Origin of the sequence: Stenotrophomonas veracruzanensis (assembly GCF_032911525.1) — a bacterium.
GTDB lineage: Bacteria > Pseudomonadota > Gammaproteobacteria > Xanthomonadales > Xanthomonadaceae > Stenotrophomonas > Stenotrophomonas africana.
In genome coordinates this window covers 1-48,410 of sequence record NZ_JAWJTI010000031.1, presented here as the reverse complement: position 1 = coordinate 48,410, position 48,410 = coordinate 1, and the positions used below count along the sequence as shown (strand labels likewise).

The 48,410-nt window shown below is 68.2% G+C and carries 36 protein-coding genes and 1 pseudogene; 21 read left to right on the top strand and 16 right to left on the bottom strand.

The window, feature by feature from the left end; translation table 11 throughout:
• Positions 1 to 407: 407 nt before the first annotated feature.
• The 9 genes and pseudogenes from R1H25_RS16135 (at position 408) to R1H25_RS16095 (ending at position 12,788) form a co-directional block, all read left to right on the top strand.
• Positions 408 to 2,062: pseudogene (locus R1H25_RS16135) on the top strand (TldD/PmbA family protein).
• Between the two features lie 30 nt (positions 2,063 to 2,092).
• A complete protein-coding gene (locus R1H25_RS16130) occupies positions 2,093 to 3,727 on the top strand; it encodes a TldD/PmbA family protein (protein WP_032128710.1) in 1,635 nt (544 codons plus the stop codon).
• Positions 3,728 to 3,748: 21 nt separating this feature from the next.
• The gene (locus R1H25_RS16125; protein ID WP_049448321.1) at positions 3,749 to 5,083 is read left to right on the top strand and encodes a TldD/PmbA family protein; all 1,335 of its coding nucleotides are present in this window, start codon (positions 3,749 to 3,751) and stop codon (positions 5,081 to 5,083) included.
• Entirely contained in the window at positions 5,083 to 5,790 is a 708-nt protein-coding gene (locus tag R1H25_RS16120; protein ID WP_049448319.1) for a DUF4159 domain-containing protein, read from the top strand. Before R1H25_RS16125 ends, R1H25_RS16120 begins: the two co-directional genes overlap by 1 nt.
• 16 nt (positions 5,791 to 5,806) lie before the next feature.
• A complete protein-coding gene (locus tag R1H25_RS16115) occupies positions 5,807 to 6,790 on the top strand; it encodes a MoxR family ATPase (RefSeq protein WP_049448317.1) in 984 nt (327 codons plus the stop codon).
• Between the two features lie 7 nt (positions 6,791 to 6,797).
• Positions 6,798 to 7,694 carry a DUF58 domain-containing protein gene (locus R1H25_RS16110; RefSeq protein ID WP_317224098.1) on the top strand — a complete coding sequence of 299 codons (897 nt, stop codon included), beginning with the start codon at positions 6,798 to 6,800 and terminating at the stop codon, positions 7,692 to 7,694.
• Positions 7,691 to 8,812, top strand: a complete 1,122-nt coding sequence (locus tag R1H25_RS16105) for a BatA domain-containing protein (protein ID WP_317224097.1) — start codon at positions 7,691 to 7,693, stop codon at positions 8,810 to 8,812. Before R1H25_RS16110 ends, R1H25_RS16105 begins: the two co-directional genes overlap by 4 nt.
• Entirely contained in the window at positions 8,809 to 10,983 is a 2,175-nt protein-coding gene (locus tag R1H25_RS16100) for a hypothetical protein (protein ID WP_317224096.1), read from the top strand. The genes R1H25_RS16105 and R1H25_RS16100 overlap by 4 nt, the downstream gene beginning before the upstream one ends.
• Positions 10,980 to 12,788 carry a hypothetical protein gene (locus R1H25_RS16095; RefSeq protein WP_317224095.1) on the top strand — a complete coding sequence of 603 codons (1,809 nt, stop codon included), beginning with the start codon at positions 10,980 to 10,982 and terminating at the stop codon, positions 12,786 to 12,788. Before R1H25_RS16100 ends, R1H25_RS16095 begins: the two co-directional genes overlap by 4 nt.
• Positions 12,789 to 12,887: 99 nt before the next feature.
• Here the strand turns inward: R1H25_RS16095 and R1H25_RS16090 are convergent, their stop codons facing one another.
• Both R1H25_RS16090 and R1H25_RS16085 read right to left on the bottom strand, forming a co-directional pair.
• Positions 12,888 to 13,562: a hypothetical protein gene (locus R1H25_RS16090; protein WP_317224094.1), complete on the bottom strand. Its 675-nt coding sequence runs from the start codon at positions 13,560 to 13,562 to the stop codon at positions 12,888 to 12,890.
• 40 nt (positions 13,563 to 13,602) lie between these two features.
• The gene (locus tag R1H25_RS16085; RefSeq protein WP_317224093.1) at positions 13,603 to 14,121 is read right to left on the bottom strand and encodes a hypothetical protein; all 519 of its coding nucleotides are present in this window, start codon (positions 14,119 to 14,121) and stop codon (positions 13,603 to 13,605) included.
• A 212-nt stretch (positions 14,122 to 14,333) separates the two neighbouring features.
• Between R1H25_RS16085 and R1H25_RS16080 the strand changes: the two genes are divergently transcribed.
• From R1H25_RS16080 to R1H25_RS16070, 3 genes are all read left to right on the top strand, one after another.
• A complete protein-coding gene (locus R1H25_RS16080; protein WP_317224092.1) occupies positions 14,334 to 16,823 on the top strand; it encodes a DEAD/DEAH box helicase in 2,490 nt (829 codons plus the stop codon).
• Positions 16,820 to 17,842 carry a ribonuclease H-like domain-containing protein gene (locus tag R1H25_RS16075; protein ID WP_317224091.1) on the top strand — a complete coding sequence of 341 codons (1,023 nt, stop codon included), beginning with the start codon at positions 16,820 to 16,822 and terminating at the stop codon, positions 17,840 to 17,842. Before R1H25_RS16080 ends, R1H25_RS16075 begins: the two co-directional genes overlap by 4 nt.
• Positions 17,843 to 17,908: 66 nt before the next feature.
• Positions 17,909 to 18,223: an I78 family peptidase inhibitor gene (locus tag R1H25_RS16070; RefSeq protein WP_317224090.1), complete on the top strand. Its 315-nt coding sequence runs from the start codon at positions 17,909 to 17,911 to the stop codon at positions 18,221 to 18,223.
• A gap of 67 nt (positions 18,224 to 18,290) precedes the next feature.
• On the opposite strand, the gene R1H25_RS16065 is transcribed toward R1H25_RS16070, so the two are convergent.
• Positions 18,291 to 20,273, bottom strand: a complete 1,983-nt coding sequence (locus tag R1H25_RS16065) for a M56 family metallopeptidase (protein WP_317224089.1) — start codon at positions 20,271 to 20,273, stop codon at positions 18,291 to 18,293.
• Between the two features lie 3 nt (positions 20,274 to 20,276).
• Positions 20,277 to 20,663, bottom strand: coding sequence for a BlaI/MecI/CopY family transcriptional regulator (locus R1H25_RS16060; protein ID WP_049448297.1), 387 nt, complete (start codon positions 20,661 to 20,663; stop codon positions 20,277 to 20,279).
• Between the two features lie 189 nt (positions 20,664 to 20,852).
• Here R1H25_RS16060 and R1H25_RS16055 point away from each other — a divergent pair, with 189 nt between their 5' ends.
• Positions 20,853 to 21,920 (top strand): serine hydrolase domain-containing protein, encoded by a 1,068-nt coding sequence (locus tag R1H25_RS16055; RefSeq protein ID WP_317224088.1) that lies wholly within the window; start codon positions 20,853 to 20,855, stop codon positions 21,918 to 21,920.
• Positions 21,921 to 21,953: 33 nt separating this feature from the next.
• On the opposite strand, the gene R1H25_RS16050 is transcribed toward R1H25_RS16055, so the two are convergent.
• Positions 21,954 to 23,078, bottom strand: a complete 1,125-nt coding sequence (locus R1H25_RS16050) for an SDR family oxidoreductase (RefSeq protein ID WP_049448294.1) — start codon at positions 23,076 to 23,078, stop codon at positions 21,954 to 21,956.
• 194 nt (positions 23,079 to 23,272) lie between these two features.
• Here R1H25_RS16050 and R1H25_RS16045 point away from each other — a divergent pair, with 194 nt between their 5' ends.
• Complete coding sequence (locus tag R1H25_RS16045; RefSeq protein ID WP_057499991.1) at positions 23,273 to 23,581, top strand: hypothetical protein; 309 nt, start codon at positions 23,273 to 23,275, stop codon at positions 23,579 to 23,581.
• A gap of 65 nt (positions 23,582 to 23,646) precedes the next feature.
• Here R1H25_RS16045 and R1H25_RS16040 read toward each other — a convergent pair whose 3' ends face one another.
• Positions 23,647 to 24,699, bottom strand: coding sequence for a DNA topoisomerase IB (locus R1H25_RS16040; RefSeq protein ID WP_049448291.1), 1,053 nt, complete (start codon positions 24,697 to 24,699; stop codon positions 23,647 to 23,649).
• Between the two features lie 111 nt (positions 24,700 to 24,810).
• Between R1H25_RS16040 and R1H25_RS16035 the strand changes: the two genes are divergently transcribed.
• The 3 genes from R1H25_RS16035 (at position 24,811) to R1H25_RS16025 (ending at position 31,360) form a co-directional block, all read left to right on the top strand.
• Entirely contained in the window at positions 24,811 to 25,200 is a 390-nt protein-coding gene (locus tag R1H25_RS16035; RefSeq protein WP_317224087.1) for an I78 family peptidase inhibitor, read from the top strand.
• Between the two features lie 174 nt (positions 25,201 to 25,374).
• Positions 25,375 to 29,829, top strand: coding sequence for a glutamate synthase large subunit (gene gltB / locus R1H25_RS16030; RefSeq protein ID WP_317224086.1), 4,455 nt, complete (start codon positions 25,375 to 25,377; stop codon positions 29,827 to 29,829).
• An 85-nt stretch (positions 29,830 to 29,914) separates the two neighbouring features.
• On the top strand, positions 29,915 to 31,360 hold the full coding sequence (locus R1H25_RS16025; protein WP_049448285.1) for an FAD-dependent oxidoreductase: 1,446 nt from the start codon (positions 29,915 to 29,917) through the stop codon (positions 31,358 to 31,360).
• Here R1H25_RS16025 and R1H25_RS16020 read toward each other — a convergent pair.
• Positions 31,346 to 33,754 carry an ATP-binding protein gene (locus R1H25_RS16020; RefSeq protein ID WP_241882431.1) on the bottom strand — a complete coding sequence of 803 codons (2,409 nt, stop codon included), beginning with the start codon at positions 33,752 to 33,754 and terminating at the stop codon, positions 31,346 to 31,348. The genes R1H25_RS16025 and R1H25_RS16020 overlap by 15 nt on opposite strands.
• A 168-nt stretch (positions 33,755 to 33,922) precedes the next feature.
• On the opposite strand from R1H25_RS16020, the gene R1H25_RS16015 reads away from it, so the two are divergent.
• Entirely contained in the window at positions 33,923 to 34,789 is an 867-nt protein-coding gene (locus R1H25_RS16015) for a methylglyoxal synthase (RefSeq protein WP_049448284.1), read from the top strand.
• Positions 34,790 to 35,137: 348 nt separating this feature from the next.
• Here R1H25_RS16015 and R1H25_RS16010 read toward each other — a convergent pair whose 3' ends face one another.
• From R1H25_RS16010 to ttcA, 3 genes are read right to left on the bottom strand one after another with little or no spacing between them, the layout of a single operon-like run.
• Positions 35,138 to 35,917 (bottom strand): M48 family metallopeptidase, encoded by a 780-nt coding sequence (locus tag R1H25_RS16010; protein WP_032128692.1) that lies wholly within the window; start codon positions 35,915 to 35,917, stop codon positions 35,138 to 35,140.
• Positions 35,918 to 35,976: 59 nt separating this feature from the next.
• Complete coding sequence (locus R1H25_RS16005; protein WP_317224085.1) at positions 35,977 to 36,882, bottom strand: recombination-associated protein RdgC; 906 nt, start codon at positions 36,880 to 36,882, stop codon at positions 35,977 to 35,979.
• Positions 36,883 to 36,918: 36 nt separating this feature from the next.
• Positions 36,919 to 37,839 (bottom strand): tRNA 2-thiocytidine(32) synthetase TtcA, encoded by a 921-nt coding sequence (gene ttcA, locus R1H25_RS16000; protein ID WP_317224084.1) that lies wholly within the window; start codon positions 37,837 to 37,839, stop codon positions 36,919 to 36,921.
• A 91-nt stretch (positions 37,840 to 37,930) separates the two neighbouring features.
• Between ttcA and R1H25_RS15995 the strand changes: the two genes are divergently transcribed.
• Positions 37,931 to 38,134: a YdcH family protein gene (locus R1H25_RS15995; protein ID WP_049461553.1), complete on the top strand. Its 204-nt coding sequence runs from the start codon at positions 37,931 to 37,933 to the stop codon at positions 38,132 to 38,134.
• Positions 38,135 to 38,234: 100 nt separating this feature from the next.
• Here the strand turns inward: R1H25_RS15995 and plsB are convergent, their stop codons facing one another.
• The 4 genes from plsB to R1H25_RS15975 all read right to left on the bottom strand — a co-directional run bounded on the left by plsB (position 38,235) and on the right by R1H25_RS15975 (position 43,894).
• Positions 38,235 to 40,871 carry a glycerol-3-phosphate 1-O-acyltransferase PlsB gene (gene plsB / locus R1H25_RS15990; RefSeq protein ID WP_049448279.1) on the bottom strand — a complete coding sequence of 879 codons (2,637 nt, stop codon included), beginning with the start codon at positions 40,869 to 40,871 and terminating at the stop codon, positions 38,235 to 38,237.
• Positions 40,871 to 41,824, bottom strand: a complete 954-nt coding sequence (locus R1H25_RS15985) for a hypothetical protein (RefSeq protein WP_317224083.1) — start codon at positions 41,822 to 41,824, stop codon at positions 40,871 to 40,873. The genes plsB and R1H25_RS15985 overlap by 1 nt, the downstream gene beginning before the upstream one ends.
• Before the next feature lie 424 nt (positions 41,825 to 42,248).
• Positions 42,249 to 42,974, bottom strand: a complete 726-nt coding sequence (pyrF, locus tag R1H25_RS15980) for an orotidine-5'-phosphate decarboxylase (protein WP_049448277.1) — start codon at positions 42,972 to 42,974, stop codon at positions 42,249 to 42,251.
• Positions 42,971 to 43,894 (bottom strand): 5'-nucleotidase, lipoprotein e(P4) family, encoded by a 924-nt coding sequence (locus tag R1H25_RS15975; RefSeq protein WP_049448275.1) that lies wholly within the window; start codon positions 43,892 to 43,894, stop codon positions 42,971 to 42,973. The genes pyrF and R1H25_RS15975 overlap by 4 nt, the downstream gene beginning before the upstream one ends.
• 100 nt (positions 43,895 to 43,994) lie before the next feature.
• Between R1H25_RS15975 and R1H25_RS15970 the strand changes: the two genes are divergently transcribed.
• Positions 43,995 to 44,648 (top strand): DUF480 domain-containing protein, encoded by a 654-nt coding sequence (locus tag R1H25_RS15970; RefSeq protein ID WP_317224082.1) that lies wholly within the window; start codon positions 43,995 to 43,997, stop codon positions 44,646 to 44,648.
• A 117-nt stretch (positions 44,649 to 44,765) separates the two neighbouring features.
• Here R1H25_RS15970 and R1H25_RS15965 read toward each other — a convergent pair whose 3' ends face one another.
• Positions 44,766 to 45,290 (bottom strand): GNAT family N-acetyltransferase, encoded by a 525-nt coding sequence (locus tag R1H25_RS15965; RefSeq protein ID WP_317224081.1) that lies wholly within the window; start codon positions 45,288 to 45,290, stop codon positions 44,766 to 44,768.
• Between the two features lie 262 nt (positions 45,291 to 45,552).
• Positions 45,553 to 47,529, bottom strand: coding sequence for a UvrD-helicase domain-containing protein (locus R1H25_RS15960; protein ID WP_317224080.1), 1,977 nt, complete (start codon positions 47,527 to 47,529; stop codon positions 45,553 to 45,555).
• 101 nt (positions 47,530 to 47,630) lie between these two features.
• On the opposite strand from R1H25_RS15960, the gene R1H25_RS15955 reads away from it, so the two are divergent.
• Positions 47,631 to 48,251: a thymidine kinase gene (locus R1H25_RS15955; RefSeq protein ID WP_010487338.1), complete on the top strand. Its 621-nt coding sequence runs from the start codon at positions 47,631 to 47,633 to the stop codon at positions 48,249 to 48,251.
• Positions 48,252 to 48,410 lie beyond the last annotated feature (159 nt).

Genomic DNA, 48,410 nt, shown 5'->3' with positions numbered 1-48,410 from the left:
GATCCGTTTTCCGCAGGAAAACGGATCTGACCCCGGATACATTTCGATGTCTGACAGATGTGTCGACCAAGGTCGACACCTACCAACAGCCGCCGGAATCCGTCGAAGGTGGGGCGGTGTCGGATTGCGGGGTGTCAGCCGCATGAATGCGGCTGCCAAGCCTACACGGACGTACTTGCGGCGTCCCCGCAATCCGACACCGCCCCGCCAACCCACGGAATGCCCCTCTGGCTCTGGCTTTGGCCGTTGCCGTTGCATTGAGCAGGTGCAGGGCGCAGCCCTGCCGAAACACCCCCAACCATGACTGCAGTCACTTGCCCGGACGCGCCGCGCTGGCGAAAGTCGGGAAGTTGACGTGATCGGTCCGGCCCGTTGCCAACCGCACGCAAGCGAGAGAGAGAAACGCTGTGCAACGACGTGAGTTCCTGGCTTTTTCCGGTCTGGGCCTGGCGGGCCTGCTGCTGCCGCATTCCCGTGCCATCGCCGCCGAGCAGCTGCTCGCCCCGGTCGATACCGTCCAGCGCAGACGCCTGGCGGACGTAGCGCTCGCCGCCGCACGCACGGCCAAGGCCAGCTACTGCGATGTGCGCATTGGCCGCTACCTCAACCAGTCGGTCATCACCCGCGAACACCAGGTCGGCAATGTGACCAACCGCGAATCGTCCGGCGTGGGCGTGCGGGTGATCGTCAACGGCGCCTGGGGCTTCGCTGCAACCCATCAGCAGACCGAAGCCGCCGTGCGCGCTGCGGTCGAGCAGGCGGCGGCCATCGCCCGCGCCAACGCCGGCATCCAGACCCGGCCAGTGCAGCTGGCGCCGACGCCGTCGGTGGGTGAGGTGCGCTGGCAGACGCCGGTGCGCAGGAACGCGATGGCGGTGCCGATCCAGGACAAGGTCGAGCTGCTGCTGGCGCTCAATGCCGCCGCGCTGAATGCGGGCGCCGACTACATCAATTCCACCCTGTTCCTGGTCAACGAACAGAAGTACTTCGCCTCCAGCGACGGCTCGTTCATCGACCAGGACATCCATCGCATCTGGCTGCCATTCACCGCCACTGCCATCGACAAGGCCAGCGGCAAGTTCCGCACCCGCGCCGGCCTGTCCTCGCCGATGGGCATGGGCTATGAATTCCTTGATGGCGATGCGCGCGGCAAGGTGCATCTGCCCGGTGGCATCACCGCCTACCGCGACTCCTACGACCCGGTCGAGGACGCCATCGCCGCCGCCCGCCACGCGCGCGAGAAACTGAAGGCGCCGTCGGTGAAGCCCGGCAAGTACGACCTGGTGCTGGACCCGTCCAACCTGTTCCTGACCATCCACGAGAACGTTGGTCACCCGCCCACGAGAACGTTGGTCACCCGCTGGAGCTGGACCGCGTGCTCGGCTACGAAGCCAACTACGCCGGCACCAGCTTCGCCACCCTGGACAAGCGCGATGCCGGTTTCCGCTGGGGCAGCGACATCGTCACCTTCTTCGCCGACAAGACCCAGCCCGGCAGCCTCGGTGCGGTCGGCTACGACGACGAAGGGGTGAAGACCCAGCGCTGGGACCTGGTGCGCGACGGCATCCTGGTCGACTACCAGGCCACCCGCGATGAAGCCCATATCCTCGGCCGCGATGCATCGCATGGCTGCAGCTACGCCGATTCCTGGTCCAGCGTGCAGTTCCAGCGCATGGCCAATGTCTCGCTGGCGCCGGGCAAGCAGCCGCTCAGCGTCGAGGACATGATCAAGGACGTGGAGAACGGCATCTACATCCACGGCCGGGGGTCGTATTCGATCGACCAGCAGCGATACAACGCGCAGTTCGGCGGCCAGCTGTATTACCAGATCAAGGACGGAAAGATCGCCGGCATGGTCGAGGACGCGGCCTACCAGATCCGCACGCCGGAGTTCTGGAACGCGTGCACTGCCATCTGCGACGAACGTGACTTCCGCCTGGGTGGTTCGTTCTTCGACGGCAAGGGCCAGCCCGGCCAGGTCTCGGCGGTCTCGCACGGTTCGTCCACCACCCGCTTCAACGGCATCAACATCATCAACACCGCGCGCAGTCTCGGCGCTTGAGCCACCCATCCTTCGACATGGAGAGCAGCCTTGCAAAGACGTGACTTCCTGGCCCTGACCGGGCTTACCGCGGGCGGGCTGATCGTGCCCTCCTTCTTCGGCAAGGCGATCGCCGCCGAACAGCTGCAGAGCACGCTGGACCTGGGGCTGAAGAAGCGGCTGGCCGATGCGGCGCTGGCCGCCGCCCGCCAGGCCGGCGCCACCTACTGCGACGTGCGCATCGGCCGCTACCTGCGGCAGTTCGTGATCACCCGCGAGGACAAGGTGCAGAACGTGGTGAACACCGAGTCCACCGGTGTTGGCATCCGCGTGATCGTCAACGGTGCCTGGGGCTTTGCCGCCACCAATGCGCTGGGCACCGCCGACGTAGCCAAGGCCGCGCAGCAGGCTGCTGCGATTGCCAAGGCCAATGCCGGCGTGCAGACCGCACCGGTGCAGCTGGCCAAGGCGCCGGGCGTGGGCGAGGTGAGCTGGCGCACGCCGATCCGCAAGAATGCGATGGAGGTGCCGATCAAGGACAAGGTCGGCCTGCTGCTGGACGTCAACGCCGCGGCGATGGGCGCCGGCGCCAGCTTCGTCAACTCGATGCTGTTCCTGGTCAACGAGCAGAAGTACTTCGCCTCCACCGATGGCTCCTACATCGACCAGGACGTGCACCGCATCTGGGCACCGATGACGATCACCGCCATCGACAAGTCCAGCGGCAAGTTCCGTACCCGCGAAGGCCTGTCCTCGCCGATGGGCCTGGGCTACGAGTATCTGGACGGCGCAGCTGCCGGCAAGGTGGTCAGCCCGAATGGCGTGGTCAACTACAGCTCTTCCTACAACATGAAGGAAGACGCCATCGCCGCCGCCAAGCAGGCGCAGGAGAAGCTGAAGGCACCGTCGGTGAAGCCGGGCAAGTACGACCTGGTGCTCGACCCGTCGCACACCTGGCTGACCATCCACGAGTCGATCGGCCACCCGCTGGAACTGGACCGTGTGCTCGGCTACGAAGCCAACTACGCCGGCACCAGCTTCGCCACCCTGGACAAGCGCGAACAGCATTTCCAGTACGGCAGCGAGCTGGTCAACATCTTCGCCGACAAGACCCAGCCGGGCAGCCTCGGCGCGGTGGCGTACGACGATGAAGGCGTGAAGTGCAAGCGCTGGGACCTGATCAGCAACGGCAAGCTGGTGGACTACCAGACCATCCGCGACCAGGCCCACATCCTCGGCAAGACCGAATCCGACGGCTGCTGCTATGCCGACTCGTGGTCCAGCGTGCAGTTCCAGCGCATGGCCAACGTGTCGATGGCACCGGGTAAGAAGCCGCTGAGCGTGCCCGACCTGATCAAGGACGTGGAGAACGGCATCTACATCATCGGTGATGGTTCGTTCTCGATCGACCAGCAGCGCTACAACGCGCAGTTCGGCGGCCAGCTGTTCTACGAGATCAAGAACGGCCAGATCACCCGCATGCTGGAAGACGTGGCCTACCAGATCCGCACGCCGGAGTTCTGGAATGCCTGCACCGCCGTGGCCGACGAGCGTGACTACCGCCTGGGCGGTTCGTTCTTCGACGGCAAGGGCCAGCCGGGCCAGGTCTCGGCGGTCTCGCACGGTTCGTCCACCGCGCGCTTCAACGGCATCAACGTCATCAACACCGCACGCAGCCTCGGCTGATCGGTCAGGAGCCCTTACACCATGAGTATCTTCACCGAAGCCCAGGCCAAGGCCATCCTCGACAAGGTCATTGCCCTGTCCAAGGCCGACGAATGCACCGCCGTGCTGGCGGGTTCGATCAACGGCAACATCCGTTTCGCCCTGAACAACGTTTCCACCAGTGGCATCGTCGACAACACCGAGCTGGCGGTCACCGTCGCCTTCGGCAAGCGCGTCGGCACGGCCTCGATCAACGAGTTCGACGACGCCGCGCTGGAACGCGTGGTGCGCCGTGCCGAAGACCTGGCCCGGCTGGCCCCGGAGAACCCGGAGTTCATGCCGGCCATCGGCAAGCAGAGCTACCGCGCCAGCCCGACCTTCAGCGAATCCACCGCTGCCATCGATCCGGCCTTCCGTGCCAAGGTCGCCGCCGATTCGATCGCCCCGTGCCGTGGCCACGGCCTGATCGCCGCCGGTTTCCTTGAAGACGGCCAGGGCTTCCAGGCCACCGCCAACAGCAACGGCAACTTCGCCTACCAGCGCACCACCAACTTCGATTACACCTGCACCGTGCGTACCGAAGATGGCCGCGGTTCGGGCTGGGTCGGCCGCAACCTGAAGGATGCGGCGGACTTCAAGGCCGACCAGGACATCCGCATCGCCATGCGCAAGGCCACCGAATCGGCCGAAGCCAAGGCACTGGAGCCGGGCAAGTACACGGTCATCCTGGAGCCCGCCGCGGCCGCCGGTCTGATCAGCTTCATGATGAACTTCTTCAGCGCACGCTCGGCCGATGAAGGCCGCAGCTTCCTATCGAAGAAGGGCGGCGGCAACAAGCTGGGCGAGCAGGTCTACGACCCGCGCGTGACCATGATTGCCGACCCCTGGCATCCGGATGCACCGGTGCTGCCGTGGGACAACGAAGGCATGCCGCGCGAACGCATGGCGATCATCGAGAACGGCAGGATCGCCAACCTCGACTACTCGCGCTTCTGGGCGCAGAAGCAGGGCAAGACCGCCAAGGCCACGCCGGGCAACCTGCTGATGAGCGGTGGCGACAAGAGCACCGCCGAGCTGGTACGCGGCACCCAGAAGGGCATCCTGGTCACCCGTACCTGGTACATCCGCATGGTCGACCCGCAGACCGTGCTGCTGACCGGCCTCACCCGCGACGGCACCTTCTACATCGAGAACGGCCAGATCAAGCACCCGGTGAAGAACTTCCGCTTCAACGAGTCGCCGGTGATCATGCTCAACAACATCGAAGAGCTGGGCAAGCCGGTGCGCGTGGCCGGCGATGAATCCAGCTACGTGATGATGATCCCGCCGATGAAGCTGCGCGATTTCACCTTCACCTCGCTGTCCGACGCGGTCTGATGGATCGCCGGGCCTGCCTGCGCTGGTTGGCCGCTGCCGCTTCGGCGGCGGCGCTGCCGGCCTTCGCGCAGGCAGGCCCGCGCAGTTCGCGCTACGACTTCTGGTTCACTCGCCTGCAGTACGACTCCGGTGACTGGGACGTGGACGCGCGCATGCCGTCCAACCTGATCACCTCGCTGATCGACTACACCTCGCTGCGCGTGGACCCGCAGGAACACGTGGTGGCGCTGGCCGACCCGCGCATGCTGGAAGCGCCGTTCTGCTACCTGGCCGGGCACACGCTGGTGGAGTTCAACGCCGCCGAGCGGCAGAACTTCGTGCGCTATGTGCGCAATGGCGGCTTCGTCTTCGTCGACGACTGCAACCACGATATCGACGGCCTGTTCGCCACCTCGTTCGAGGCGCAGATGGGCCGCCTGTTCGGTCCCAGGGCACTACAGAAGCTGCCCAACAGCCACCCGCTGTACCGCAGCTTCTTCCGCTTCCCCGATGGCCCGCCCGCCACCAGCTTCGAACTCAACGGCTGGGGCGACGACCTGGTGCACGACTACCTGAAGGGTATCGAGGTCGATGGCCGCCTGGGGCTGCTCTACAGCAACAAGGACTACGGCTGCGAGTGGGACTACGACTGGCGCAACAAGCGCTTCCTGGCCGAAGACAACACGCGCTTCGGCGTCAACATCGTGATGTACGCGTTGAACAATTGATAGGACCTGCACGCCCATGACCTCCCCCGACCTCGATTCCCTGCTGCCGCGCCTGCACGATCTGCGCGCTGCGCTCGCACGCGCGGTGGTTGGCCAGAACACCGTGGTCGAGCAGCTGCTGATCGGCCTGCTGGCCGGCGGCCATTGCCTGCTGGAAGGTGCGCCCGGGCTCGGCAAGACCCTGCTGGTGCGCTCCCTGGGCCAGGCGCTGGAACTGCAGTTCCGGCGCGTGCAGTTCACCCCGGACCTGATGCCCAGCGACATCCTCGGCACCGAGCTGCTGGAAGAAGACCACGGCACCGGCCATCGCCATTTCCGTTTCCAGCAGGGCCCGATCTTCACCCACCTGCTGCTGGCCGACGAACTCAACCGCACCCCGCCCAAGACCCAGGCCGCACTGCTGGAAGCGATGCAGGAGCGCACGGTCAGTTACGCCGGCACCACCTATGCACTGCCGGCGCCGTTCTTCGTGCTGGCCACGCAGAACCCGATCGAGCAGGCGGGCACTTACCCGCTGCCGGAAGCGCAGCTGGACCGCTTCCTGCTGCACGTGCTGGTGGATTACCCCAGCGAGGACGAAGAGCGGCAGATCCTGGAGCAGACCACCGGCGGTGCGACCGACGCGGTGCCGAAGGTGATGGATGCCGAAGCGGTCATCGCACTGCAGGCCGCGGTGCGCCAGGTGCACGTCAGCCCCGATGTGCTGGCCTGGATCACCCGCCTGGTACGCGCCAGCCGTCCGGGCGACGGCGCGCCGGCCGCCATCAACCAATGGGTGAAATGGGGCGCCGGCCCGCGTGCCGGGCAGTCGCTGGTGCTGGCCGCGAAGGCCCGTGCGCTGCTGCAGGGCCGGTTCGCCGCCACCCGCGAGGATGTGCAGGCACTGGCCGCGCCGGTGATGCGCCATCGCCTGCTGCTGTCGTTCGCCGCCGAGGCCGAGCAGAAGCGTGCCGACGACGTGGTCGCCGCCCTGCTGCAGGCCGTGCCGTTCCCGGGTTGATTCACGCGTGAGCGCCGGTACCCCGCTGACCTTGCCACCGGAACTGCGTGCGCGCCTGCGCCTGCTGCGGTTGCGGCCGCGCCTGGCCAGCGGCGCCAGTGGCATCGGCCAGCACGCCAGCCGCAGCCGCGGTGCCGGCCTCGAATTCGCCCAGTACCGTGCCTACGAGCCCGGGGACGAACTGCGCCAGATCGACTGGAAGCTGTACGCCCGCTCGGATCGCTTCTTCGTGCGCGAGTCCGAGCGCGAAAGCCCGATCACGGTCTGGCTGCTGCTGGACGCCACCGCTTCGGCCAATCAGGCAGATCGCGCGGCACCACAGCACACGCGCCTGGACCATATGCGCGGCGTGGCCGCCTGCGTGGTTGAGCTGGCCCTGCAGCAAGGTGACCGTTTCGGCCTGCTGGCAATCAACGGCGATGGCCTGCAGCTGGTCCCCGCGGCGAACGGTGCGCGCCAGCGTGATCGCGTGCATCTGCAACTGCATGCCCTGCAGGCGCGCGGCGCCTGGCCTGCGGCCGATCGCCTTCGGCCGCTGTGGGAACGCGTGCGCCCGGGCGACCTGCTGCTGGCGATCGGCGACGGCTTCGACGACGCCGGCATCGTGCTGCTGGAACAGCTGGCCAGCACGCGCCGCGAAGTGGCACTGCTGCAGATCCTCACCGCCGACGAGCGCGACTTCCCGTTCGACGCCGGCCACCGCTTCCGCGATCCGGAGACCGGCGAGGAACTGTTGGGCGACGGCGCGGCGATCCGCGCCGACTACCTGCAGCGCTTCGCTCACGCACGCAGCGCGTTGCATGCGCGCCTGCGGTCCAGTGGCATCGCCAGTGCCACCGGCTGGCTCGACCGACCGTTGGACCAGGCACTGCAGGCGCTGTTCGGCCGGGGGGGCGGTGCATGACCCTGCTGTTCCCGCTCGCCCTCGCCGCGCTTGCCGCATGGCTGCTGCCGCTGCTGATCCATCTGGCCCGGCGCCATCCGTACACGCCGCTGGATTTCGCCGCGCTGCGCTGGCTGCGCGCACAGATCCGGCCGCGCCAGCGCATCCGCTTCGATGACTGGCCGTTGCTGCTGGTGCGTCTGCTGTTGCTGGCCGCACTGGCCCTGCTGCTGGCACGACCTGCGTTGACCGGCCCCTCTCCCGCCTCCGATGCGTGGACGGTGGTGGCCCCTGGCCTGGACGCTGCTGCACTGCGTGGTACCGCTGCGGACCGCAACTGGCACTGGCTGGCACCTGGCTTCCCCGCCATCGAACAGGCGCCACCTGCAGCCAGCGCCTCCCTGCCCAGCCTGTTGCGCGAACTGGACGCACAGCTGCCCGCGGGCACCGCGTTGGTCGTGCACGTTCCCGACCCCCTGCCCGGCCTGGATGGTGCCCGCCTGCAGCTTTCGCGCGACGTGCAGTGGCACACGCAGCCGATACCGGTCACCCCGCCGCAGACTGCAGCAACTCCGCCCCGGTTACGCGTGCACGGCGAAGCATCCGCGACTGCCCAGCGCTGGTTGAACGCGCTGCAGCGCGCGTGGGGCGTGCAGGCACCGCTCGCTCCGCTGCCGGCAGATGCCCTGCCCGAACGCGGCGAGATCGGCGTGTGGAACCGCAGCGATGCACTGCCGGCGACCTGGCAGGCGTGGCTGCGTGACGGCGGTCGTGTCATGACTGCCGGCAAGCCTGCTGCCAGTGCCAGCATCCTGCTGCGCGATGCCGAGGGCACACCGCTGCTGTGGCAGCAACGCATCGGCCACGGCTATCTGCTGTCGCTGCCGGGCGACTGGAATGCCGCCAGCAACCCCGCGCTGCGCGATCCGCGACTGCCGCGTGCCCTGCTGCTGGCGCTGCAGCCGCCCACGGCCCCGCGCCTGGGCGATGCACGTGACCAGGCACCGCAGCGGGCCACATTGCCTGCTGCAACACCACCGCTGCGTGAGCCGACGCCTTGGCTGTTGCTGGCCATCGTGCTGCTGTTCGCGCTGGAACGCTGGATGGCCAGCAGCGCCCGCCGCAGGGTGGGCGCATGAATACCTTGCAGCACGCCTGGCAACGTGCGCGCCGCCGCCGTGCGCTCATCACCCTGCTGCTGGGCCTGCCATGGGCGCTGGCTGCGGCGGTGCTGGCCCTGCGTCTGGCAGGTTTCGATATCGCCTGCGTCGTCGGTACGATCAGCCTGCTCGCGTGTGCGGGCTTCGCCACTGCGCGTGCCCGCCAACTGGACCGGCAGTGGCTGCAACGCCACCTTGATGGCAGCGGTGCCAGCGAGGACAGCGCCGATCTGCTGTTCGCCGATGCCGCCACGCTCAATCCGCTGCAGCAGCGCCAGCGTGCGCATGTGCTGGCCACGCTGGAACGCGCGATGCCGGAGCTGCGTCCGCGCTGGCCACATGGTGCATTGGCGCTGTGTTGGATCGCGGGGCTGGCCATTGTTGTGCTGGCACTGGGCTGGCCACGTTCGAACCCCGGTTCCGCGCCTACCCGCACGTCGGCGCCCGGCAGCACTGCTGCCGCAGGCCCGCTGCGCCTGCAGTCCACCCGCCTGCGCATCGACGCGCCGGCCTATACCGGCCAGGCCACGCTTACCCAGAATGCGCTGGACGCCAAGGTCGCCGCCGACAGCCGGCTGTCCTGGTCGCTGCGCTTCGACCGCGCACCGGACAAGGCATGGCTGCAGTTCCACGACGGTCGTCGGTTGCCACTGAGCGAGCACGAAGGACAGTGGCAGGCACAGGACATTGCACGCACGCCGGTGCTGTACCGCGTGGTGAGCGAACCGGCACTGGCAGAGACCCGCCTGCATCGGCTGGATGTGGTGGCCGACCGTGCACCCAGCGTGCGCGTACTGGAGCCCACGGCCAGCCTGGTGCTGGGCACGCCGGGGCAACGACAGTGGGCACTGCGCTTCGAGGCCAGCGACGATTACGGTGTCGCGGCGCAGGCAACGCTGTCGATCACCACCACCCAGGGCAGCGGCGAGAACATCACCTTCGTGAAGCGCAGCGTCATGCTTGCCGGCAGCGGCGAAGCCACCGCGCGGCGTTTCGCCCACACCCTTGATCTGGCTGCGCTGGGCGCGCAGCCCGGCAACGATGTGATCGCCCAGCTGGAGGTGCGCGACAATCATGCACCCACGCCGCAGACCGGGCGCAGCAGCAGCGTGATCCTGCGCCTGCCCAGCGCCGAAGTCGCGCTCGGTGCAGAGCTCGAGGGCCGCATCAAGAAGACCCTGCCTGCGTACTTCCGCAGCCAGCGGCAGATCATCATCGATGCCGAAGCGTTGATCCGGCAGCGACGCAGCCTGGCCGCCGAGGACTTCGTGAAGCGCAGCGATGCGATCGGTGTCGACCAGCGCATCCTGCGCCTGCGCTACGGCCAGTTCCTGGGCGAGGAAAGCGAAGGTGCGCCGAAGCCACCGCCGACCAGTGACCTGCCCACCAGCGATACGCCGGCCGCAGACGACCACGACCATGACGACGAGCACGATCACGACCATGGCGCCGATGCAGGCGCGCACGACGCGCATGGCCACGACCACGGCGGAAAGCCGGCCAATGCCGATACGCCACCGGTGTTCGGCAGCGCCACCGATGTGCTGTCGGAGTACGGCCACACCCATGACCACGCCGAGGCGGCCACCCTGCTCGATCCGCAGACCCGTGCCACGCTGAAGGCCGCGCTGGACCAGATGTGGTCGGCCGAAGGCGAGCTGCGCCAGGGCCGTCCGGAGCAGGCATTGCCTTTTGCCTACAAGGCGCTGGGCTTGATCAAGCAGGTGCAGCAGGCCGAGCGCATCTACCTGGCCCGGGTCGGGCCGGAGCTGCCACCGATCGATGAAGGCCGTCGCCTCGGCGGTGATCGCGCTGGACTGGCCAGTCGCGAACTGCCGCTGGCGGCGCGCACCCCGCCCGATCCGGCCATCGTTGAATCCTGGCAGCGCCTGAGTGATGACAACGGCGCACCGGATCTCAATGCGCTTGCGGCCTGGCAGCAACGCAATGCGGCCTACCTGCCCGATGCATTGGATCTGGCTGCGGCCATCGAGCAGCTGCGCATCGAGCCCGACTGCAGCGACTGTCGCCAGCGCCTGCGTGCGCAGCTGTGGCGGGCGCTGCAGCGTCCACTGCCACAGGCGATGCGCCGCAGTGCGGCCGATGCGATGGGCCAGCGCTACCTCGATGCGCTGGAGGGGCAGCCATGAACGCCTCCAGCCTGAACCTGTGGATTGCGCTGGCACTCGCTCTGGCGGTGGTCATCGCCAGCGTGCGCCAGCTGCGTGGACGCACCGCGCACCCTGGCCGCCGGTGGAGCGTGATCGCACTGCAGATCATCGTCGCCACGCTGCTGTACTTCTGCCTGATTCCGCCCACCCGCCAGCAACCCGCAGGCGGGCTGGTCGTGCTTGGCGTCGATGCGGGCAAGACCGGCGCGCTCCCGGCCAGCGAAGGCCCGCTGTTGCTGTTGCCGGAAGCTGCCGATGTGTCCGGCGCACAGCGCGTTCCCGACCTGGCCACCGCGCTGCGCCAGCATCCGGCCGCCACGCTGACGCTGGTCGGTGCGGGCCTGGCCGCACGTGACCGCGACGCGGTGCTGCCGCCGGATGTACGTTGGCAGGCCGCACCGGAGCCGCGCGGCTGGATCGCGCTGCAACCACCGGCCGATGTCGCACCCGGTGCCCGCTTCGATGTGCAGGCTCAGGCGCGTGGCGCGGCCAAGGCGAAGGCCGAACTGCTCGACCCGGCCGACAGCGTAGTCGATCGCACGGACGTTGCCGACGACGGCCGCGTGCAGCTGAGTGGCATCGCCCGCGCCGAAGGCCGCAGCGTGTTCCAGCTGCGCCTGCTCGATACCGACGGCCATGTGGTGGACAGCGTACCGGTGCCGCAGCAGACCCTGCCGGCCGCACCGCTGCGCCTGCTGGTGCGCGCCAGCGCGCCGGGTCCAGAGCTGAAGTACCTGCGCCGCTGGGCAGCCGATGCCGGCATCCGCGTGCAGGTGCAGGCGGATACCGGGGCCGGACTCAGCATCGGCGATGGCGCGGTGTCGATTGATGCAGCATCGCTCACGCGCAGTGATCTGCTGCTGCTGGACGAGCGCAGCCTCGCGGCATTGAGTGCGGGCCAGCTGGCCACCGTGCGCCAGGCACTGCGCGATGGACTGGGCGTGCTGGTACGCAGTGCGGGCGCGCCTTCGGCCGGTGCGCGCCAGCGCCTCCGCGATCTGGGCCTGCCCGTGCAGGGCGATGGCAGCAGCCACACCCTTGAACTTCCCAGCGATGGCGAAAGCGCGATCCTCGCCGCACGACGTGGCCCGCTTGCCGCCGGCACGTTGCCGACCGGCTACGGCGAAGAGGCCGACCGCAGCTCGCACAGTGCCGCGCTGCCTTCGCTGGAAGCACTGGCGTTGCAGGCGCCGGGCAGCAACGCGCTGCTGCACGATCGGGGCGGCAAGGCCGTCGGCGGCTGGCGCGCGGTCGGCAACGGACGCATCGGGCTGCTGCCGCTGACCGACAGCTGGCGCTGGGTGCTGGCCGGCCGCGATGACCGCCACGGCGAACTGTGGAGCGACGTGGTTGCCACGCTGGCACGCGCGCAGGGCAGCGGTGATGCGCTGTGGTCACCACAAGTGATTGCCTGGGCCGGAGAACGGCAGTCGCTGTGCGGCGCGCAGGCGCCCCTGCAGGTCTTCAGCAAGCGTGGCGACGCTGTACCCCTGATTGTCGATGGAGCGACGTCGGCGCTGCGCTGCGCCGGCTGGTGGCCGCGTGAAGCGGGCTGGCAGCGCCTGCAGCATGGCGACAGCGTTGTCTGGCGCTATGTGTTCGACCCGAAGGACGCACCCGCACTGCATCGACAGGCGATGATCGATGCGACCACGCGGGCGTTGGCCTCCAGTACATCGGCGAATGCGTCGGTGATGCAACCCGTGGCAGGCTCACGCTGGCCGTGGTGGCTGGCGTTCGTGTTGTGCGCATCGCTGCTGTGGTGGCTGGAACGGCGGCGCTGACCGCATCGATTGGATCGCGGGCAGCATCCACGCATGGCGTGGATCTACTGCCCGGTTGCCCTGGTAGATGCCAACCTTGGTTGGCGCCTTTCCGCGGGGTCAGCGCTTGCCCGCGCGTCGGTACACGCCGTTGAAGCGCACGTTCATGCCACCGCATTCGCTGTTGTCGGCCACGATCAGCACCGCACCCAGCGAATGCACGCGGACCTTGCAGGTGTCCTCGACGAACTCGACGTCGGCGCCACGCGGCGCCGCGCGCGCTTCCACCTGGCCCATGTTGGGTCCATAGGGACGCTGCTCCGGCGTGGGGTTGGCGGAGGGCCAATAAGCGTCCCCCTCCACATGCAGTTGCCCGCCCTGCACGCGGATCTTCAGGCCGTTGTCGCCATCCTTCCACTCCCCCGCCCAGTCCTGCAGCGTTGGCACGGCCACCGGCAATGGCTGCAGCTTGCTGCGGTCGACCCAACCGGCACTGCCACCCACCTTGTTCGGGAAGAACGCGCAGCGGTAGCGGCCGAGATCACGCCCGGTCACCACGGTATCGCCGTTGACCACATAGCTGCGCTGTCGGCAGGCCGGTTCGCCCTTGGTCGGGCAGCCGTCCATGTCGCCAAGCAGGTACAGACGGGGTGCATCGACCACCCGCGCCAGTGCGAACTGGCTTTGTTCGGAGGGGAACGCACCGTTGCGGCAGGCACCACCGCCGGCGATGCCGTCCGCGAAGGCGGAGACCGGCAGCAATGTGGCCATCAGGCAGATCGAACGCAGGAACATGGCAGCACTATTGGTGGGGGAGCCGGCAGGATATACCGGGCTACTTCACCGGCGGTGCATCGCCGGCATCCTGCTCCTGGGAGAACCGCAGCGCGCGCTGCCGCTGTTCGGCACTGAGCTCCGGCGGCGGCCGCGCCACGGCGGCCTGGATCTGCGCCGGTCCGCCGGTGAGCTTGTTGACGCCCTTGGCGGCCGCCATGACCCCCTTGACCACGCCCATCATGATGTAGCCGCCGCCCATGCTGACCTGCTCCGGCGATGGCGGTTCGCTCCAGTCGCGGCTGAAGCGGTTGTCACCGAACTTCACCGGATTCTTGAAGCGGTACAGGTCGAGCGGCTCGTCGTCGGGCTTGAGCGCACGCACTTCGCCGAGGGTGGTGACATTGTCCTGCGGCAGGGCGGTGGAAATCGGCGCGGTGGTTGCCGCCGGGGCATCAGCAGGGGGAACGGGTGCAGGATCGGGCACTGCCACCGGCGCGGCCTGCTGCGCCTGCGCGATGCCGGCCAGCAGCATGCCGGCCAGGAGTGCTCCCTGCGTTCCACGTCGTACCACAGCCATCCGCCCTGTTGGTTGTGTCCAGCGCCCAAGGATACGGATGCCGGCTTCAGATTTCGTTGCTGCACCGGCAGCTGTTCAGCCAAGGGAGATGCGGCGACGCCACGGGACGCTAGCACTGAACGATTCACGCCCGCCGTGTACGGTGTCTCACATCCTGAGACGTGAGTGTGGTGCCATGTGACCCCTCGCAATCCGTCCCGGCTCCATCTTCCATGGCTTACGAACTCGCCAAGCGCACCGCCGATGCCGAGCAGAAGCTCGCCACCCGCGATGGCCTGCCCGCCCGCGACGGCGCCCTGCTCAGCGCGCGCCTGCAGCGCCGCTACCAGGACCGCATCACCGGCAGCTTTGCCATTCCCGGCCGCGAAGGCCGCTATGCGCCCATTCCCGATTCAGTTCCGCCTGCCCTGGCCGCCGCGCTGAAGGCGCGTGGCATCGAGCAGCTCTACAGCCACCAGGCCGAGGCCTGGGAGGCGAGCCAGCGCGGCGAGCACGTGGCCATCGTCACCCCCACCGCCAGCGGCAAGTCGCTGTGCTACACCCTGCCGGTGGTCAGCGCGGCGATGCAGGACAAGGCCAAGGCGCTGTACCTGTTCCCGACCAAGGCGCTGGCCCAGGACCAGGTGGCCGAGCTGCTGGAACTCAACCGTGCCGGTGACCTGGGCGTAAAGGCCTTCACCTTCGACGGCGACACCCCCGGCGATGCGCGCCAGGCGATTCGCCTGCACGGCGATATCGTGGTGTCCAACCCGGACATGCTGCACCAGGCGATCCTGCCGCATCACACCAAATGGGCGCAGTTCTTCGAGAACCTGCGCTACATCGTCATCGACGAAGTGCATACCTACCGCGGCGTGTTCGGCAGCCACGTCACCAACGTGCTGCGCCGGCTCAAGCGCATCTGCGCGTTCTACGGCGTGCAACCGCAGTTCATCCTGTGCTCGGCCACCATCGGCAACCCGCAGGCGCATGCCGAGGCGCTGATCGAGGCGCCGCTTACCGCCATCACCGAATCCGGTGCGCCCAGCGGGCCGAAGCAGGTGCTGCTGTGGAACCCTCCGGTGATCAATCCGGACCTGGGCCTGCGTGCCTCGGCACGCTCGCAGAGCAACCGCATCGCCCGCATCGCGATCAAATCGGGGCTGAAGACCCTGGTGTTCGCACAAACGCGGTTGATGGTTGAAGTGCTGACCAAGTACCTGAAGGACATCTTCGACCACGACCCGCGCAAGCCGCCGCGCATCCGCGCCTACCGCGGCGGCTACCTGCCCACCGAACGCCGCGAGACCGAGCGTGCGATGCGCGCGGGCAACATCGATGGCATCGTCAGCACCTCGGCGCTGGAACTGGGCGTGGATATCGGCAGCCTGGACGTGGTGATCCTCAATGGCTACCCGGGCAGCGTGGCCGCCACCTGGCAGCGCTTCGGCCGCGCCGGCCGCCGCCAGCAGCCCGCACTCGGGGTGATGGTGGCCAGCTCGCAACCGCTGGACCAGTACGTGGTGCGCCATCCGGACTTCTTCGCCGAGGCGTCGCCGGAACACGCACGCATCGCGCCCGACCAACCGCTGATCCTGTTCGACCACATCCGTTGCGCGGCCTTCGAGCTGCCGTTCCGGGTCGGCGATGGCTTCGGCCCGATCGATCCGGAAGTGTTCCTGGAAGCGCTGGCCGAAACCGAAGTGATCCACCGCGAAGGCGAACGCTGGGAATGGATCGCCGACAGCTATCCGGCCAATGCGGTCAGCCTGCGTGCGGTGGCCGACGGCAACTTCGTGGTGGTCGACCGCAGCGATGGCCGCCAGCAGATCATCGCCGAGGTCGATTATTCGGCCGCCGCGCTCACCCTGTACGAAGGCGCCATCCACATGGTGCAGTCCACGCCGTACCAGGTGGAGACGCTGGACTGGGACGGCCGCAAGGCCTACGTCACCCGCACCCATGTGGATTACTACACCGACAGCATCGACTTCACCAAGCTCAAGGTGCTGGACCGTTTCGATGGCGGCGTGGCCGGCCGGGGTGATTCACACCATGGCGAAGTGCACGTGGTACGCCGCGTGGCCGGCTACAAGAAGATCCGCTACTACACCCACGAGAACATCGGCTACGGGCCGGTGAACCTGCCCGACCAGGAACTGCACACCACTGCGGTGTGGTGGCAGCTGCCGCAGGCGCTGCTGCTGCGCGCGTTCGCCAGCAAGCAGGATGCGCTGGACGGCTTCCTCGGTGCGGCGTATGCGCTGCACATCGTCGCCACCGTGGCGGTGATGGCCGATGCGCGCGACCTGCAGAAGTCGGTGGGTAACGGCGATGGTTCCTGGTTCGCGATCGCCGACCAGAGCGGCCGTGGCCAGCTGCGTGGCAGCGAGGGAGATCCCGGTGTGGTGGAGCTGCTGCAGGAATTCGTGCCCACCGTGTACCTGTACGACAACTTCCCCGGTGGCGTCGGCCTCAGCGAGCCGTTGTGGCAGCGCCAGGCCGAACTGGTGCAGCGCGCGCGCGAACTGGTGCAGCGCTGCGACTGCAAGGCCGGCTGCCCGGCCTGCGTGGGCCCGGTGCTGGCCGCACAGGAGGAAGATGAGACCTCGCCGCGCGCGCTGGCGCTGCGCGTGCTGGACCTGTTCGATGCAGAGGCCTGCCATCACGTGCGCGACGTGGTGGTGACCACGCGCGAGCCGATGGAGCTGATGGCACCGTGAGCCTGAGCCTGGACAAGCTGCGCCTGCTGCGCAGGCAGGCCGGCGACCCGAAGGCGAGCACACCGGCCGCGCCGGACGTGCCCCCTGCGCCACTGCCACCCGTGGCCGCCAACGATGCGCGGCAACCACCGGCCGAGCGTTCGGTGTTCGCCTGGGTCGAACAGGAAATCCGCCACAAGCCGACCGGCGCTGCAGCCCCCACACCGGCATCCGCACCGCTGCGGCGGCCGGAAGTGGGCAGCCTGCATCGCCTGCTCGGCCTGCGTTCGCGCGGTGGAGCCGCGCCGGCACGCGCCAGTGCACAGGATCGCCAGCTGCCCGGCGAGGAGATCGCGCCAGGCCTGTTCCTGATCGAGTCGCTGCAGCCGCAACCGATCCCGACCGCCCCGCTGTCATTGGCCTTCGCCAAGCGCGAAGGCCAGCACGTGGCCGCGCGCGACCTGCTGTTCTTCGATACCGAAACCACCGGCCTGGCCGGCGGTACCGGCACCCGCGCCTTCATGATCGGTGCCGCCGACTGGCACGCCTGCCCGCAGCGCGGCGAAGGCCTGCGCATCCGCCAACTGCTGATGTCGACGATGGCCGCCGAGGACGCGATGCTGGCCACCTTCGCCAGCTGGCTGCAGCCCTCCACCGTGTTCTGCAGCTACAACGGCCGCAGCTACGATGCGCCCCTGCTGAAGGCGCGCTATCGGCTGGCCCGCCAGCGTTGCCCGATCACCGCACTGGATCACGTCGACCTGCTCTATCCGACCCGCCGCCGCTATCGCGGCACGTGGGAGAACTGCAAGCTGTCCACCATCGAACGCCAGCTGCTGCGCGTGGTGCGCGAGGACGACCTGCCGGGCTCGGAGGCGCCGGGCGCATGGCTGCGCTTCCTGCGCGGCGGCGACGCCGTGAACCTGCGCCGGGTGGCCGACCACAACCACCAGGACGTAGTGACCCTGGCCCTGCTGCTGCAACGGCTGGTACGCGAGGAGCAACGCGAGCGCGAGACGCTGGCGCTGGTCGGGCAATAGGCGTTGACGCGGCCTGACGGTGGCATCGGTGACACTGCCGCCACCATCCATGCCTGGAGCCCGACGATGCGCCCCAATCCCCTGGCCCTGCTCGCCATCCTGCCCTTGGCCGCCTGCAGTCATGCCGGCAGCAGCACCGCCCACAATCCCGCTCCGGCGCCCGTGGCCGAGACCGCGCACGAATGCAGGCCGGAAGCGCTGGACGCCTTCACCGGCAAGACTGCCGACGAAGCCACGATCAAGAAGCTGGTGGCTGACAGCGGCGCGCGCGGCGCACGGGTGGTCAAGCCGGGCATGGCGGTGACCATGGACTTCCGCCAGGACCGCGTCACCGTGCAGGTGGACGCGCAGAACCGCATCGAGCGCGCCAGCTGCGGTTGATCGACCCAAGGTAGTGGCGGCTACTGGCCGGCACCCCACATCGCCGGCCAGTAGCCGGCACTACCGATCAGAGTTGCTCGGCCTTGCCGCTGGCCAGTGCGCGCGCGATCACCTGCTGTGCCTGCTGCGATGCCTGCGCATGCACGCGTGCCTGGCGCTCGCCCAGCGCGGCCTGCTTGCTGCCCAGTGCCGCTTGGCGGCTGGCCAGTTCAGACTGCTGGCTGGCCAGACGCTGCATGTCACGGGTGCGGCCGGACTGCGCGGCCTCGCTGCGGGCTTCCTGCATCGCACGACGTGCCTCGGCGGCGGCCTCGCGGGCGGCCTCACGCGCAACGGCCACGTCGCTGGTTGCACCGCGCGCAGCCTTCGCCGCTTCCGCAGCCGCCTCACGGTTGATGTCGTGGGCGGCCATCGCGCTGCGCGCTGCCTCGGCGGCGGCCAGTGCGATGCGGCGTGACTCCTCGCCCTGCAGACGCCCCATCTCACCCATCTGCTTGCCGAGTTCGCCCTGCTGGCGACCCAACGCGCTCTGCTGGCGGCCCAGTTCGCTCTGCTGGCGCCCCAGGTCTGCGGCGCCGCTGTAGGCACGCTGCAGGGATTGGATCAGCATCGGGTCGCGCACCACATAGCGCTTGTCGCCCTGGCGGAACCACAGCGCCGGGCCCTTGCCGAGCTGCCTGCGGGCCAGCGTAACGTCGTCGATGCCACCGTTGGCGAAGGTCGAATCACCATCGACCAGCACGTAGGCCTCCCGGGGCGACTTGCCCAGATCGAGGCGACCGTAGGTGGTGATGGACGTGGTGGTGGATGTCGTGCCGTCATGGTCCTCATCCCTGCCAGTGGCATCGTCGACGTAGGCCACGTCGGCATCGTCAGGACCGGACGGTTCTTCCACATCGGCCGGTTCGGCGGGCGGCGCCGGCGCCACCGGCACGGCCGGCACACGCGCGGACGACGGGGGGGCAGGCGGAGCCTTCGGCGGCGCGGGCACCACGGCGGTCGGTGCCGCAGGAGGCGCGGGCGGCGCCGGCGGCACTGGCGCTGCGACCAGCCGCATCGGTGCCACGCCCACCACCACCACGATGGCCGTCAGGGCCACCGCCAACAGGCGCGGGCAGGACCGGCGCGACTGCAGCGAGAGCAGGCGACGCTTGAGGCTGGTGGTGCTCGGTGCGGCACTGGCCACACCCAGGTGCGGCTGCGGGGCCACGCCCAGCTGCAGCAGCAGGCGGCCATAGGCCTGGCGGCTCGCGCCATGCTGGCCGACCACCGCCGCATCCACCGCTTCCTCCCGGGCCTGGGCGTATTCGCGCACCGACAGGCGCAGCAGCGGATGGAAGAAGAACAGGTGCTGCGCCAGTGCGGGCAGCAGGCCCCACTGCAGGTCGCGACGCTGCAGATGCTGCAGTTCGTGGGTCAGTGCCAGGTCCAGCGCATCGCCCTGCAGGGCGTTGTCGCCGGCCGGCAGCAGCAGCACCGGGCGGAACGGCCCGACCAGCTGCGGCGAGTCCACCTGCGTGCTCATCCACAGCCGCGGTGCAGGGCGCACGCCATGTGCGTCGGAAGCCAGCTGCAGGGCCTGCACCAGCGCCTCGTCCTCGCAGGGATAGGCGGCGGCCAGCAGCGCCCGGCAGCGACGCCACTCACCGAAAGTGCGCAGGGCCATCAGCAGCACGCCCGATGCCCATAGCGCAGCCAACGCGACGGCCCACCACGCCACTGCCGGCACGTCCGGTGCAGTCATCGGCATTGTCGCCAGCAACTGCGCCGAGGCTTCCGGCGCCAGTGGGTAGACCAGATCAGCGGCAACGTCAGTGGCGGTCATCGCCACCGCCTGCGGTGCCGGCAGCCAGGCCAACTGCAACGGCTGGCTCCAGAACAGGCCGAGCACGGCCTGCAGCGAGACCAGCCACCACAGGCGGCAGCGGGTAGCCGCCGACAGTGTCGGCAGCGCGCGGCACAGCACGTAGACCAGCGCCACCAGCAGCACGGTCTGCAGGCTGGTCCAGCCCAGCCGTTCCAGCATCGGGATCAGCAACGTAGTGTCCATGGCTCAGCCCTCGTGGCGACGCGATTGGAGTTGGGCGACCAGCGCTTCCAGCTCGGCCAGCTCGTTGTCGCTGACCTGCTGGCGCTGCGACAGGTAGGCCACAAATGGCGACACCGAGCCCTGGAGGGTGTTGTCGATGAACTGGGCCACGGCCCCCTGCAGCACGCTTTCCGGGCCACGGGTGGCCTGGTAGCGGTAGACGCCGTCCTGCTGCTGGCGCTGAAGATACCCCTTGGCCCGCAGCCGCTCCATCATCGTCAGCACGGTGGAACGGGCCAGGCCACGGGCCTCGCCGTAGCCACTGGCGACCTCACCGACCGTGGCCGGCGCATGTTCATCGATGTACTGCAGCAGGGCCAGTTCCTGGTCCCCGATGGTCTTGCCACGCATGACACCACTCCCTTGACTACACGTGTCGTCACTGTCAGCTTGACGACAACTGTAGTCAACCCCCCGGAAGTCATGGGCCGACGAACGGTAGGGGCGCCGAGCGCTTAAACCTTTGGCGCGCCGGCTGCATCCGATCCGGACGCCCTGCAGGAATTCCGCATGTTCCGCCCAACGCTTCGAGTCGTACTCATGCTCATCAGTGCCCTGCCCTTCACCGCCATCTCTGCCAGCCAGGACCAGGCCAACGACCAGACCCGCCGCCTGATCCGCCAGATCATGCTGGAGCAGCGCATCCCCGGGCTGCAGGTCGCGGTGGTCAAGCAAGGGCAGATCGTGCTGTCCGAAGCCTATGGCCTGGCCAATGTCGAGAATGGTGTGCTTGCCTCGCGCGACACCCGCTTCCCGCTCAACTCGGCCACCAAGGCATTCACCGGCGTGGCCGCCGCGCAGCTGGCGCAGGAGGGGCGATTGGATCTGGACGCGCCGGCCTCGCGCTACCTGGATGATCTTCCACCAGCGTGGAGAGACGTACGCGTACACCAGCTGCTGGCACATACCTCCGGCCTTCCGGACATCCTTGATGCGAACGGGCTGTTGGGCGCTGGCTCAGAAGCGCAGGCGTGGGCGGCCGTCACTGCGCAGCCGGTCGAAGCCGAACCCGGGCAGCGCTTCGCCTACAACCAGACCAACTACGTACTGCTGGCACGAATCATCGCGAAGCAATCCGGCATGCCCTACGAACGTTTCCTCGCCACCGGCCAGTTCAGCAGCGCGCGCATGGCCCGCACCACCTTCGGCGACAGCTACGACCTGATTCCGGATGCGGCGACGATGTACAGCCTGGCCCCACGTGCCACCGACGCTGCGGATGCGCCGCCGCGCCTGTCGCACTGGTTCTACGACATACCACCTTCGCTGTGGGCAGGTGGCGGCATCCTCACCACCGCCGACGACACCGCGCGCTGGCTGATCGCGCTGACCGAAGGCCGCCTGCTACCGGAGACGGCCCTGCGGCGGATGTGGAGCGCGGAGCGTCTGGTCGATGGCCGTGCCGGCCCATGGGCGGGTGGCTGGCCGGTGCTGCGCGCATCGCCCGACCTTCAGGTGGCCGGTATCGGCGGTGCGCGCTCGGCCTTCGTGGTCTATCCCGAGCGCGGCGTGGCGGTGGTGGTGCTGACCAATCTTGTCGGTGCCAATCCGCAGCAGTTCATTCCGCGCATTGCCGATCTCTATGCGCCTGCGGTGACCGTGCCCTGAGGCTGCCGGCCAGCGGCCGGCACTACCGTCGGCTCAGCCCCGCGGCCCACCCATCACCGGCAGGATCACCCCGCTGATGTAACTGGCACACGCCGGCGAGGCCAGGAATACATAGGCGGGCGAGAGCTCTTCCGGCTGCGCGGGCCGGCCCATGTCACTGTCCTTGCCGAACTCAGCGACGTCCTCCGCCTTCTTGTCGGCCGGGTTCAGCGGCGTCCACACCGGTCCCGGCGCCACGCAGTTGACCCGGATGCCACGTGGCAGCAGCTGGCTGGCGAGCGACTTGGTGAACGCATGGATTGCGCCCTTGGTGGCCGAGTAGTCGATCAGCGCCTTGCTGCCGAAGATTCCCGTTTCCGAACCGGTGTTTATGATGCTGGCGCCCTCGCCCAGATGCGGCAGCACCGCGCGCGCCATCTGGATGTAACCGCCGATGTTGGTCTGAAGGGTCTCCTGAAGGTGCGCGTCCTCCAGGTCCTCCAGGCGCTCGCAATGCAGCTGGAACGCGGCGTTGTTGACCAGGATGTCGATGCCGCCGAACGCCTTGGCCACTTGCTTCACCGCCCTGTTGCAGAAGCGCGGATCGCGCACGTCACCGGCGATCACCACGCAGCGACCGCCTTCGCGCTCCACGTGCTGGCGGGTGATATCGGCATCCTCGGCTTCGTCCAGGTGGAGTACCGCCACATCGGCGCCTTCGCGCGCGAACAGCACCGCTACCGCGCGACCGATGCCGGAATCACCACCGGTGACGATCGCGCGCATGCCCTGCAGCTTGCCGCTGCCGACGTAGTCCGGTGCCAGGAAGCGCGGTGCCAGTTCCAGTGCGTGCTCATGGCCCGGCTTGGCCAGCTGCTGCGCCGGCATCGCCTCCGGCTGTCGGCGCGTGCCGGCCTGGGTTGCGGTTTTCTTCGTTGTCTTCGTTGCTTTTTTTGCCGCGCGCACGTCCTTGGCCTTCTCCTGGTCCTGCAGGCGCCGCTGCCGCGCTGCCACACGGGCCGCGCGCGGATCGGAAGCGGCAGCCTTGCGGGTGGCGGTCTTCACCACGCGCGGGCGCTGGGATGCGGTGGTCTCGGTGGCGGCTGGCGCGGCCTGGGTGCCTTTGCGCACCTTCGGCGATGCCTTGCGGCGGGTGGGGGTCTTCTTGGTGGTGGCCATGCAGGTCTCCTCGGGAGGGTTGGGGTTGCCGGCAAGCGGCCGGCACTACCGGGGGCGGCATCCGCCGCACCTGCAGTCTCTCCGCCCGGGCTGTCGGGGACAGTGAGCACTCCGTGCCCACCGCGTGCACGGCATTCATTCCGCCACCACGTGCGCCGTCGCACCCTGCAGGCAACCACACGAGGAATGCCTCCATGAAACATGCGATCGCCGCCGCCGCTCTCAGCGTTGCCCTCGCCGCCTGCAGCAGCACGCCGGTGGCCCAGGTACAGCCGATCGACGGTGTGATTTCCGGCCAGTGCCACAGCGACATGGTGCGCGGCGCACTTGGCCTGGCCGCTTCGGATGCCACCGTCGCACGCGCCCGGGTGGACAGCGACAGCCTGCATGTAAGGGTGCTGCGCCATGACGGTCCGCGGGTGCCACCGGCCAGCGAAGGCGGTGACCGCCTGACCATCGAAAAGGGACGCACCAACAACATCACCGCGATCTACTGCGGATAACCGCCATCGAGCAAGCCCCACGCTGCAGGGTGCCGCCGGGCAGGGCAGGCGCGCCCGACGTCATCTCAGGCGCTGCGCTTGGCCAGCCGCCGCGCCCGGCGCAGTACCTTCAGCGTGGCCTGTTCCCACTGGCGCGGCCCACGCAGGCCGGCCAGTTTCGCCAGTTCGCCGCGCTCCCAGCCGGCGAACACGCAGGGGTCGATATAGGCCTTGCGGCATACCGCAGGCGTATTGCCCAACTGGGTCGCCACCTTGCACACCACCTCGCGCTGTACCTTGGCCATCGCGCGCTGGCTGGCCGGTTCGGGCAGCTCAGTGGCGGCGAACGCCTGCACTGCGGCCAGGGTGCCGCCCCAGGTGCGGAAATCCTTGGCAGTGAAATCCTCGCCCATCACCTCGCGCAGGTAATCGTTGACCGCACCGGAGTCGACCGGTTGGACGACACCGTCGTCGTCGCGGTACTGGAACAACGCCTGGCCCGGCAACTGCTGCACACCGCGCACCAGCGTGCCCAGCCGGCGGTCACCTACCGTCACTTCATGCAGCTGCCCGGATTTGCCGCGGAAGCGCATCCGTACGCGCCCGCCGCGCAGCAGATCCAGATGCCGGTTGCGCAGCGTGGTCAGGCCAAAGGATTTGTTTTCCTTGGCATAGGTTTCGTTGCCTACCCGCACCAGGGTGTCGGCCAGCAGCGCGACCACGACCGCCAGCACCTTCTCACGGGGGAAGCCACTGCGCTTGAGATCGCGGCTGAGCCGGCGCCGCAGCGCAGGCAGTGCTTCGCCAAAGGCGATCACCCGGTCGAACTTGCCGGCGTCGCGCACTGCGGCCCAGTCGGGGTGGTAGCGGTACTGCTTGCGCCCGCGTGCATCGCGGCCGGTGGCCTGCAAATGGCCGTTGGCGTGGGCGCAGATCCACACCGCGGTATACGCCGGCGGAATCGCCAGGGCGCGGATGCGCTGCAGCGTTGCCGCCTCGCGCACGGCATGCCCCTCGGCATCGCGGTAGGCAAACCCCTTGCCCGCGCGGCGGCGGCTGAAGCCGGGTTGGGTGTCATCGACATAGCGCAGGCCGGCGGCGCGCGCGGCCTGTTGTTCCGGGGTGGAGGGCGTTGGCATGCGCTGAGTGTCGCGGGTGCGGCGCGGTGATCCTGTCGATAACGCAAGACAAACACGTGAGGGCCGGTTCGCCGCTATGCTCGGGTCTTCACAACCCCTTCCGGAGTCATGATGTCGTTCCCGATTCGCGCCCGTTCGCTCTCCGCCCTGTTGCTGCCGGCCGTGCTGGCCCTGACCGCCTGCCAGGCACCGGCGCTGGATGAACAGGATTCGGCCACCGCCCACGCCCAGCAGGCCGCCGAAGCAGCCAAGGCGCCGGCCGACGACGCCGGCAAGGCCATCGAGGCACCGCCGGTCGGCACCTGCGACGCCAGCCAGGTGCAGAGCCTGGTCGGCCAGGCCTACACCGACGCCCTGGGCAAGCAGGCGCAGGAAGATGCCGGCGCCAGCCAGCTGCGCGTGCTCAAGCCCAACGACGTGGCCACGATGGAGTTCCTCGGCGACCGCCTGAACATCGAAGTGGACGACAAGGGCGCCGTCAGCGGCGTGCGCTGCGGCTGAGTCCCGCCCCGCGCCGGCACTGGGTTGCCGGCGCGTTCCGTTGCACCTGCAACCGTGTATTGCGGCGTTGCAGCAACCTGTGATCTAGTCGAGGCATCCGGTGGCCTCACGATGCGCTCCAGGGAATGAGCGGGGACGAGTGTCGCCGCCAACCCTATACGCATCGAGGTAGAGATGGCCCCCCGCAACCGCCAAGGGCTTTACGACCCGCGCTCCGAGCGCGATGCCTGTGGATTTGGCATGGTCGCCCAGCTCGACGATCAACCATCGCGCCTGTTGGTTGATACCGCCATCGCCGCGCTTTCGCGCATGACCCACCGTGGCGGTGTCGCCGCCGATGGCCTGACCGGCGATGGCTGCGGCCTGCTGCTGCGCCGCCCCGATGCGTTCCTGAAACTGCTGGCGAATGAGGCCGGCATCGCCGTCGCCGCACGCTTCGCCGCCGGCCTGGTGTTCCTGCCGCACGACGCCGACGCGTCGCAGGCCTGCCGCGCCCAGCTGCAGGCGCAGGTGGAAGCGGTGGGCTGCAAGGTTGCCGGCTGGCGCGAGGTACCGACCGACGACAGCGTTTGCGGCCAACTGGCGCGCGACACGCTGCCGCGCATCGAACAGGTGTTCGTCGATGCCGGCGTTGGCCAGGATGATGCCGGCTTCGCGCTGGCGTTGTTCCTGGCACGCCGCCGCAGCGAGCAGGAGCTGCGCGATCACGCCGACTTCTACGTCACCACGCTCACCCCGGATGCGATCAGCTACAAGGGCATGGTGCTGCCGGACAAGCTCAGCCGCTTCTTCCCCGACCTGCAGCGCCGCGAACTGGCCTCCAGCGCCATCGTGTTCCACCAGCGCTTCTCGACCAACACGCTGCCGCGCTGGCCGCTGGCCCACCCGTTCCGCATGCTCGCCCACAACGGCGAGATCAACACCATCGAAGGCAACCGGCGCTGGGCGCAGGCACGCAGCAAGGTGTGGAAGACGCCGCGCTTTGATATCGGCGAGTTTGACCCGGTTATTTCCATGCACGGTTCGGATTCGCAGAGCCTGGACAACATGCTGGAGCTGATGGTCGCCGGTGGCATGGAGCTGATCCAGGCGCTGCGCATCCTGGTGCCGCCGGCTACCCAGTCGCTGGAGTTCAAGGATCCGGACCTGGCCGCGTTCTACGAGTTCCACGGCCTGAACAGCGAGCCGTGGGACGGCCCGGCCGGCATCGTTGCCTGCGACAGCCGCTACGCCGTCTGCACCCTCGACCGCAACGGCCTGCGCCCGGCGCGCTGGATGCTGACCGCCGACCGTCATTTCCTGGTCGCCTCCGAAGCGGGCGTGTGGGAAGTGCCGACCGAGCGCGTGGTGCGCAAGGGCAAGCTCGGCCCCGGCGAGATGATCGCCATCGACCTCAAGCGCGGCGACCTGCTCGACTCCGAAGCCATCGACCGCATCAACCGTGGTCGCGCGCCGTACAAGCAGTGGCTGCAGCAGGGCGTGACCTACCTGCAGACCGAACTGATCGACCCGTCGCTGGTGGAAGAACCCTTTGACGAAGGCACCCTGCGCAGCTACCACAAGCTCTACCAGCTCAGCAGCGAGGAAGTGGAGCAGGTGCTGCGGCCGCTGGCCGAGACCGAGCAGGAAGCCACCGGCTCGATGGGCGATGACACGCCGATGGCGGTGCTGAGCCAGCGCAGCCGCCCGCTGTACGACTATTTCCGCCAGGCCTTCGCGCAGGTCACCAACCCGCCGATCGACCCGCTGCGCGAAGACTGCGCGATGTCGCTGTCCACCCAGCTTGGCAAGGAGACCAACATCTTCCATGCCGGCCCGGAGACGGTGAACCACGTCATCCTCAATTCGCCGGTACTGAGCCAGCGCAAGCTGCGCCAGCTGCTGAAGATGGACCAGTACGTGCAGGCCAACCGCCTGCTCGACCTGTCCTACAGCGAAGACGAGGGCCTGCGCGCCGGCATCGAACGCATCTGCAGCGAAGCCGAACAGGCCGCGCGCGACGGCATGGTGATGCTGCTGCTGTCCGACCGCTACCCGGTGGCCGGGCGGCCGATGGTGCATGCGCTGCTGGCCACCAGCGCCATCCACCATCACCTCTCGCGGCTGGGCCTGCGCTGCGACGTGAATCTCATCGTCGAGACCGGCACCGCGCGCGATCCGCATCACATGGCCTGCCTGCTCGGCTTCGGCGCCACGGCGGTGTATCCGTACCTGGCCTACCAGACCCTGTTCGACCTGGGCCGCCGCGGCATCCTCAAGCTCAGCAAGGGCGGTGAGCAGTCGCAGATCGGCCGCCGCTACCGCAAGGGCGTCTACAAGGGCCTGTCGAAGATCATTTCGAAGATGGGCATCTGTACCGTGGCCAGCTACCGCGGCGCGCAGCTGTTCGAGATCATCGGCCTGGAACCGGAGGTCGTGGATCTGTGCTTCCCGGATACCGCCTCGCGCATCGGTGGTGCCGGTTTCGCGCGCCTGGATGCCGACGCACGCGAGCTGTGCGCGCAGGCCTGGGATGCGCAGCAGGACGTGGATGTCGGCGGCCTGCTGAAGTACGTGCACGGCGGCGAGTACCACATGTACAACCCGGATGTGGTCACCACCCTGCAGCGCGCGGCGCGCAGCGGCGATCCGCGTGCCTGGCAGCAGTACTGCGATGCGGTGCATGCACGGCCGCCGTCGGCGCTGCGCGACCTGCTGGAACTGGTGCCGGCGGCCACCCCGGTACCGCTGGACGAGGTGGCTCCAGCCAGTACCCTGTTCCCGCGCTTCGATACTGCGGCGATCAGCCTGGGCGCACTGTCGCCGGAAGCACATGAAGCATTGGCCATTGCCATGAACCGCCTCGGCGGCCGCAGCAATTCCGGCGAAGGCGGTGAGGATCCGGCACGCTACGGCACCCCAAAGCGCAGCAAGATCAAGCAGGTCGCCTCGGGCCGCTTCGGCGTCACCGCCGAATACCTGGTCAATGCCGAGGTGCTGCAGATCAAGGTCGCGCAGGGCGCCAAGCCCGGCGAGGGCGGCCAGCTGCCGGGCCACAAGGTGAACGAACTGATCGCGCGCCTGCGCTATGCCCGCCCCGGGATCGGCCTGATCTCGCCGCCGCCGCACCACGACATCTATTCGATCGAAGACCTGGCGCAGCTGATCTACGACCTCAAGCAGGTCAACCCGACCGCGCTGGTGTCGGTGAAGCTGGTCAGCCATGCCGGCGTCGGCACGATTGCCGCGGGCGTGGTCAAGGCCGGTGCGGACCTGATCACCATTTCCGGCCATGACGGCGGCACCGGCGCTTCGCCGGTCAGCTCCATCCGCTATGCCGGCGTGCCGTGGGAACTGGGCGTGGCCGAAGCGCACCAGGCGCTGCTGGCCAACGACCTGCGCGGGCGCACCCTGCTGCAGACCGATGGTGGCCTGAAGACCGGCCTGGACGTGGTCAAGGCCGCGCTGCTGGGTGCGGACAGCTTCGGCTTCGGCACCGCGCCGATGATCGTGCTGGGCTGCAAGTACCTGCGCATCTGCCACCTCAACAACTGCGCCACTGGCGTGGCCACCCAGGACGAACGCCTGCGCGAGAACCACTTCACCGGCCAGCCGGAGCGCGTGGAGAACTTCTTCCACCTGCTGGCCGAGGAAGTGCGCGGCTGGCTGTCCTACCTGGGGGCGCGTTCGCTGGACGAGATCGTCGGCCGTACCGACCTGCTGCGGCAGGTCGAAACGGCGCCGCGCGAGGGCGTGCGCGTGGACCTGTCGCGCCTGCTGGCCGACAGCCGCTACGAAGGCAGCCACTGCGCCGCGCAGCGCCTGTACGAATCGCCGGACAGCCTGGCCACGCAGATGGACGGCCTGCTGTCCTCCGCCATCGAACACAAGCGCGGCGGCGAGCATCGCTTCCTGATCCACAACACCGACCGCAGCATCGGCACCCGCCTGGCCGGCGCGGTCGCCCGCGCGCACGGCAATCAGGGCATGGCCGAGGCACCGCTGGAACTGCGCTTCCGCGGCAGTGCCGGGCAGAGCTTCGGCGCATTCAACGTGGGTGGCCTGCACCTGGAAGTGGAGGGTGAAGCCAACGACTACGTCGGCAAGGGTATGGCCGGCGGCCGCCTGGTGGTGCGCCCCCCGCGTGGTGCGCGCTTCGAGGCACGCAGCACTGCGATCATCGGCAACACCTGCCTGTATGGCGCCACCGGCGGCGAACTGTTCGCTGCCGGTCGTGCCGGCGAGCGCTTCGCGGTACGCAACTCCGGCGCGCTGGCGGTGGTGGAAGGCGCCGGTGACCACTGCTGCGAGTACATGACCGACGGCGTGGTACTGGTGCTGGGCAAGGTCGGCCTGAACTTCGGCGCCGGCTTCACCGGCGGCCTGGCCTACGTGCTGGACGTGGACCGCGATTTCGTCGACCGCTACAACCACGAGTTGATCGACATCCATCGCGTGTCGGCCGAGGGCTTCGAGAACTATCGCCAGCACCTGCACCGCCTGATCGGCCGCCATCGCGAACTGACCGGCAGCATCTGGGCACAGCAGATCCTGGACGAGTTCCGCGATTACATCGGCAAGTTCTGGCTGGTCAAACCGAAGGCCGCCAGCATCGAGTCGCTGACCGAAACCCTCCGCCGCGCCGCGTAACGGTAGTGCCGGCCGCTGGCCGGCAACCCAGGATCACGTAGTGCCGGCCGCTGGCCGGCAACCGCAAAACACCACAGAGCCCGCCATGAGCCGCAAGCACGCCTTCCAGTTCCTCGACCTGCCCCGCACCATGCCGCAACGCATCCCGGTGGAACTGCGCACCTCCGGCGACTGGGGCGAGTTGTACGGCAAGTTCGGCAAGGAGGACGCCCAGTACCAGGCCGGGCGCTGCCTGGATTGCGGCAACCCGTACTGCAGCTGGAAGTGTCCGGTACACAACGCGATTCCGCAGTGGCTGCAGCTGGTGCAGGAGAACCGCATCCATGAAGCGGCCACGCTGTGCCACAGCACCAACCCGCTGCCGGAAGTGTGCGGCCGGGTCTGCCCGCAGGACCGCCTGTGCGAAGGCAGCTGCACGCTGGAGGAATTCGGCGCGGTCACCATCGGTGCGGTGGAGAAGTACATCGTCGATACCGCGCTGGCCAGCGGCTGGCGCCCGGATCTAGGTGCGGTGCAGCCGACCGGCCACAGCGTGGCGGTGATCGGTGCAGGCCCGGCCGGCCTGGCCTGCGCCGACCGCCTGGCCCGCGCCGGCATCACCGCCGTGGTCTACGACCGCTACGAGCAGATCGGCGGCCTGCTGCAGTTCGGTATTCCCAGCTTCAAGCTGGACAAGGACGTGATCCATCGCCGCCGCGAAGTGCTGGAAGGCATGGGCGTGCAGTTCCGCCTCGGCGTGGAGATCGGTCGCGACCTGAGCGTGCAGCAGCTGCTGGACTCCCACGACGCGGTGTTCGTTGGTACCGGCGCCTATCGCTACACCGACGGCGGCCTCGACGGCCAGGACCTGAAGGGCGTGCTGCCGGCGCTGCCGTTCCTGGTGCAGAACAGCCGCATCGTCGGCGGCGATGATCCGAAGGGCCGGCCGATCGCCGGCTGGGAGGACACCATCGCCCTGCCCGATCTCAACGGCAAGCGCGTGGTGGTGCTCGGTGGCGGCGATACCGGCATGGACTGCGTGCGCAGTGCCGTGCGGCTGGGCGCAGCCAAGGTCACCTGTGCCTATCGTCGCGACGAAGCCAACATGCCCGGCAGCGCGCGCGAAGTGGCCAATGCTCGCGAAGAAGGCGTGCGCTTCCTGTTCAACCGCCAGCCGCTGTCGATCGAAGCCGGCGCCGACGACGAAGTGATCGGCGTGACCGTGGTCGAGACCCGACTTGGCGAGCCCGATGCCAATGGCCGCCAGAATGCGGTGCCGATCGACGGCAGCGAATCGCTGCTGGAGGCGGACGTGGTGATCATCGCCTTCGGCTTCTCACCAACCGTGCCGGCGTGGCTCACCGAACACGGCGTGGAAGGCCAGTCCAACGGTCGCATCGTGGCCGGTGGCAAGGATCGCCTGCCATTCCAGACCGCACATCCGCGTCTGTTCGCCGGTGGCGATGCGGTGCGCGGCGCTGACCTCGTGGTAACCGCCGTGGCCGAGGGTCGCGATGCCGCCGCCAGCATCGTGCGGCTACTGACCCGCTGACAGCGGCGCCAGCAGCACGGCCAACAGCGCGTGCAGTTCGCGGGTTTCCACTGGCTTGGCTAGGAAGTGGTCGATGCCGGCCACGCGGCAGGCCTCGCGGGTGCGATCCAGCACGCTGGCGGTCAGCGCGATGATCGGCACCTGCGCACGCGCCGGGCAAGGGTCGGCACGGATCGCCCGCGCCAGCGCGAAGCCGTCCATGTGCGGCATGTGGCAGTCGGTGATGACCAGGTCGAAGGGTTTCGTCTGCCAGGCCTCGAAGGCCTGCCGGCCGTCCCCGCAGGCGTGCACCTGCAGTCCCAGCTCGCACAGGCGCTGCTCCAGCAGAAGCAGGTTGGTGGGATGATCATCGGCTGCCAGCACCCGGGCCGGCGACAGTGGCCGCATTGCCGACAACGGCAGAGGTCGCGGCTCTGCGGGCAACGCACAGCCAGCCAGCTCAAGCTCCATCCTTACCGTGGTGCCCTCGCCTGGCGCGCTGCGCAGCTGCAGCTGCGCGCCCATCGACTCGGCCAGCTCGCGGCAGATCGCCAGGCCCAGGCCGCTGCCACCGAAGCGGCGTGTTGTGGATGCTTCGGCCTGGGTGTAAGCGGCAAACACCGCCTGTTGCCGCTCCGGACTGATGCCTACGCCGCTGTCGCTCACCTGCAGGCGCAGGCGCTGGCCACCATCGAATTGCTGCAGCACCTGCACTCGCAGTTCCACGCCCCCTTGCTCGGTGAACTTGAGCGCGTTGCCGGCAAGGTTGAACAGGATCTGGCGCACGCGCAGACCGTCGGCGAGCGATCCAGCCTGCAGTGCCGGATCCAGCTCGGCGCGCAGGTACAGGCCGCGGCTGGCTGCGACCGGCATCAGCAGCTGCTGCACCGCGCGTACCAGAGCGCCCAGATCCGTGGGCCGCAGCTGCAGCGGCGCAGCCTGGAATCGCTGGCTGTGCAGCACATCGTCGAGGATCTGCCGCAGCATCCGCGCGGCATCACCGACTGTCGCCAGCACCTGCTGCTGGCCCGGATCCAAGTCGCTGCCAGCCAGTCGTTCGAGCATGCCCAGCAGGGTGCTCATCGGCGTGCGGATCTCGTGGCTCATCGTTGCCAGGAAGTGGGTCTTGTCCTGCGCCACCTGCTCGGCCTCCCGGCGCGCTTCGGCCAGCGCCCGGGTGCGCGACTGCGCCTCGCTGACATCGATCCAGTAGCCACTCCACTCGACATCGCCGTCATCGCAGGACAGCGGTCGACCATGAGAGCGTACCCAACGCCAGCCCTGTGGCGATCGCGTGCGGAAGGTGACGTCGATCGGGCCACGCGCCAGCGCAGCGGCATCGACAGCGTCCATCAGCCGATTGCGATCCTCAGGGTGGACCGCTGCGAGCAGGCGCTGCTGGTCGATCAGCGCGGTTTCCACGCTGATCCCGAACAACGTCTGCACGTCACCTGCAATCTGAGGAAAACTGTAATAGCCCGCGGCGGAGCGTCGTGCCTGATAGACCACAGCCGGCAGATTCGAGGTCACCTCCTGCAGGCGTTGCGCGGCTACGCGGCGGCGCGCGCTTTCACGGTGCACGCGCCAATAGCCGAAGGCGTATACCAGCGCGAGCGCCAGCACGATCAGCGAGGCGGTTACCAGCCAACGCAAGGGCGACGGTGACGACTGGCTGCGTGGCCCGGCCGGCTGCCAGGCTGCGCGGATCGCCTCGTGCTGCGCGTCCGTCAGCTGCGACACGGCGTGCTCGAACTCGCTGATGACATCGGCACAGGCGGGCACGACGGCCAGCACCAGCGCATCCTCGATTCCTGCCGGTGCTGCCACCACCAGCGAATCTCCACGATAGCGGCGTAACGCGGCCTCGACCTCGCCGAGATTGGCGATCACGGCATCGATCAGGCCGGTACCCAGCAGCGACAGCGCGTCGTCGATCGGTGCCGGTGGCAGCAGCTGCGCACCGGGCGCCTGCTCGGCCAGCAGCGCAGTCAGCGGCAATGGATCGGGACTGGCCACGGTGCGCCCGCGCAGGGCCTCAAGCCCCATGACCGGCGGCGCATCCCGGCGCCGCACGATCACCTGCGGCAGCTGCAGGTAGGGCGCGCTGGCCACCCAGCCGATGGGCACCTGCGAACGTGGCCACCCCAGCAGTGCCTGGGTGTCGTGGGGCAACGCCCCCTCGGCCACGGCAACGCCCCGCAGTGGCTGCATCTGCAGCGGGCGCTGTGCTTCCAGCAGCGCCAGGTACTGCGCGCCGAGCCCGCGCGCCTGGCCTTGTTCGCTGGAGGACAACGGTGCGCGGTCGGCGGGCCAGGCGATGTGCAGCGGCGACTCGCAGCCAGCGGCGGCGGCTGTGGTGGGCAGCAGCAGGCAGGCCAGGACCACGGCGGCGGCAGGCAGGCCAGCGACGTTCACGATGGGCATCCTCATTTCGCGGACTGAAGTGCACGGCCGCGCAGCGGTACCGCTGTCTGCCACGCTAGCGACGTGCGGACAGGCCGCAATGAAGAAAGTTGTAAAAACATCCAGAGAGGGGAATGCCGACATACACTGCCGCCTTCACCCGTACCTGCGGAGTTTTCGATGCGCATCGGCTTGGCTGCCAACCGTCTCCACCACCACGACGCGCGCGCCGCCCTGTTCCGCTGGCTGCGTGTCAGCGAACCCGGCCTGCGCGAACTGGGCGTGTCGCTGCACGCGGTCGGCCGCACCCATGACGCGATCGGACGACAGGGCTTCCTCGCTGGATATGGGGGACTGCACCGCTATCCCTACGGGCGCGAGGGTGGCCTGATGAAGCTGGTCGCCGAGGTGGTCGGGATGGGCCCGGATCGGACACTGGATGGTGCGATCTATCTGATTGATCCGGTCGATCCGTCCTCGGTGTTTCCGGAGGCCACGGCCCTGAAGCGACAGTGCGTGATCCACGGCAAGCCGTTCATTTCGACCGTGGCCACCGCACGCGACTGGGTCGAGGTGGAACGCATCCACGCCGGGCTGGCGGCCGATGCCGGCGCCGACGACCTGCATGCGTTCGAAGGACAGACACTGGCGCTGATCGCGCACGATGCGATGAAGCCGGCGATGCTGGCCTTCGCCGATGAACACTTCGATGTGCTGGCCCGGTTCGGTGAACGCGTGGCGACCGGCACCACCGGTCAGCGCTTGAACGAGCTGGCCTGGAGCCGGGGCTGGCCCAGCGATACGCCCTGGGTGACGCGCTACCAGAGTGGCCCGATGGGCGGTGATGCGCAGATTGCCGACCGGGTGCTGGAAGGGCGTTGCCAGCGTGCGATCTTCTTCGAGGACCCGCATGTGGCGCGCCAGCATGAGGCGGATATCCAGCTGCTGGAGCGTGCGGTGACGACGGTGACCGATCAGGCGGTGTGCATTACGGCGCCGCGGGTGGCGGCACGTTGGGCCACGGCAGCGGCGTTGCGGGCGGGGTGAGGGTTTCGGCCAACGGCTGAGCCCCTCGTGGTGGGTGGTATCCGAAGGCAAAGCCGTGCTTGGCCGGGCGGGGTGGATTACGCAGGGGGCGCTGCAAGTACGTCCTTGTAAGCTCGGTCGCCGCATCCATGCGGCTCACGCCCCTGCGCAACCCACCCCACCCGGCCACGGACACTTTCCGGTGTGTCCACCACGGAAGAAGGAAGGAAGAGCAGGAGCGGGTCGCGCGCTGCGCGCGCTCCATGGCGCGTTGCCAGGGCGGGCTGGAGGAAAGCCCCTTCTGTTGAAGGGGCGCGCCGAAGGCGGGGGTAGAGGAAGAATGCGTGGGCAACTGCTGTAGCGCTGGCGCTACAGCAGTTGCCGCAACATGGCCTTCAGGCGTCGCCCTTCCAGCTGGAAGTAGTCGCGCTGTTCGCGCCAGGCGGGGAAGCGCTGTTCCACTTCATGCCAGAACGCGGGCGAGTGGTTGGGCTGGATCAGGTGGCAGAGTTCGTGCACCAGCACGTACTCGAACGCTTCCGAGCGGCCCAACACCAGGGCCAGGTCCAGCGCCATGCTGCCGTCAGGCGCCAGCGAACCCCACTGCGAGGACATCACCTTCAGCCGCAGGCGGCTGGGTGCGCGCGGCAGGGTGGGCAGGTACTTCGGCAGCCAGCGACCGACGTCGGCGCGGGTCTGGGCTTCGTAGAACTCGCGCAGCAGACGGCGCAGGGTGGCGTCACCGCCGCGGGTCGGCCACTGCACGCAGGCGCCGTGCGCGTCGATCTCCAGGCGCGCGTAGCGGCCTTCCTGCCAGCGCAGCGGCAGCAGTTCGCCGCGCAGGGGCAGCACACCGTCTTCGCCCGGCTGCAGCGGTGCCGGCAGACCCTGGCCCTGGTACTGGCGCAGCTGCAGTGCCAGCCAGTCGCGGTGCTGTTCCAGGAAGCGTTCGCCCATCACCAGGCTTGCGCGCGGCGGCAGGGTCAAGCGTGCGCCGCGTTCGTCCACGCTCAGTTTGATGCGGCGCGCACGCGGATCACGCACGCGCAGTACCTCGATCTCGGCATCCTCCAGGCGCAGGCGAACGGTGTCGCGCTGTACGGTGGCAGGCGGGGTCGGGCTGATCAGGCGGCGCAGCAGACGGCTCATGCGCCCAGCATAGCGCTGCTTCGGGCCGCCGGATGACCGGCGGCCGTCGGGCTGCCTGTTCAGTCAGCCTTGCTGAGCTTGAAGGCTTCTTCCAGCAACAGGAACAGGCGGCGGATCTCGGCACTCTGCAGGGCGAAGCGGGCATCGAACTCGGCGCGGCGGCCGTCTTCGTCGGCATGCTCCAGCTGGTCCAGCGCGCCGTCGAGGAACTTCAGCTTGCGCACGATCAGGTCGTCGCCGATGACGAAGGACAGGTTGTCTTCGAAGATCAGTGCCAGCTTGGTCACCTGCTTGCCGGCGTCCAGGTGCTTGTCGATCTCGTCGCAGCGCAGTTCCTGGTGCTGGCACTTGACCACTGCACCACCTTCCACCGGGTCCTTCATCTCGCACTCTTCGCCCAGCGCGAATCCGGTCGGCAGCGGCTCGCCGGCGATCCAGCCGGTCAGGATCGAGCGCGGCGCGACTTCGGCGTTCAGCGGCATCGCCGGGAAGCTGCCGAGCAGGCCACGGATGTCGGACATGAAGTACTCGCCAGTCTTGCGGCTGGAGGTATCCACCGCCACGTAGCCGTGCTGCAGGTCGATGAAGGCGTCGTTGCGCGAGGACTTCACGAAGGCGCGCGGCAGCAGTTCATGCAGCAGGTCGTCCTTCATGCGCTTGCGCTCGCGGCCACCCGGGCGGCGGCCTTCCTTCTCCTCGATCTCCTCCAGCTTGCGCTCAAGCAGGTCGTTGACCACCGCCGCCGGCAGGATCTTGTCCTCGCCGCCCACAGTCAGCCACAGGTGTTCGGCGATGCGGTGGGAGAGCAGTTCCTTCTCCTCGCGGCCGAACGGCGAGATGAAGCCGCGCGAGTTCATTTCCAGTGCGCCGACCGGCTTGAGCAGGGCGTGCGGCAGCAGGGTGTCGACTTCGGAAAAATCGGTGGTGGTCGGGAAACGGAAGAACGTCAGGTTGCGAAAGAACATGGAATTCCGGATGGCAAAGAGGAAGGGCGACCGACCTTAAACGGTGGGCGTCTCGGGATCTGCGTCGGCATCGGCCGGTGAACCGGCCAGCCAGGCATGGGCGTCGGGCAGCGGCGCATCGTCGCGACGGCCCAGCGCCATGAAGTCGAACAGGGTGGTGTCGGCCAGCTGCGAGGGCCGGACTTCACCCATGGCGCGCGCGATCTGCTCGATGCGGCCCGGGTGGTCCTTCTCCCACTGCTTCAACATCAGGCCAACCTGGCGGCGCTGCAGGTTCTCCTGGCTGCCGCACAGGTTGCAGGGAATGATCGGGAACTGGCGTGTCTGCGCGTAGTCGACGATGTCGCTCTCGCGCACGTAGGCCAGCGGCCGGATCACCACGTGCTTGCCGTCGTCGCTGCGCAGCTTCGGCGGCATGCCCGACAGCTTGGCGTGGTGGAACAGGTTCATGAAGAACGTGGCCACCATGTCGTCGCGGTGGTGGCCCAGCGCGATCTTGGTGAAGCCATGGATTTCGGCGTAGTTGTACAGCGCACCACGACGCAGCCGCGAGCACAGCGAGCACATCGTCTTGCCTTCCGGAATGACCCGGCTGACCACCGAATAGGTGTCCTGCTCGATGATGTGGTACGGCACGCCCAGCCCGGCCAGGTACTCCGGCAGGATGTGCTCGGGGAAGCCCGGCTGCTTCTGGTCCAGGTTCACCGCCACCAGCTCGAACGGCACCGGCGCCTTTTTCTGCAGCTGCAGCAGCACGTCCAGCAGGGTGTAGCTGTCCTTGCCGCCGGACAGGCAGACCATCACCTTGTCGCCGGCCTCGATCATGCCGAAGTCGGCAATCGCCTCGCCGACCTGGCGGCGCAGGCGCTTGGCCAGCTTGTGCTGCTCGCGCTCGGCCACGCGCGGATCACGGGCGACGCGCGGCTGGGGATCGGGAAGGGAAATCACGGCACTCATGGGTTCCATTCTAACGGCTCGGAGCGGCCACGGCCGGGGGTCGGAATTCCCCTCTCCCGGCAGTCATCATCGCTGTGTATGCTCGGAGGCTGTGGACACCTACAGCCCCGCCGAGATCGTCGAGCACCTCGCCGCCCTGCGCGCCGAGCACCGCCTGCTGGATGAACAGATCACCCGCATGGCCGCCAATGGCGAGGACGAGCTGGAAGCCAAGCGCCTGAAGCGGCGCAAGCTTCAGCTGAAGGACTGCATCGCCAAGCTGGAAAGCCTGCAGATTCCCGACGAACCGGCCTGAGCGGTGGCCCATCCACGCATGGCGTGGATCTACTGCTTCGCCCCGGTAGATGCCAACCTTGGTTGGCATGCCGTTCGCCGGGCATCGCCCGGCGCTACGTTCAATCCTGCGGCGCGGGCTCGTCCGGGCGCGCCGCTTCCGGGCTGACCCGTTCGATGGTGTGGCGCAGCTCGCGGCCGAGGATGAACTTGGCATCCTTGGCCCAGGCATCCAGCCGCTCGTCGAACAGCAGCTTGCTGTTTTCGTCCGGCCACACCAGGCGCAGTTCGCGCAGCTTCTGGATGAAGCCGCGGAACAGGGACTTGTCGAAGAACTCCGGCGCCGCCGGTGCATAGAGCAGGCTCAGCCGCTGCGCCGCCTGCTGGCACAGGCTTTCCAGCTCGGCGGCGCCGAGCACGCCGGGGCCGTTCTTCACCAGCACCGAGATGGCGATGTAGTAGCGCTCGAACGCCTGCTGCAGCGAATGGCCGATCGCACGCAGGCGGAACACCTCGTCGGTCTGCCCGGTATTACGCGCCAGGATGCCGCCGTCGTCATCGTTGACGTTCTGCAGCAGGCCCTCGCGCACGAACACATCGATGGTCCGGTCGATGCGGTGGGCGAACTCGTCCTCGCTCCACGGCAGGAACAGTTCGGCCTGCAGGAACGGGTACACCGTGCGCCCCAGCTGGACCAGCCCGGTACGGCTCATGCGGCGGTTGTTCTGGAAGCAGCAGGCCACCCACGACGAGGCGGTGAACAGATGCACCACGTTGTTGCGGAAGTAGCTGAGCAGCACCGCGGTGTCGCCACTGACGCTGAGCACATCGCCCAGCGGGTGCTTGATGCGGGTGAGGACGTTGATTTCCTCGGCATGGGCGATGATCCGCTCCGGCGAGTGCGGGGTCACCGTCACCCGGTCCGAGTACGGCATCTCGACCAGCAGGGTCTTGCACAGCTCGATCTGCGCGATCAGGTCGGCCTCGCCCATCGCATGCTTCGGCGTGGACAGCAGCGCCAGCGCCAGCAGGTTGATCGGGTTGACGTCGGCAGCGCCGTTGATGCGCACCTGGATGCGTTCGGCCAGCGTGTCCACCGTGGTCGACAGCCAGGCCGGCTTCTCGTCCTCGGATACCGCCTCGCCCTTCCACTCCGGCGCCTTCTCGGCCAGCACGTCGTTCAGTGCGATCGGTTCGCCGAAGTTCACCACCACCTGGCCGTAGTTCTGTTTGAGCACCTTGGGGATGCCCCACAGCAACGACCAGATTGATTCCTTTTCCTTCGGCCGCCCGGACAGTTCGTCCAGGTAGCTGCCGCCTTCCATCAGCTTCTCGTAGCCGATGTAGATGGGCTGGAACAGCACCGGCTTGCGCGGCTGGCGCAGGAACGCGCGCAGGGTCATCGAGATCATGCCGCCCTTGGGCTGCAGCAGTCGGCCGGTACGCGAGCGGCCACCTTCGACGAAGTACTCCAGCGAGTAGCCACCGGCCACCAGCTGCGCGACGTACTCACTGAGCACCGCCGAATACAGCGCGTTGCCGCGGATCGAACGGCGGATGAAGAACGCACCGCCCTTGCGCAGCAGGGTGCCGACCACCGGCAGGTTCAGGTTGATGCCGGCCACGATGTGTGGCGGCACGATGCCGCGGTCGTACAGCAGGTAGGACAGCAGCAGGTAGTCCATGTGGCTGCGGTGGCTGGGCACGTAGACCACTTCGTGGCCCGGCGCGGCGGCCTTGAACTTGTCCAGGTGGTGCACCAGTACGCCCGCATAGATGCGGTTCCACACGTGGCTGAGCATGAAGCTGGCCGAGCGCACCACCGGGCTGGAGTAGTCCGCGGCGATTTCCCAGGCGTAGGCATGCGCCTTCTTCCAGGCATCGGCCGGCTTGGAGTTGTCGCGCTTGGCCTGCGCGGCGATCGCTTCGCGCACCGGTTCGGCGGCCAGCACCTGGTCCACCAGCAGGCGCCGGGTCGACAGGTCGGGGCCGATCACCGATTCACGGATGCGGCGGAAGTGCGTACGCAGCACGCGCTGCAGCTTGCGTACCGTGCGCTCCGGCTCCAGGCCTTCGTCCACGGTGCTGCGCAGCGAGATCGGCGGGGCGAAGCGAACGATGGTACTGCGGCCGTTGAGCAGTACCGCCAGCAGGCGGCGGAAGCGGCCGACCAGCGCCCAGTTTTCCGAGAACAGCACAGCGAACCAGCCGCTCTGCTTGTCCGGCGCGCGGCCGACGAAGATCGACACCGGCACCAGGTGCACGTCCAGGTCGTCGCGCACGCGATGCGCCTGCAGGACCTTGGCCAGCGAATCGGAATGGGTCTTGGCGCCGCGCTGCTCGGGGATCAGCGAGTTGCTGGAGCTGCGGCGCGACAGTGCCAGGTAAGCGCGCTTGCGGCCGGTCGGGTCACCGGCCAGCGGCACCAGCGGCGACGGCAGGCCGGCCTGGCGGCAGGCCTTGTCCAGGATCAGCGCGTTGGACAGGCCGTAGTCTTCCAGCACGTACATGACCGGGCGGCCATCGTTGTACTGGCCCGGGTCTTCCGGCTCGATCTTCAGCGACAGCCACGGCTCGACCAGGCGGCCCAGCAACCGTGCCCACAGCGGGCGGCGGCCAGCCGGACGCGCGTGCGCGGGCGGCGGTACCGGGTTCGGGCCGGTACCGGTCGAGGGGGACGCCGGCACCGTATCGGCGGGCGTCGACTGGGATTCTTCGCCGGGGAACGGCAGCGGGTTCTGTTTCGACATCGGCGCCATTATGGCTTAGGCGGCGGCGTTGCCGCTTCCCCACCGTCGGCGGGGGCTTCGGCCGGTGACGGCGACGCAGCAGCGCGGGCCGCGTCGGCCTTGCGCAGCAGGGCGTCGGTGTCGGCCAGCGTTCGGGTCAGGTACCAGTGGCCTTCGCGCCGGCTCAGCGGCAGCTGCAGGGTCATTTCGCGGCCAGCCAGGTCGTAGTGCAGGCGTACCAGGGCATTGTCGCCCTCCACCGAGAGCAGCTCACCACGCACGCTGCGCAGCGCGTCGTCCACGCCCAGCCCGTAGCTGCCCAGCACCGCCTTGAGGGTGTGGATGAACGGTGCCAGCTGCTGCAGGCTGCCTTCCATGCCGGCGGCCTGCAGGCCGGCCTCATCGTCGAAGCCGACCTTGTCGGCCGCGCCGACCAGCGCGGCGATGGTGCTGCGCGCGCGGGCACGGTCACTGATCGGTGCCCCCTGCGCCCAGCTGGCGAGGGTTTCCACCAGGGCGATGTAGTGGGCCTGTTGGCCGGGCGTATAGCCCTTCTGATGGCGCAGGTACTGCACACCGAAGTTGCCCATCGACTGCGCGGCCTGGCGCACGGCACCGGCCTGGCCGGCCAGCTGGCGGTCGAAGCTGCGCTGCAGTTCGACGCTGGCATTGGGCGCACGCAGGGCGGCCAGCATCGGCAGCAGCTGGTCGCCCAGCGGGAGCTCGGTCAGCGGCCACTGGCTGTGGCCCTCGTCCCACGCCTGCTGCAGGCGCTGGTACCGGCTCGGCGGTACCGACAGCTTCGCGTAGCCGACCAGATCGTCCTCGGCCAGGCGCAGGGCCATGGCCTGCACCGCCGCAACCGGTTCGGCCGCCGGCTTGGCCGGATCGTTGGCCGATTCACGACACGCGGCCACGGCCAGCAGCAGCATGGCTGCCAACCCCCATCCACGCGCAGACCTTCCTCGCACTGCCACGCTCATGCACTCGGACTCCCCGGACCGGTCCGCATCTTGCGGCCTGCGACGTGACAGCGGCAAGCCGGGGCGTCACGGTTTCCGCTGTTGCCCGTGCAAGTCACTGACCGGAATAAAAAAAGAGCCGGGATCACGGGGATCACAGGCTCTTCAAGCCGGCGCAGGGCCGGTGGACAGTGGTGTGGCGCATGTCCGGTCCGAGGACCGGATGGCGGCGATCCTACGCTGCCGCTCAAGTTAAGGCAACACTTCACGTAGTGCCGTATAAATTGTTGATTTTATTGAACGACCTGGTACCTGGGACCGGGCTCAGTAAATCTACGGCAGGTTTTGCGGCGATTCGGGCACAACCGCTCCCCGGGCGGATGCAAAAACGCCATCCCGCGCGTGTCGGGATGGCGCTCGATCCTGCAGCCTTGGCAGCGGAATCTCAGCGCGCAGCCAGCGCCGACGCGATTTCCTGCTGGATGGCCCGCGCCGCGGCCTGCGGATCGGCGGCCAGGCGGATCGGACGGCCGACCACGATGGCATCGGCGCCATCGGCAAAGGCCTGGGCCACGCCAACGGTACGCTTCTGGTCATCACCGACCGGGCCGCCGGGGCGGATGCCCGGGCAGACGATCGAGAACCCGGCGCCGGTGGCGGCCCGGATCGGGCCGGCTTCCTGGCCCGAGGCGATCACGCCATCAATGCCAGCCGCCTGGGCGGCCAGCGCGCGCTCGACCACCACGTCCACTGGCTCGCGGTCGATGCCCATCTGCGCCAGGTCCAGGCGACCCATCGAGGTCAGCACGGTCACCGCCAGCAGGCGCATGTCGCTGCTGTTGGCGGCCGCGCAGGCTTCCATCATCGCCGGGTGCCAGCCGTGGATGGTGGCGTAGCTGACCGGCCACTGCGACAGGCGCTTGATGACCGCTGCGGCGGTGGCCGGGATGTCGAAGAACTTCAGGTCGACGAACACGCGCTTGTCGCGGCGGGCCAGCTCGTCCAGCACCTGGAAGTACTCGCCGGAGGCGAGCAGTTCCATGCCGATCTTGTAGAACGCCACGCTGTCGCCGAGGCGGTCGACCCACTCCAGCGCCTGCACGCGGTCAGGCACGTCCAGCGCGAAGATCAGGCGCTCGTCGTCGCGCAGCGGCAGCGGTGCGCGGCTCACGGTGCGTAGTCCAGGGCAGCGCGCTTGGCGTCGTGACGGGACTGGCGCGACTGGCTGTAGTCGTTGTTGAACTGCGCCGGCTCGAAGCCGCCGTAAGTCGGGTTCGGCAGCATCCACCAGCGCTCGCCGAACCAGTCGTGGTACTGCTGCAGCAGCGCGTCACGACCCTCGTTGGTGTTGGCGGTCACTTCGACGAAATCGCCCAGCTGGTCGCCGAACTGCATCAGCACACGGTACTTCTGCCCGGCGAGGCGACGGCGGCAGTTCTTCTCGCTGCCGGCCTGCTCGCAGCCTTCGACCACGGTGCCCAGGCCCAGGAACACGCTGTCATCGGCCACCGGCAGGCCCTGCTCGCGCAGGTTGGCCAGGGTCGCGTCCTTCAGGTGCACGGCGCGGTTGGAGATGTACAGCAGGGTCACGCCCTTGGCATTGGCGGCCTTGGCGAAATCGACCACGCCCGGAATGGCCTTGGCCTTCTTTTCGGCCACCCACTGGTCCCAGGTCATTTCATCGTATTCCTTGCCGTCGCGGACCAGACGCGCCTGGTAGGGCGAGTTGTCCAGCACGGTCTCGTCCACGTCCAACACCACGGCCGGCTTCAGGCCCTTGGCCTCGTTGCCGCGTTCTTCGGGCACCAGCGCATCCCAGTGGGCTTCCTTCAGCGCGGCATCCAGGTGATCGGCGGCGGCACGGTAGGTCTGCTCGGTGATCGCCTTGTACTCCTGCGCGCGCTGCATCCACAACACTGCATTGAGATTGTCGTTTGCAGTGGCATCGAGCGCGCCATCGGCCTTGGCAGCGGCGGCCGGGGCCTCCGGTGCAGCGGCTTCGGCGGCAGGCGCATCCACGCGCTTGCAGGCGGACAGGCCCAGCGCCGCAGTGGCGAGCAGGGTCAGGGACAGGGAAACGGGACGACGCATGGATTCACCGGCAATCAGATATACCGGCGCATTTTACCGGCAAAGGCACCGCCGGGACGGCTATGCTTGGCGGTTGACCCGTTGTCTTCCGGAAGCCGCCATGACCGACCCTGCCCAGACCCCCGACGTTCCCCTGCTCGACGCCGTGCAGGCCCGCCTGCTGGGCTGCCTGGTGGAGAAGGAGGCGACCACTCCGGATACCTACCCACTGACGGTCAATGCCGCCCAATCAGCCGCCAACCAGAAGACCGCCCGCGAACCGGTGATGAACGTGGACGCCGGCAGCGTGCAGCATGCGCTGCGCCAGCTGGAGGCACTGGGCCTGGCCCGCCAGCACTTCTCCTCGCGCGCGGACCGTTACGAGCACCGCCTGCAGGCCGCGCTGGACCTGACCCGGCAGCAGACCGTGCTGCTGGCGCTGCTGCTGCTGCGTGGGCCGCAGACGCTGGGCGAACTGATCACGCGCAGCGATCGCCTGCACCGCTTCGCCGACACCGACGAAGCCCGCCACGCCATCGAGCGCCTGCAGCAGCGCGCGCTGCTGGTGGTGCTGCCGCGCGCCAGTGGCCAGCGCGAAGACCGCTACATGCACCTGCTGTGCGGCGAAGTGGACGGCGCGGCGCTGGCGGCCAGGTACGCCAACAGCGGCGGTGGCAGCAGCGATGCGGCCGACCCGGGCCTGGCCGAGCGCGTGGCGCAGCTGGAAGCGGCCGTGGCCGAACTGCAGGCACAGCTGGCCGAACTGCGCGGTTGAAGGGGTGGGTGCCGACCGTTGGTCGGCACTGCATCTGAATAGTGCCGACCAACGGTCGGCGCCCACCATCAGCCGCTACTGTGCCGGCCAGTGGCCGGCACCTGCCAACATCAGGGGTCAGACCTGCGCCGCACCCGGGGTGGCATACAACCGGCTCGGGCTGTCCACGCCCGGCAGCTGGATCACCCCGCGCTCCTGCATCCCCAACCCCAGCAGGATCTTCCCGGACACCACGTTGTCCAGATCGGTAATGCCATACAGATCGTGCAGGCCCAGCCCAGCGCGCGCATGCGCGAACACCGCCCGCGCCGCCTCACCGGCGTAGCCCTGCCCGGCGAATTGCGACAGCACCGCATAGCCGATGTCCGGCCCCGGCAAGCCATCGCGCCGCACCAGCCCGGCATTGCCCAGCCAGGCACCATCGGACAACCGCTCGATGGCATACATGCCAAAGCCATTCAACGCATAGCTGTGCAGCACACGCAGCACGATGTATTCCCGCGCCTGCTCCTCACTGCGCACATTGCGGTCACCGATGAAGCGCACGAAGCCCGGATCGTTCAACAGCGCCAGCATCGGCGCCGCATCGCGATCCGGTTCAATCGCACGCAGGCGCAGGCGTTCACTCTCGATCGGTTGCACAGGCAGACCTCCAGCCGAAACCCCGATTCTGCCTCAACTCCCGGCTGCTGCTTTTGATTTTCTTTTTTCTTTTCCGTGGCTGGCATGCACGGAAACTGTCAGAGGCCGGTCGGGGTGGATTCGCGGGGGTATCCGCGCCATGGATGGCGCGGCTAAGCCCCCAGGGACGGGTTCACGGCGTCCCCCGCGAACCCACCCCGATCGGCCACACTGCGGAACCAACGCGTGCTCCATCACGGAGGGGCGGCGCCGTTGGAGCACCCTAGTCGAACAACGCCTCGATCGCCGCCAACCCCGCACTCGCCCGTTCCTTCTTGCGCACCGCATCAGCCACCGGATCAGCACCGTCGCGCTGGATCTCCTCGGCCGGAATCTCCTCGAAGAACCGGCTCGGCTTCAGCCGCACATGCTCACCGAACTTGCGCGTCAGCTTGCTGTAACTCATCCACAGCTGGATCTTGGCGCGAGTGATGCCCACGTACAGCAGGCGCCGCTCTTCCTGCAGATTGCCCTCGTCCAGGCTGACCTGGTGCGGCAGCACGCCGTCCTCGCAGCCGACGATGAACACGTACGGGAATTCCAGGCCCTTGGAGGCGTGCATGGTCATCATGCGCACCTGGTTGCCGCCCTCGTCCTTGTCGCTGCGTGACAGCAGCGCCAGCTGACCGGCCAGGTCGGCGGCGGTGGCACCGCGCGGGCCGCCCTCGAACCACTGTGCCAGTTCCTCGATGTTGTTGGCACGGCGCTGGTAGCTGGCTTCTTCCTTGGCCTGCTGGCGCAGTTCACTGAGCAGGCCGGATTCCTTGGCGACCTTGCGGATCATGTCGCCGGAACTGATCTGCCGCATCTGCGCGCGCAGGTCGCGCAGGATGTCGGTGAAGCGCGCCAGGCTGTTGGCTGCGCGCGGCGGCAGTTGCTGCAGGGCACCGATCGCCTCGGCGGCCTGCGCCATCGGCATGTCCTTTTCCTGCGCCAGTTCGGCCAGCCTGGCCAGCGTGCCGGCACCGACGTCACGCTTGGGCGACTGCACCGCCCGCATGAACGCGGTGTCGTCGTCCGGGTTTACCAGCAACCGCAGCCATGCCAGCGTGTCCTTCACTTCCTGGCGCTCCAGGAACATCGTGCCGCCGGTCAGGTGGTAGGGAATGCGCAGCAGCTGCATCGCCTTTTCCAGCGGGCGCGACTGGAAGTTGCCGCGGAACAGGATGCAGAAATCACTCCATGGCACGTTGCGCGACTGCGCCACGAAGGCGATCTCGGCCGCGACCTTTTCCGCCTCGTGCTCGCTGTTGCGGCATTCCCACACGCGGATGCGTTCGCCGTCGGCCTGGTCACTCCAGAGCTTCTTCAGGTGCTCATGCGGGTTGTTGGCGATCAGCGCATTGGCGGCGCGAAGCACGCGGTTGGAGCAGCGGTAGTTCTGCTCCAGCTTGATGATTTCCAGCGCAGGGTAGTCGCGCCCCATCTGCTGCAGGTTTTCCGGGTTGGCACCGCGCCAGGCGTAGATCGACTGGTCATCGTCACCCACGCAGGTGAAGTTGCCCTTCTCACCGGCCAGCTGCTTGAGCAGGCGGTACTGCGCGTCGTTGGTGTCCTGGCACTCATCCACCAGCAGATAGCCGATGCGCTCGCGCCAGGCCAGCGCGATCTCCGGATTTTCTTCCAGGATCTGCACCGGCAAACGGATCAGGTCGTCGAAGTCGACTGCGTTGAACGCCGTCAGGCGCAACTGGTAGCGCTCATAGACGCTGGCCGCTTCCTTCTCGCGGTTGCTGCGCGCGGCGGCCATCGCCTGCTCGGGCGACAGGCCGGCGTTCTTCGCGCGCGACACCAGGTTCTTCATGTCCTCGATGTCATCGGGCTTGGCGCCGTACATCAGATCCTTGATCTGCGCGGCGGCATCGTCGGCATCAAAGATCGAGAAGCCCCGCTTCAGGCCCACCGCGGCATGCTCGATCTGCAGGAACTTCAGGCCCAGCGCATGGAAGGTGCAGATCGTCACCTCGTCGGCATCCTGCTCGCGCAGGCGCTTGGCCACACGCTCGCGCATTTCCTTGGCCGACTTGTTGGTGAAGGTGATCGCCGCGATGCGGCGCGCCGGGTAGCGGCCGCAGCTGATCAGGTGGGCGATCTTTTCCACGATCACGCGCGTCTTGCCGCTGCCCGCGCCGGCGAGCACCAGCAACGGACCTTCGATGTGCAGGACGGCGGCGGCTTGGGGGGGATTGAGACCGTGCATGGGATGGGGATTGTAGCGGGGCCGGGTGACGACCACAGCCGGCCGCCGGTGGGGTTGCTGAACGGCTTCGGTGGAACGGGGCTGCGGCGTACAATCCGTCGATGGCCAAGCTCTACTTCTACTATTCGGCGATGAACGCCGGCAAGACCACCACCCTGCTGCAGAGCGCCCACAACTACCGCGAACGCGGCATGCGGGTGGCGATCCTGACCCCGCGCCTGGATGATCGTGCCGGCGCCGGCGTGGTCGCTTCGCGGATCGGCCTGCGTGCCGAGGGCATGGCCTTCGACCGCGACACCGACCTGCAACGCTGGGTCGAGCAGGACCTGGCGACGAACGGGCCGATGGGCTGCGTGCTGGTGGACGAGGCGCAGTTCCTGACCCGCGCCCAGGTCTGGCAGCTCAGCGAGGTGGTCGACCAGCTGCGCATTCCGGTGCTGTGTTACGGCCTGCGCACCGACTTCCGCGGTGAGCTGTTCGAAGGCAGCCAGTACCTGCTGGCCTGGGCCGACGAGATGCAGGAGATCAAGACCATCTGCCACAGCGGCAAGAAGGCGACGATGACGGTACGCGTGGACGAGCATGGCCACGCGGTGCAGGACGGCCCGCAGGTGGAGATCGGTGGCAACGACCGCTACGTGTCGGTCAGCCGCGCGGAGTTCAAGAAGATCACCCGCGGCGAAGGCCGGATCGATCCGGCGCAGGCGCCCCTGCCGCTGTAAAGGGTGTTCTTTTGCAGGGCTTGCAGCCCTGCACCTGCAGAAGCAACGGCAACGGCCAAAGCCAAAGCGGCATTCCGTGGGATGGCGGGGCGGTGTCGGAGTGCGGGGACGCTGCAAGTACGTCCCTGTAAGCTTGGCAGCCGCATCCATGCGGCTGAC

Bases quoted from the DNA above. Each gene is read 5' to 3' on its own strand.
- R1H25_RS16125 (WP_049448321.1), top strand. From the start codon at position 3,749: ATGAGTATCTTCACCGAAGCCCAGGCCAAGGCCATCCTCGACAAGGTC.
- R1H25_RS16120 (WP_049448319.1), top strand. From the start codon at position 5,083: ATGGATCGCCGGGCCTGCCTGCGCTGGTTGGCCGCTGCCGCTTCGGCG.
- R1H25_RS16115 (WP_049448317.1), top strand. From the start codon at position 5,807: ATGACCTCCCCCGACCTCGATTCCCTGCTGCCGCGCCTGCACGATCTG.
- R1H25_RS16105 (WP_317224097.1), top strand. From the start codon at position 7,691: ATGACCCTGCTGTTCCCGCTCGCCCTCGCCGCGCTTGCCGCATGGCTG.
- R1H25_RS16100 (WP_317224096.1), top strand. From the start codon at position 8,809: ATGAATACCTTGCAGCACGCCTGGCAACGTGCGCGCCGCCGCCGTGCG.
- R1H25_RS16095 (WP_317224095.1), top strand. From the start codon at position 10,980: ATGAACGCCTCCAGCCTGAACCTGTGGATTGCGCTGGCACTCGCTCTG.
- R1H25_RS16090 (WP_317224094.1), bottom strand. From the start codon at position 13,562: ATGTTCCTGCGTTCGATCTGCCTGATGGCCACATTGCTGCCGGTCTCC.
- R1H25_RS16085 (WP_317224093.1), bottom strand. From the start codon at position 14,121: ATGGCTGTGGTACGACGTGGAACGCAGGGAGCACTCCTGGCCGGCATG.
- R1H25_RS16080 (WP_317224092.1), top strand. From the start codon at position 14,334: ATGGCTTACGAACTCGCCAAGCGCACCGCCGATGCCGAGCAGAAGCTC.
- R1H25_RS16070 (WP_317224090.1), top strand. From the start codon at position 17,909: ATGCGCCCCAATCCCCTGGCCCTGCTCGCCATCCTGCCCTTGGCCGCC.
- R1H25_RS16065 (WP_317224089.1), bottom strand. From the start codon at position 20,273: ATGGACACTACGTTGCTGATCCCGATGCTGGAACGGCTGGGCTGGACC.
- R1H25_RS16060 (WP_049448297.1), bottom strand. From the start codon at position 20,663: ATGCGTGGCAAGACCATCGGGGACCAGGAACTGGCCCTGCTGCAGTAC.
- R1H25_RS16055 (WP_317224088.1), top strand. From the start codon at position 20,853: ATGCTCATCAGTGCCCTGCCCTTCACCGCCATCTCTGCCAGCCAGGAC.
- R1H25_RS16050 (WP_049448294.1), bottom strand. From the start codon at position 23,078: ATGGCCACCACCAAGAAGACCCCCACCCGCCGCAAGGCATCGCCGAAG.
- R1H25_RS16045 (WP_057499991.1), top strand. From the start codon at position 23,273: ATGAAACATGCGATCGCCGCCGCCGCTCTCAGCGTTGCCCTCGCCGCC.
- R1H25_RS16040 (WP_049448291.1), bottom strand. From the start codon at position 24,699: ATGCCAACGCCCTCCACCCCGGAACAACAGGCCGCGCGCGCCGCCGGC.
- R1H25_RS16035 (WP_317224087.1), top strand. From the start codon at position 24,811: ATGTCGTTCCCGATTCGCGCCCGTTCGCTCTCCGCCCTGTTGCTGCCG.
- gltB (WP_317224086.1), top strand. From the start codon at position 25,375: ATGGCCCCCCGCAACCGCCAAGGGCTTTACGACCCGCGCTCCGAGCGC.
- R1H25_RS16025 (WP_049448285.1), top strand. From the start codon at position 29,915: ATGAGCCGCAAGCACGCCTTCCAGTTCCTCGACCTGCCCCGCACCATG.
- R1H25_RS16015 (WP_049448284.1), top strand. From the start codon at position 33,923: ATGCGCATCGGCTTGGCTGCCAACCGTCTCCACCACCACGACGCGCGC.
- R1H25_RS16010 (WP_032128692.1), bottom strand. From the start codon at position 35,917: ATGAGCCGTCTGCTGCGCCGCCTGATCAGCCCGACCCCGCCTGCCACC.
- R1H25_RS16005 (WP_317224085.1), bottom strand. From the start codon at position 36,882: ATGTTCTTTCGCAACCTGACGTTCTTCCGTTTCCCGACCACCACCGAT.
- ttcA (WP_317224084.1), bottom strand. From the start codon at position 37,839: ATGAGTGCCGTGATTTCCCTTCCCGATCCCCAGCCGCGCGTCGCCCGT.
- plsB (WP_049448279.1), bottom strand. From the start codon at position 40,871: ATGGCGCCGATGTCGAAACAGAACCCGCTGCCGTTCCCCGGCGAAGAA.
- R1H25_RS15985 (WP_317224083.1), bottom strand. From the start codon at position 41,824: ATGAGCGTGGCAGTGCGAGGAAGGTCTGCGCGTGGATGGGGGTTGGCA.
- R1H25_RS15975 (WP_049448275.1), bottom strand. From the start codon at position 43,894: ATGCGTCGTCCCGTTTCCCTGTCCCTGACCCTGCTCGCCACTGCGGCG.
- R1H25_RS15970 (WP_317224082.1), top strand. From the start codon at position 43,995: ATGACCGACCCTGCCCAGACCCCCGACGTTCCCCTGCTCGACGCCGTG.
- R1H25_RS15960 (WP_317224080.1), bottom strand. From the start codon at position 47,529: ATGCACGGTCTCAATCCCCCCCAAGCCGCCGCCGTCCTGCACATCGAA.
- R1H25_RS15955 (WP_010487338.1), top strand. From the start codon at position 47,631: ATGGCCAAGCTCTACTTCTACTATTCGGCGATGAACGCCGGCAAGACC.